The sequence below is a fragment of the Actinomycetota bacterium genome (genome assembly GCA_004297305.1).
Taxonomy (GTDB): Bacteria; Actinomycetota; Actinomycetes; order S36-B12; family FW305-bin1; genus FW305-bin1.
This window is the reverse complement of the sequence record SCTR01000002.1, coordinates 57672-115342: the sequence shown is the minus strand read 5'-3', so window position 1 is coordinate 115342 and position 57671 is coordinate 57672. Positions and strand designations below refer to the sequence as shown.

Annotated in this window: 57 protein-coding genes and 1 riboswitch (2 of these 58 cut by a window edge); of the genes, 34 read left to right on the top strand and 23 right to left on the bottom strand. The window is 71.5% G+C overall.

Annotation, left to right across the window (positions count from 1 at the left end):
* The 3 genes in view from EPO13_00960 to crtI (EPO13_00950) are tightly spaced (at most 27 nt apart) and all read left to right on the top strand, a layout consistent with a single transcriptional unit that may run on beyond the window.
* Positions 1–350: the 3' portion of a carotenoid biosynthesis protein gene (locus EPO13_00960; protein TAK71195.1), read on the top strand. 388 nt of this gene lie to the left of the window's left edge; only the last 350 of its 738 coding nucleotides appear in the window; its start codon lies off the left edge, out of view; its stop codon occupies positions 348–350.
* Positions 347–1489 (top strand): glycosyltransferase, encoded by a 1143-nt coding sequence (locus EPO13_00955; GenBank protein ID TAK71098.1) that lies wholly within the window; start codon positions 347–349, stop codon positions 1487–1489. The genes EPO13_00960 and EPO13_00955 overlap by 4 nt, the downstream gene beginning before the upstream one ends.
* 27 nt (positions 1490–1516) lie before the next feature.
* On the top strand, positions 1517–3016 hold the full coding sequence (gene crtI / locus EPO13_00950) for a phytoene desaturase (protein TAK71097.1): 1500 nt from the start codon (positions 1517–1519) through the stop codon (positions 3014–3016).
* 10 nt (positions 3017–3026) lie between these two features.
* Here the strand turns inward: crtI (EPO13_00950) and EPO13_00945 are convergent, their stop codons facing one another.
* Entirely contained in the window at positions 3027–4526 is a 1500-nt protein-coding gene (locus EPO13_00945; protein ID TAK71096.1) for a potassium/proton antiporter, read from the bottom strand.
* Positions 4527–4577: 51 nt separating this feature from the next.
* On the bottom strand, positions 4578–5588 hold the full coding sequence (gene metF / locus EPO13_00940) for a methylenetetrahydrofolate reductase [NAD(P)H] (GenBank protein ID TAK71095.1): 1011 nt from the start codon (positions 5586–5588) through the stop codon (positions 4578–4580).
* Here metF and EPO13_00935 point away from each other — a divergent pair.
* The 5 genes from EPO13_00935 to EPO13_00915 all read left to right on the top strand — a co-directional run bounded on the left by EPO13_00935 (position 5472) and on the right by EPO13_00915 (position 12253).
* Positions 5472–6602: a polyprenyl synthetase family protein gene (locus tag EPO13_00935; GenBank protein ID TAK71094.1), complete on the top strand. Its 1131-nt coding sequence runs from the start codon at positions 5472–5474 to the stop codon at positions 6600–6602. The two genes, metF and EPO13_00935, sit on opposite strands and share 117 nt — an antisense overlap.
* Before the next feature lie 6 nt (positions 6603–6608).
* Entirely contained in the window at positions 6609–8183 is a 1575-nt protein-coding gene (crtI, locus tag EPO13_00930) for a phytoene desaturase (protein TAK71093.1), read from the top strand.
* 78 nt (positions 8184–8261) lie between these two features.
* Positions 8262–9821, top strand: a complete 1560-nt coding sequence (locus tag EPO13_00925) for a hypothetical protein (protein ID TAK71092.1) — start codon at positions 8262–8264, stop codon at positions 9819–9821.
* Positions 9814–11253: a DUF2029 domain-containing protein gene (locus EPO13_00920; GenBank protein TAK71091.1), complete on the top strand. Its 1440-nt coding sequence runs from the start codon at positions 9814–9816 to the stop codon at positions 11251–11253. The genes EPO13_00925 and EPO13_00920 overlap by 8 nt, the downstream gene beginning before the upstream one ends.
* 46 nt (positions 11254–11299) lie before the next feature.
* Positions 11300–12253: a phytoene/squalene synthase family protein gene (locus EPO13_00915; protein TAK71090.1), complete on the top strand. Its 954-nt coding sequence runs from the start codon at positions 11300–11302 to the stop codon at positions 12251–12253.
* On the opposite strand, the gene EPO13_00910 is transcribed toward EPO13_00915, so the two are convergent.
* The 3 genes from EPO13_00910 to EPO13_00900 are packed head-to-tail and all read right to left on the bottom strand — an operon-like array spanning position 12234 to position 13681.
* Positions 12234–12662 (bottom strand): lycopene cyclase domain-containing protein, encoded by a 429-nt coding sequence (locus EPO13_00910; GenBank protein ID TAK71089.1) that lies wholly within the window; start codon positions 12660–12662, stop codon positions 12234–12236. The genes EPO13_00915 and EPO13_00910 overlap by 20 nt on opposite strands.
* Positions 12659–12994 (bottom strand): lycopene cyclase domain-containing protein, encoded by a 336-nt coding sequence (locus EPO13_00905; GenBank protein ID TAK71088.1) that lies wholly within the window; start codon positions 12992–12994, stop codon positions 12659–12661. Before EPO13_00905 ends, EPO13_00910 begins: the two co-directional genes overlap by 4 nt.
* 12 nt (positions 12995–13006) lie before the next feature.
* Positions 13007–13681, bottom strand: coding sequence for a thiamine phosphate synthase (locus EPO13_00900; GenBank protein ID TAK71087.1), 675 nt, complete (start codon positions 13679–13681; stop codon positions 13007–13009).
* Positions 13682–13705: 24 nt separating this feature from the next.
* Positions 13706–13815: riboswitch (TPP riboswitch) on the top strand.
* Here EPO13_00900 and thiO point away from each other — a divergent pair.
* From thiO to EPO13_00860, 8 genes are all read left to right on the top strand, one after another.
* Positions 13803–14960: a glycine oxidase ThiO gene (thiO, locus tag EPO13_00895; protein ID TAK71086.1), complete on the top strand. Its 1158-nt coding sequence runs from the start codon at positions 13803–13805 to the stop codon at positions 14958–14960. Its footprint overlaps the riboswitch before it by 13 nt.
* Positions 14957–15166 (top strand): sulfur carrier protein ThiS, encoded by a 210-nt coding sequence (gene thiS, locus EPO13_00890; protein ID TAK71085.1) that lies wholly within the window; start codon positions 14957–14959, stop codon positions 15164–15166. Before thiO ends, thiS begins: the two co-directional genes overlap by 4 nt.
* An 82-nt stretch (positions 15167–15248) precedes the next feature.
* The gene (locus EPO13_00885; protein ID TAK71194.1) at positions 15249–15968 is read left to right on the top strand and encodes a thiazole synthase; all 720 of its coding nucleotides are present in this window, start codon (positions 15249–15251) and stop codon (positions 15966–15968) included.
* A gap of 71 nt (positions 15969–16039) precedes the next feature.
* Entirely contained in the window at positions 16040–17977 is a 1938-nt protein-coding gene (pknB, locus tag EPO13_00880) for a Stk1 family PASTA domain-containing Ser/Thr kinase (GenBank protein ID TAK71084.1), read from the top strand.
* 273 nt (positions 17978–18250) lie between these two features.
* On the top strand, positions 18251–19288 hold the full coding sequence (gene aroF, locus EPO13_00875; protein ID TAK71083.1) for a 3-deoxy-7-phosphoheptulonate synthase: 1038 nt from the start codon (positions 18251–18253) through the stop codon (positions 19286–19288).
* Between the two features lie 161 nt (positions 19289–19449).
* Complete coding sequence (locus EPO13_00870; protein ID TAK71082.1) at positions 19450–19662, top strand: (2Fe-2S)-binding protein; 213 nt, start codon at positions 19450–19452, stop codon at positions 19660–19662.
* A gap of 95 nt (positions 19663–19757) precedes the next feature.
* A complete protein-coding gene (gene bfr / locus EPO13_00865; GenBank protein TAK71081.1) occupies positions 19758–20237 on the top strand; it encodes a bacterioferritin in 480 nt (159 codons plus the stop codon).
* Between the two features lie 15 nt (positions 20238–20252).
* A complete protein-coding gene (locus EPO13_00860) occupies positions 20253–22436 on the top strand; it encodes a hypothetical protein (protein TAK71080.1) in 2184 nt (727 codons plus the stop codon).
* Positions 22437–22521: 85 nt separating this feature from the next.
* Here EPO13_00860 and EPO13_00855 read toward each other — a convergent pair whose 3' ends face one another.
* The 7 genes from EPO13_00855 to EPO13_00825 all read right to left on the bottom strand — a co-directional run bounded on the left by EPO13_00855 (position 22522) and on the right by EPO13_00825 (position 30103).
* Positions 22522–23049 carry a methylated-DNA--[protein]-cysteine S-methyltransferase gene (locus EPO13_00855; GenBank protein TAK71079.1) on the bottom strand — a complete coding sequence of 176 codons (528 nt, stop codon included), beginning with the start codon at positions 23047–23049 and terminating at the stop codon, positions 22522–22524.
* The gene (locus tag EPO13_00850) at positions 23046–24551 is read right to left on the bottom strand and encodes a DNA-3-methyladenine glycosylase 2 family protein (protein ID TAK71078.1); all 1506 of its coding nucleotides are present in this window, start codon (positions 24549–24551) and stop codon (positions 23046–23048) included. Before EPO13_00850 ends, EPO13_00855 begins: the two co-directional genes overlap by 4 nt.
* 81 nt (positions 24552–24632) lie before the next feature.
* Positions 24633–26000 (bottom strand): 3-deoxy-7-phosphoheptulonate synthase class II, encoded by a 1368-nt coding sequence (locus tag EPO13_00845; GenBank protein TAK71077.1) that lies wholly within the window; start codon positions 25998–26000, stop codon positions 24633–24635.
* A gap of 191 nt (positions 26001–26191) precedes the next feature.
* On the bottom strand, positions 26192–26476 hold the full coding sequence (locus tag EPO13_00840; GenBank protein TAK71076.1) for a hypothetical protein: 285 nt from the start codon (positions 26474–26476) through the stop codon (positions 26192–26194).
* Positions 26477–26591: 115 nt separating this feature from the next.
* Complete coding sequence (locus EPO13_00835; GenBank protein TAK71075.1) at positions 26592–28214, bottom strand: MFS transporter; 1623 nt, start codon at positions 28212–28214, stop codon at positions 26592–26594.
* Positions 28211–29239: an ATP-dependent 6-phosphofructokinase gene (locus EPO13_00830; GenBank protein TAK71074.1), complete on the bottom strand. Its 1029-nt coding sequence runs from the start codon at positions 29237–29239 to the stop codon at positions 28211–28213. Before EPO13_00830 ends, EPO13_00835 begins: the two co-directional genes overlap by 4 nt.
* Positions 29240–29368: 129 nt before the next feature.
* Complete coding sequence (locus tag EPO13_00825) at positions 29369–30103, bottom strand: 1-acyl-sn-glycerol-3-phosphate acyltransferase (protein ID TAK71193.1); 735 nt, start codon at positions 30101–30103, stop codon at positions 29369–29371.
* A 154-nt stretch (positions 30104–30257) separates the two neighbouring features.
* Between EPO13_00825 and EPO13_00820 the strand changes: the two genes are divergently transcribed.
* The 4 genes from EPO13_00820 to EPO13_00805 all read left to right on the top strand — a co-directional run bounded on the left by EPO13_00820 (position 30258) and on the right by EPO13_00805 (position 33726).
* Complete coding sequence (locus EPO13_00820; protein ID TAK71073.1) at positions 30258–31019, top strand: alpha/beta fold hydrolase; 762 nt, start codon at positions 30258–30260, stop codon at positions 31017–31019.
* Between the two features lie 2 nt (positions 31020–31021).
* Positions 31022–31999, top strand: coding sequence for a hypothetical protein (locus EPO13_00815; GenBank protein TAK71072.1), 978 nt, complete (start codon positions 31022–31024; stop codon positions 31997–31999).
* A 174-nt stretch (positions 32000–32173) separates the two neighbouring features.
* On the top strand, positions 32174–32653 hold the full coding sequence (locus EPO13_00810) for a hypothetical protein (protein TAK71071.1): 480 nt from the start codon (positions 32174–32176) through the stop codon (positions 32651–32653).
* Positions 32650–33726 carry a hypothetical protein gene (locus EPO13_00805; protein ID TAK71070.1) on the top strand — a complete coding sequence of 359 codons (1077 nt, stop codon included), beginning with the start codon at positions 32650–32652 and terminating at the stop codon, positions 33724–33726. Before EPO13_00810 ends, EPO13_00805 begins: the two co-directional genes overlap by 4 nt.
* A gap of 184 nt (positions 33727–33910) precedes the next feature.
* Here EPO13_00805 and EPO13_00800 read toward each other — a convergent pair whose 3' ends face one another.
* The 5 genes from EPO13_00800 to EPO13_00780 form a co-directional block, all read right to left on the bottom strand.
* Positions 33911–34855 carry an ROK family glucokinase gene (locus tag EPO13_00800; GenBank protein ID TAK71069.1) on the bottom strand — a complete coding sequence of 315 codons (945 nt, stop codon included), beginning with the start codon at positions 34853–34855 and terminating at the stop codon, positions 33911–33913.
* The gene (locus EPO13_00795; protein ID TAK71068.1) at positions 34852–35295 is read right to left on the bottom strand and encodes a hypothetical protein; all 444 of its coding nucleotides are present in this window, start codon (positions 35293–35295) and stop codon (positions 34852–34854) included. Before EPO13_00795 ends, EPO13_00800 begins: the two co-directional genes overlap by 4 nt.
* The gene (locus EPO13_00790; GenBank protein TAK71067.1) at positions 35265–36461 is read right to left on the bottom strand and encodes an ArsA family ATPase; all 1197 of its coding nucleotides are present in this window, start codon (positions 36459–36461) and stop codon (positions 35265–35267) included. Before EPO13_00790 ends, EPO13_00795 begins: the two co-directional genes overlap by 31 nt.
* 80 nt (positions 36462–36541) lie before the next feature.
* Positions 36542–36985, bottom strand: a complete 444-nt coding sequence (locus EPO13_00785) for an SRPBCC family protein (protein TAK71066.1) — start codon at positions 36983–36985, stop codon at positions 36542–36544.
* Between the two features lie 26 nt (positions 36986–37011).
* Complete coding sequence (locus EPO13_00780; GenBank protein ID TAK71065.1) at positions 37012–37470, bottom strand: zinc ribbon domain-containing protein; 459 nt, start codon at positions 37468–37470, stop codon at positions 37012–37014.
* 197 nt (positions 37471–37667) lie between these two features.
* Between EPO13_00780 and cpaB the strand changes: the two genes are divergently transcribed.
* The 9 genes from cpaB (at position 37668) to EPO13_00735 (ending at position 46222) form a co-directional block, all read left to right on the top strand.
* Positions 37668–38375, top strand: coding sequence for a Flp pilus assembly protein CpaB (gene cpaB / locus EPO13_00775; GenBank protein ID TAK71064.1), 708 nt, complete (start codon positions 37668–37670; stop codon positions 38373–38375).
* A gap of 65 nt (positions 38376–38440) precedes the next feature.
* Positions 38441–39634, top strand: a complete 1194-nt coding sequence (locus EPO13_00770) for a MinD/ParA family protein (GenBank protein ID TAK71063.1) — start codon at positions 38441–38443, stop codon at positions 39632–39634.
* A gap of 3 nt (positions 39635–39637) precedes the next feature.
* Positions 39638–41029 carry a CpaF family protein gene (locus EPO13_00765; GenBank protein TAK71062.1) on the top strand — a complete coding sequence of 464 codons (1392 nt, stop codon included), beginning with the start codon at positions 39638–39640 and terminating at the stop codon, positions 41027–41029.
* A 10-nt stretch (positions 41030–41039) separates the two neighbouring features.
* On the top strand, positions 41040–42110 hold the full coding sequence (locus tag EPO13_00760) for a hypothetical protein (protein ID TAK71061.1): 1071 nt from the start codon (positions 41040–41042) through the stop codon (positions 42108–42110).
* Entirely contained in the window at positions 42110–43057 is a 948-nt protein-coding gene (locus EPO13_00755; GenBank protein TAK71060.1) for a type II secretion system F family protein, read from the top strand. The genes EPO13_00760 and EPO13_00755 overlap by 1 nt, the downstream gene beginning before the upstream one ends.
* Before the next feature lie 49 nt (positions 43058–43106).
* The gene (locus EPO13_00750; GenBank protein TAK71059.1) at positions 43107–44723 is read left to right on the top strand and encodes a hypothetical protein; all 1617 of its coding nucleotides are present in this window, start codon (positions 43107–43109) and stop codon (positions 44721–44723) included.
* Positions 44720–45367 (top strand): response regulator transcription factor, encoded by a 648-nt coding sequence (locus tag EPO13_00745; GenBank protein ID TAK71058.1) that lies wholly within the window; start codon positions 44720–44722, stop codon positions 45365–45367. The genes EPO13_00750 and EPO13_00745 overlap by 4 nt, the downstream gene beginning before the upstream one ends.
* 260 nt (positions 45368–45627) lie before the next feature.
* Complete coding sequence (locus tag EPO13_00740) at positions 45628–45840, top strand: Flp family type IVb pilin (GenBank protein TAK71057.1); 213 nt, start codon at positions 45628–45630, stop codon at positions 45838–45840.
* 70 nt (positions 45841–45910) lie between these two features.
* Positions 45911–46222 carry a Flp family type IVb pilin gene (locus EPO13_00735; protein ID TAK71056.1) on the top strand — a complete coding sequence of 104 codons (312 nt, stop codon included), beginning with the start codon at positions 45911–45913 and terminating at the stop codon, positions 46220–46222.
* A gap of 290 nt (positions 46223–46512) precedes the next feature.
* Here EPO13_00735 and EPO13_00730 read toward each other — a convergent pair whose 3' ends face one another.
* The 3 genes from EPO13_00730 to EPO13_00720 all read right to left on the bottom strand — a co-directional run bounded on the left by EPO13_00730 (position 46513) and on the right by EPO13_00720 (position 48875).
* Positions 46513–47670 (bottom strand): NlpC/P60 family protein, encoded by a 1158-nt coding sequence (locus tag EPO13_00730; GenBank protein TAK71055.1) that lies wholly within the window; start codon positions 47668–47670, stop codon positions 46513–46515.
* Between the two features lie 550 nt (positions 47671–48220).
* A complete protein-coding gene (locus EPO13_00725) occupies positions 48221–48409 on the bottom strand; it encodes a hypothetical protein (GenBank protein TAK71054.1) in 189 nt (62 codons plus the stop codon).
* Between the two features lie 193 nt (positions 48410–48602).
* Positions 48603–48875 (bottom strand): hypothetical protein, encoded by a 273-nt coding sequence (locus EPO13_00720; protein TAK71053.1) that lies wholly within the window; start codon positions 48873–48875, stop codon positions 48603–48605.
* A 110-nt stretch (positions 48876–48985) separates the two neighbouring features.
* On the opposite strand from EPO13_00720, the gene EPO13_00715 reads away from it, so the two are divergent.
* Complete coding sequence (locus EPO13_00715) at positions 48986–50794, top strand: DEDD exonuclease domain-containing protein (GenBank protein TAK71052.1); 1809 nt, start codon at positions 48986–48988, stop codon at positions 50792–50794.
* Between the two features lie 184 nt (positions 50795–50978).
* Here EPO13_00715 and trpD read toward each other — a convergent pair whose 3' ends face one another.
* Complete coding sequence (trpD, locus tag EPO13_00710) at positions 50979–52124, bottom strand: anthranilate phosphoribosyltransferase (protein TAK71051.1); 1146 nt, start codon at positions 52122–52124, stop codon at positions 50979–50981.
* 2 nt (positions 52125–52126) lie between these two features.
* The gene (locus EPO13_00705) at positions 52127–52555 is read right to left on the bottom strand and encodes a hypothetical protein (protein ID TAK71050.1); all 429 of its coding nucleotides are present in this window, start codon (positions 52553–52555) and stop codon (positions 52127–52129) included.
* Positions 52556–52838: 283 nt separating this feature from the next.
* Here EPO13_00705 and EPO13_00700 point away from each other — a divergent pair, with 283 nt between their 5' ends.
* Genes EPO13_00700 through EPO13_00685 form a run of 4 tightly spaced genes read left to right on the top strand, consistent with a single transcriptional unit; the run spans position 52839 to position 57034 of the window.
* Positions 52839–53450: a heme-copper oxidase subunit III gene (locus tag EPO13_00700; protein ID TAK71049.1), complete on the top strand. Its 612-nt coding sequence runs from the start codon at positions 52839–52841 to the stop codon at positions 53448–53450.
* A gap of 49 nt (positions 53451–53499) precedes the next feature.
* The gene (locus tag EPO13_00695) at positions 53500–54291 is read left to right on the top strand and encodes a c-type cytochrome (GenBank protein ID TAK71048.1); all 792 of its coding nucleotides are present in this window, start codon (positions 53500–53502) and stop codon (positions 54289–54291) included.
* Positions 54288–55361, top strand: a complete 1074-nt coding sequence (locus tag EPO13_00690; protein TAK71047.1) for a Rieske (2Fe-2S) protein — start codon at positions 54288–54290, stop codon at positions 55359–55361. Before EPO13_00695 ends, EPO13_00690 begins: the two co-directional genes overlap by 4 nt.
* Positions 55358–57034, top strand: coding sequence for a ubiquinol-cytochrome c reductase cytochrome b subunit (locus EPO13_00685; GenBank protein ID TAK71046.1), 1677 nt, complete (start codon positions 55358–55360; stop codon positions 57032–57034). The genes EPO13_00690 and EPO13_00685 overlap by 4 nt, the downstream gene beginning before the upstream one ends.
* Before the next feature lie 71 nt (positions 57035–57105).
* Here the strand turns inward: EPO13_00685 and EPO13_00680 are convergent, their stop codons facing one another.
* A protein-coding gene (locus tag EPO13_00680; protein TAK71045.1) for a L,D-transpeptidase crosses the window boundary here: on the bottom strand, positions 57106–57671 show its 3' end. The gene runs 649 nt beyond the window's last position; 566 of the gene's 1215 nt are visible here — the last part of the coding sequence; its start codon lies beyond the right edge, outside the window; its stop codon occupies positions 57106–57108.

Sequence of the window (57671 nt, the reverse complement as noted above, 5' to 3'; positions counted from 1 at the left end):
CCTGGTTGCTGGCCACCTGGGACATCTTCCTGGACAGCCAGATGGTCGCCGACGGGCACTGGCTCTGGTCGGTCACCGATCCGGCGTTGCCGGGGATTCCCGCTGTGCCGCTGCAGAACTACGTCGGCTGGCTGCTCACGGCCTTCGTCCTCATGCTGCTGCTGGATCGGCTGCCGGACCGACGCGCCAGTGACGGCGTCCCGGCCCTGCTGCTGACGTGGACCTTCGTCGGCAACGTCGTGGCCAACGCCGTCTTCTTCGACCGGCCGGCAGTGGCGCTGTGGGGCGGGCTGCTCATGGGCCTGGTCGTCCTGCCCTGGGCCTGGACCACCTGGACCGCGCGCCGGTGAGGCCGACCGGCGCGCTCGCCGTCCGGACCGTCGTGGCGGCGGCAGCAGCGGCCGCGATCGCCGGGGCGATCCACAGCGGGATCAACGCGCGGCTGCTACGCCGGCCACGCCAGAACCCGGAACCGGTGCAGGAGAAGGTGTCCGTGCTCATTCCCGCCCGCAACGAGGCGGCGACCATCGGGCCATGTGTCGCGGCGTTGCAGCAGCAGACCGGGCTGCCGTACGCCGAGTTCCTCGTCCTCGACGACGCCTCGCGCGACGACACAGCCGCCGTCGTGGCGGCGCTCGCGGCTGCCGACCCCCGGGTCCGGCTGCTGTCCGGCGTCGCGTCCGAGCCACCGGCGGGCTGGCTGGGGAAACCGTGGGCCTGCCAGCAACTCGGGGACGCTGCGACCGGTTCGGTCCTGGTCTTCCTCGACGCGGACGTGGTGGTCGCCCCGCACGGCGTCGCTGCCACGGTCGACCTGTTGCGGCGCAACCGGTATGCCCTGGTGTCGCCGTACCCGCGGCAGCTGGCGGACAGCTGGCTGGAACGGCTGGTCCAACCGCTGCTGTGCTGGTCGTGGCTCACCACCGTGCCACTGCGGTGGGCCGAGCGGTCTCCCCGGCCGTCGCTGGCCGTCGCCAACGGGCAACTTCTCGCCGTCGACGCCGCCGCCTACCGGCGCGCCGGCGGCCATGCGGCGATCCGCGGGGAGGTGCTCGACGACATCGCCCTGCTGCGCCGCGTCCTCGCCACCGGAGGTCGCGGCAGCGTCGCGGACGGGTCGACGATCGCGCGATGCCGGATGTACGTCGGCGCCCGCGCCCTGGTCGACGGGTACGCCAAGTCGCTGTGGGCGGCCGGCGGGTCGCCCGGTCGGTCGGCAGCGATCGTCGCGTTGCTGCTGGGTTGTTACGTCGTGCCGCCGGCGGCCGCAATCCTGTCGCCGGACACCGCGACCCGGTTGCTGGGTGCCACCGGCTACGCGGCCGGGGTCGCGAGCCGGGTGATCTGCGGGCGTCGCACCGGCTCACGGTGCTGGCCGGACGCGCTGGCCCATCCGGTGTCGATCAGCTGCCTGGCGGCGCTGTCGTGGCTGTCGTACCAACGGCATCGCCGAGGCTCACTGACCTGGAAGGACCGCCGGCTGCCGTGACGCGGTGGCCGTCTAGGGTCGGCCGCCGTGGCCCGGATCGTGGTGATCGGTGCCGGCGTCGCCGGCCTGGCGGTCGCTGCCCGGCTGCGAGTGAAACGGCACGACGTCACCATCGTCGAACAGGCCACGACGTACGGCGGCAAACTGGCCAGCACCCGGCACGGCGCGTTCGTCTTCGACACCGGGCCGAGTTTGCTGACGCTGCCGGCGGTCTACCGGGACCTGTTCAACAAGACCGGTCGCGCGCTGGAGGAGTCGGTCGACCTGCGTCCGGTCGATCCCGGGTTCGGCTACCACTTCGCCGACGGCACGCACCTGACGATGCCCGGCGTCGACCCCGGTCGCTGCGCGCAGGCCCTTGGCGACGCCTTCGGCGGCCGGGCCGCGGCAGACTGGCGCGCACTGATGCAGCGCGCGGCGGCGGTGTGGTCGCTGACCCGCGGCCCGGTGCTGTCCTCGCCCGTGGCCGGCGCCCGCGACCTGCTCCCGCTCGCCCGCCGGCCGCAGGACCTGCGCGCGGTTGCCCCCTGGCGGTCGCTGCACTCGTTGGGGCGCAGCCACTTCGCCGATCCACGGCTGGTCACGCTGCTGGACCGGTACGCGACGTACACCGGGGCGGATCCGCGCCGGGCACCGGCAGCCCTCGTGACGATCCCGTACGTGGAACAACTGTTCGGCGCCTGGCACCTCGGTGGTGGACTCGCCACGCTGGCCGACGCGCTGGCCGAGCGGTGCCGGGAACGAGGTGTGCAGCTGCGGCTGGGCACCGAGGTCGTCCAGGTGACCGCCGACGGCGGCAGGGTCACCGGAGTCGCGCTGGCCGGCGGGGAGCGGCTGGCCGCGGACGTCGTCGTCGCCGACACCGACGCGCGACAGTTGTACACCGAACTGGTCCCGAGCGACCGCCGGCTGCGGGGCGCCGTACGGCGGGTGAGCCGGGCGACCGCCTCGTCGTCGGGTTTCTCCCTCCTGCTGGCCCTCCGCGGCAGAGACCCGAAGCTGCTGCACCACAACGTGTTCTTCCCGGCCGACTACGACGCGGAGTTCGACGCACTGTTCGGCCGGGACCCGCGACCGGTCGACGATCCGGCGATCTACATCTGCAATCCGGACGACGACGCGATGCGGCCACCGGACGGGCAGGCCTGGTCGGTCCTGGTGAACGCACCGCGCCACGGCAGCGCGGCGGCTCAGGACGGCACCGTCGACTGGCGGGCGCCCGGTGTGGCCGAGGCGTACGCCGATCACCTGCTGGCCGTCCTGGCGCGGCGCGGGGTCGACATCCGCGACCGCGTGCTGTGGCGGGCAATCCGCACGCCGGCCGATATCGCCGCGGACACCCACTCGCCCGGCGGCGCCATCTACGGCTCGGCCAGCAACGGACCGCGAGCGGCGTTCCTGCGGCCGGCCAACCGGTCCCCGCTGCCCGGACTCTTCCTGGTCGGCGGGTCCGCCCACCCCGGCGGCGGATTGCCGTTGGTCGGCCTGTCCGCGGAGATCGTGGCCGACCTCGTCGGCCGGGCCTGATCGGTCGCGGTCAGTCCGGATCGCCGGAGTCCCCGAGCCAGGCCGCCAGCCGGCCCCGCCGGCTCACCGCCCGCAACCGGCGCTCGGCGGCTGACCGCACGTCGTCGGTAGCCACGACGAGCAGCCGGTCGCCGGCCCGCAGCCTCGTCTGCAGGTCCGGCACCATGCCTGCGCCGTCCCGGACGACCAGCGAGACGACGGCGCCGTCGGGCAGGCCGAGTTCCCGGACGTAGGTACCGACCAGGTTGGAACCGGCCGGGACGTCGAGGCCGAGCAAGCCGGCCCGCATACCGTCCAGCGGTGCGCTGTCGACCTCGAGTTCACCCACCGGTGTCGACTCCTCGACCCCGATCCGGCGGGCGAACCACGGCAGCGTCGGTGTCTGCACCAAGGTGAGGACGACGACCACCAGCAGCGTGGCGTCGAAGATGACTGCACTGTCCGGGACGTTCTCGCCCAACGGGATTGACGCGAAGACGATGGGGACCGCGCCCCGCAGACCGGCCCAGCTCAGATAGAGCCGCCATCGAGGGGGCAGCCGGAACGGCACCAGCGAGACCACGACGCTCAACGGCCGGGCCAGGAAGACCAGCGCGAGGCAGGTCACCACGGCGATGCCGACGGCATCGGTGAGCCGGGACGGATCGGACAGCAGCCCGAGCATGATGAACAGCCCGATCTGGGCGGTCCACGCGAGACCCTCGACGAACCCGATCACCGAGCGGCGATGCGGGATGGGCGATGCCGCGATGAGCACCGAGGCGACGTAGACGGCCATGAACCCGCTGGTGTGCAGGAACGACGCGAGGCCGTAGGCAGTCGCGATGAACGCCAGCGTGGCGATCGGATACAGCCCCGAGGCCGGCAACGCCAACCGGGGCAACAGCACCCGCGCGACGTAACCCACCGCGAGCCCGATCACGGCGCCGGCGACGAGTTCGATCAGCACGACGACCGGGATCAGCCAGGGCGAGGCGTCGCCGAAGGCGGTGCTGGACAACACCGCCACCAACACGACGGCTGGCGCGTCGTTGAATCCGGCCTCGGCCTCGAGCAGGACCCGCAGCCGCGGTGCGACCCGGCTGGAGCGCAGCACCGAGAACACCGCCGCGGCATCGGTCGGCGCCAGCACCGTGCCGAGGAGCAGTGCAGTCCGCCAGTCGGTACCCAGGCCGACGTGCAGCACCGTGGCGACGACGCCGATGGACACCGCCATACCCACTGACGCCAGGGCAAGTGCCGGCGCCGCAACCGGTCTCAGCTGCGTCACCCGGGTGGTCAGACCGCCCTCGGCCAGGATGATCGCCAGCGCGACGTAGCCGAGGACGGTGGCCAGGTCCGCGTCGTCGAAGACGATGCCGAGCCCGTCCTCGCCGAGCGCGATGCCGAGGAAGAGGTACAGCAGCAGACCGGGAACGCCCAGGCGAGCGGCCAGTCGCACGCCGACCACGGCGACGAGCACGATCGCCGACCCGAGCAGGATGACGACCGACAGCTGGTCGGTCGTCATGATCGAGGAACTGTCGTCAGGAGGCGACCGGCCGTCATCGTGTCGTCGGCGTCAGCGGTTGCCGACGGCAGCCCCCAGGGCCGCATAGATCTCGCGGGTGGCCGTGGATCTGTTGAGCGTGTAGAGGTGTAGCCCTGGGGCACCCGCGGCGAGCAGGTCGTCGGCCAAGGCAGTGGTGATCTCGACGCCGAGCCGGCGGACCGCGTCCGGATCGTCGCCGAGAGCCGCGAACCGCGCCGTGAGTTCGTCCGGCAGCGCCGCACCGGAGAAGGCAGCGAAGCGCGAGATCTGGGCCAGATTGGTGACGGGCATCAGCCCCGGGATGATGGGCAGGTCGCACCCGTGCCGTGCCGCGCGTTCGACCAGCTCGAAGTAGTCCCGGGCCCGGAAGAAGAACTGCGTGATCGCGAAGTCCGCACCGGCGTCCTGCTTGCGCGCCAGCGCGACCGCGTCGGCCTCCAGATCGACCGCCTCGGGATGCTTGTCCGGGAAGGCGGCCACGCCGACGCTGAAGTCGCCCAGTGAACGGATGAGCCGGACCAGCTCGTCGGCGTGCGCGAGCCCGCCGGGATGCTGCACCCACGGCTGCCCGGGTCCGCCGGGCGGATCGCCGCGCAGCGCCAGGATGGTCCGCACCCCGGCGTCGGCGTACTGGGCGACCACCGCCCGCAGCTCGTCGGGGCTGGCCCCGACACAGGTCAGGTGGGCGACCGGGGTCATCGTCGTCTGCTGCGCGATCCGCGCGGTGACCCGGACCGTCCGGTCCCGGGTACTGCCACCGGCGCCGTACGTGACCGACACGAACGTCGGACGCAGCGGCTCCAACTCCCGCAGCGCCTGCCACAACGCGCGTTCGCCCTCATCGGTCTTCGGCGGGAAGAACTCGAACGAGAAAGAACGTCCGCCCGCCGCGATCACGTCACGAACCCTCGGCTGCGGCGGCTGATGGGAGGGCACGCGAGCAGGATAGGTGCTCCGGTGGCGGCTGACCGGTACAGCCGTACCCTCGCCCCTGTGAGTTCCCTTGATGCCGCTGACCTGCGGGTCCGGGTGCAACAGCATCTCGACGGCGTCTTGGCGGCCCACCTGCCTGCTCTCGGCGAGATCTCCCCTGATCTGCTTCCCCTGCTCGCCGCCCTGCGCGACCTGCTGGCCGGCGGCAAACGGCTGCGACCGGCCTTCTGCTACTGGGGCTGGCGCGGCGCCGGGCAGCCGGACTGTGACCAGGTCGTGGCCGCAGCGGCGTCCCTGGAACTGCTGCACGCGTGCGCCCTGCTGCACGACGACGTGATGGACGGCTCCGACACCCGCCGGGGACAGCCGGCCGCCCACCGCCGATTCGCCGCATTGCACGACCGGCAGGCCTGGCAGGGATCCGCCGACCGGTTCGGCGTGGGCGCGGCGATCCTGTTGGGTGACCTGTGTTTGTCGTGGGCCGACGAGGTCCTGCTCGGCTGCGGCCTGCCTGGCGCCCGACTCGCTGCGGCCAAGCGGGTCTACGACACGATGCGGACCGAGCTCATGGCCGGCCAGTACCTCGACCTGCTCGAACAGGCTCGCTGTACCGCGACGGTCGAAGGCGCGTCGCGGGTGATGCGATTCAAGACCGCGAAGTACACGGTGGAACGGCCGCTGCACCTCGGCGCGGCGCTGGCCGGCGGTTCGGCTGCCCTGCTGACCGCGTACAGCGAGTACGGCTTGCCGCTGGGCGAGGCGTTCCAACTGCGCGACGACGTCCTCGGCGTGTTCGGAGATCCGCAACGGACCGGCAAGCCGGCCGGTGACGACCTGCGCGAGGGCAAGCAGACGATGCTGGTGGCCTTCGCGCTGGCCGCCGCCGACGCCCGGCAGGCCAGCCGGCTGCAGCAGTTGCTCGGGGATCCCGGCCTGTCCGACGCCGGCGTCGACAGCGCGCGCGAGCTGATCGTCGCGACCGGGGCGCTCGACCTGGTCGAGCGGCGGATCGCCCAGCTCGCCGACCGCGCCGTTGCCGCGCTCGAGACCGGTCCTGTCGCAGCCGAATCCGCGGCTGCGCTGCGGGAACTGGCGGCCGTCGCCACGGTCCGCGTGGGCTGACTGCCGATGCGCACGGTCACCGGCCCGACCGACCGGGTCGTCATCGTCGGCGCGGGACTCGGCGGCCTGTCGGCGGCACTGCGGCTGGCCGGGGCCGGCCGGCAGGTGACGGTACTGGAACGCAGCAGCGTCCCGGGGGGACGCGCCGGGCTGTGGGCGCCGGGCGGCTATCGCATCGACACCGGGCCCACCGTGCTGACCATGCCCGACCTCATCGCCGACGCTTTCGCCTGTGTCGGTGAGGAACTGACCGACTGGCTGGACCTTCGGCCGGTGGATCCGCTCTACCGGGCATTCTTCGCCGACGGCACGCAGCTGGACGTCTATACCGACCTCGACGCGATGGCCGAGCAGGTGGCGACCGTCATCAGCCCGGACGAGGCAGCCGGCTACCGCCGCTACGTGGCCTTCCTGCACCGGCTGTACCGCCTGGAGATGGACGCGTTCATCGACCGCAACGTCGACTCGCCCTGGGACCTGCTGCGTCCGCAGCTGGCACCGCTGGTCGCCGCGGGCGGCTTCCGCCGGCTGGCCGGCAAGGTCGCGCAGTACCTGAAAGATCCACGCACCCAACGGATCATGTCGTTCCAGTCGATGTACGCCGGGCTGTCGCCGTACGACGCGGCCGCGCTGTACGCGGTCATCGCCTACATGGACTCGGTGGCCGGCGTGTACTTCCCGGTCGGCGGCATGCACGCGGTGGGCGAGGCGATGGCCGCCGCGGCCACTCGCCACGGCGTCGACATCCGGTACGACACCGAGGTCGTCCGCGTCGAGAGCCGCTCCGGCCGCGCGGTCGCCGTCCACACCGCGGCCGGTGAGCGCGTGCCGCTGGACGTGATCGTCCTCAACGCCGACCTGCCGGTGGCCTACCGCGATCTGCTCGGCCACACCCCTGCCCGGGTCCGCCGGCTGCGCTACTCCCCGTCGTGTGTCCTGCTGCTGGCCGGATCGACCGCGACGTACTCCCGGACCGCGCACCACAATCTTCATTTCGGCCGCCAGTGGCGCGGCGTCTTCGACGACGTCATCAAGCGCGGCCGGCTGATGGCGGACCCGAGTTTCCTGGTGAGCAATCCGACCCGGTCGGATCCGGCCCTGGCCCCCGCCGGGCACCAGATCTACTACGTGCTGGCACCGGCCCCCAACCTCGATGCCGACATCGACTGGGCGGCAACCGGACCCCGCTACCGCGAGGAGTTGCTCGCCGTGCTGGAGGCCCGCGGCTATGTCGGGTTCGGCGACGCCATCGACGTCGAGCGGACCGTGACGCCGTGGGACTGGGAACGGCAGGGTTTCGAGCGGGGTACGCCGTTCGCCGCGGCCCACACGTTCTGGCAGACCGGCCCGTTCCGGCCACCGAACCTGTGGGGCGACAACGTCGTGCTGGCCGGATCCGGCACCGTCCCCGGGGTGGGGGTGCCGATGGTGGTCATCAGCGGCCGGCTGGCCGCCGAACGCATCATCGGCCCGAGCGGGGTGGTCGGTTCCCGCCCCCGGCCCCGCCGAGCTAGCGCGCGGTCACCGCTGCGCGCCCGGCCACGTGCGGTCGAGGAGCCGGCACCACCCGTCACGCGCTGACGTGACACTGCGACGCCTCGTGACATGAGACACAACCGAGACAGAGCCGGGACGCGGTCGCGAAGGTAGGATCCGCTCGTGCAGCCGGCCGCGCGTCCTGACGAACCGGCCCTCGACGAGCCGTGGCTGTCCTTCCTGCTGCGGTACGCCCTGCCCGGGATGCTCGCCACGTGCCTGATCGCCGTCGGCGCATTCGGGGTGGGCTGGCTGCCGCTGACGACCGACCTGGTCGACAACCCCGCCGTCGACGTCCTGCGCACCTCCGGACCCGGGACGCTGCTGTCGCGGGTGATGGTCGTGGTCGGCGTCGCGATGCTGCTGCAGTCCTGGCTGGTCGTCGGCTACGACCTGCTGACCGGCCCCCGGCAGGATGTACGCCGGCTCACCGCGGTGCTCGCCGCCTGGTGCGCCCCGCTGGTCCTGGTACCGCCGCTGTTCAGCCGTGACGTCTACTCGTACTACGTGCAGGGCAAGCTCATGGTCGGCGGCCTGGACCCGTACAGCGCCGGCGTCGCGCAGGTCCCGGGGTGGTTCAGCGACGGCGTCGACCCGATGTGGGGCGAGGCCCCGACGCCGTACGGGCCGGCCTTCCTGCTCGTCGAACGGGGCGTAGCCCGGTTCGTCGGCGACGACGCCTACCTCGGCGGGCTGGTGTTCCGGCTGGTGGCCGTCGCCGGCGTCGCGCTGCTGGCCTACTACCTGCCGCGGCTGGCCTTCGCCGGCGGTATCGATCCGGGCAAGGCACTGTGGCTGGGCGTGCTCAACCCGTTGGTGATCATGCATTTCGTGGCCGGGGCGCACAACGACGCACTCATGGTCGCGCTGCTCGTCGCGGGTCTCGCGCTGGCCGCGGAGGGCCGCGCTCCGGCCGGCGTCGTCCTGGTGACCTGTGCCGCTGCGGTCAAGCCGATCGCGCTGATCGCGCTGCCCTTCGTCGGCCTGCTGTGGGCCGGCACGCGAGCGTCGTGGCGGCACCGGATACTCGCCTGGGCCAAGACGGTGGCCGTGTCCACCGGGGTCTTCGCCGGCCTGATGCTCGTGGCCGGCGTCGGCCTGGGCTGGATCGGCGCGCTCACCACGCCCGGCAGCGTGCGCACCTGGCTGTCGCCGTCGACCAGCCTCGGCATGCTCGGCGGCGACCTGCTGTCCACGATCGGCCTGACCGAGACCAACGACGGCGCGGTGACCGTCGTCCGGCTGCTGGGGATCGCCGCCGCGGTGGTGATCCTGGTCCGCCTCGCGGTACGCCCCGCCGGTCGTACGGCGGTACGGGGCGCGGCGCTGGCCCTGCTGACGGTCGCCCTGCTGGGTCCCGCGCTGCAGCCGTGGTATCTGCTGTGGGCGCTGCCGCTGTTCGCCGCATCGGGCCTACGGCCCCGCGAGCTGCGCGCCACGATCGCGCTGACCGCCTGTTTCGTGATCTTCGGTATCGCCGAGACCAGCGCCACCGCCGACTCCCTGCTCGACCTCTCCGACGGTGTCTCGATCGTGGCCGCCGTCGTCGTGGTCATCCTCGTCGTGCTCGCCAGCCCACGGGAACGCGCCTTGATCCTCGGCGAGTCGTTCGCCGCGGGCCTGCTCCCGGAAGACCGTCCCGCCCAGGCCCGACAGCAGCGATTGGTGATCCGCAGTGCTTGACGCCGAAGCGCCCCGTAGGACTGCCGGCGGTCGCGTCACGCTGGTCGCCCTGGACCGCACCTGGGACGGCGCCCAGCGGGTGCTCACGTCGCGACTGCTCCCCCGCCACGAGGGTCGGCGAGTGGCCCTGGAGTGGGTGCTGACCCGGCTGCTGGTCCTCGGCCTGCTCATCGGCACACAGCAGACGATCATCAACGACGTCCTCTACTACGCCCGCAATGTCGCGGGCATGGTCGAGGGCGGCTCGCTGGAACTGACGCTGCGCGAGTATCCGCTGCCGGTGCTCGGTGTGCTGACACCGCCGTGGCTGGTGTCGTTCGGCAGCGAGAACGTCTACCTGGTCCTGTTCATCGCGTTCATGTTCGCCGTCGACGCCGCCTTCACGATCCTGTTGTTCCGCAGTGCGGGACGACGGCAGTCCACCGCGGTCACGTTGTGGCTGCTGGCAGGTCCGGCGCTCGGGCCACTGGCGATCACTCGCTTCGACCTGCTGACCGGCGTCCTGGTCGGCGCCGCCCTGCTGGTCCTGCTGCGCCGGCCGGCGTGGTCCGGGGCCCTGGTGGTGGTCGGAGCCGGTCTGAAGCTCTGGCCGATCATCCTGGTGCCGATGCTGGCTGCCCGGGTGGCCGGCCGGGTCCGCGTCCTCGTCGGCGCCGGGGTCACCCTCGCCGTCATCGCCGTCGGCTGCCTCGCCGGTGCCGGGCTGACGCGGTCGCTGTCGCCGTTGACCTGGCAGAGCGAACGCGGCCTGCAGATCGAGTCGGTGCCGGCCCTGCCGCTGATGATCGGCTGGGTCACCGACTCCTCTCGCTGGCACACCTACTTCAGCAACTACGTGTCGATGGAGATCTCCGGACCCGGCGACCGGCTGATGCTGGCGCTGGCCAATCTCGCCATGCTCGGGGCGATCGGGCTGCTGGCGGTGCTGTCGTACCGGGCCTGGCGGATCGGCCGCGCGTTGACGCCGGTCACCGTGGGGTGGTTCCTGCTGGCCGGCATCGGACTGCTCATCGTGACCAACAAGGTGTTCAGCCCGCAGTACCTGTTGTGGCTCAGCCCGGTTGCCGTCGCGCTGGTCGCGGTGAGCAGCCGCCACGACGTGGCGGCGCGGCGGTGGACCCTGGCGCTGTTCGGCCTCGGGATCCTCACCCAGGTCATCTATCCGGTCACCTACCTGTGGCTCACCACGCCGTACTGGGCCAACCCGCTCGGCGTCTCGATGCTCGCTGTCCGCAACCTCGTCCTGGTGGGACTCGTCGGGTACGCCGTCGGCCGCGCCTGGGTCGGCACGCGACGGCCGGGCCGCAGCCGTGCCACTGCGGACAGCACCAGTCAGGCCGGCGCCACTCAGGCCAGCGTCGTGCTCACCGACCGCAGTGGCCAGGCTGCGCCGGCGGGTGCCGACGAGCCGGACGCGATCGGTTCCCGCTGACGTCGCACTGCTGCAGGAACGCCGGCCGGGCGGCAGGATCGGCCCGGTGAGTACCCGAGCGTTGGACGCGGCCGGCATCGTCGAGCCCCGCCTGCGGGCCTCCTACGAGCAGTGCCGGCGACTCCACCTGGCGCACGGCAAGACGTACTACCTGGCGACGCTGCTGCTGCCACCGGCCAAGCGCCCGTACGTCCACGCGCTCTACGGTTTCGCCCGGTACGCCGACGAGATCGTCGACGAGCTGCACCCCGCCACCGGTGTCGCCGAGCGCGCCGCCCGACTGGCCCGGTTGCGCGACGCGTTCTTCGCCGACCTCGACCGCGGCTGGTCCGACCACGTCGTGCGTCGCGCGGTCGTGGACACCGTCGTGCGGTGGGAGCTGCCGCGGTCCCATTTCGAGGCGTTCCTGGAATCCATGGCGATGGATCTCACGGTGACGTCGTACGACACGTACGCGGACCTGCTCCGCTACACCTACGGCTCGGCCGCGGTCATCGGCCTGCAGCTGGTCCCGATCCTGGGACCGACCCGACCCGAGGCCTACGAGTACGCGATGGACCTCGGGTTGGCGTTCCAGTTGGCGAACTTCATCCGCGACGTCGGCGAGGACCTCGACCGGGGTCGGGTGTACCTGCCGCTGGACGAGCTCGCCGCGCACGGCGTGGACCGCGCGATGCTGCAGCGGCGGCAGGTGACCCCGCAACTGCGGGCCGCGCTGCGCGACCAGGTCGCCCGGGTACGGGCACTGGCCGAACGGGCCCGCCCCGGCGCGGCGATGCTGCACCCGTCGTCGCGGCCGTGCGTCGATGCGGCCCGGATCCTCTACTGCGGCATCGTCGATGCGGTCGAAGCGGCCGACTACCAGGTCTTCGACCGCCGGGCAGCCGTACCGATGTCGCGGCGGCTCGGCGTCGCGCTGCCCGCCTGGCTTCACGCGGTCCTGGCCCGGCGGCGGTTCGGCACCGGCCCGCAGCCCGCGGTCAGCGCCGCCGGTCGCTGACCGGGCGGGCGCGTCGCCCGCCCAGCGCCCGGATGACCCAGGACCGCGGCGGTCCGGCGTACGGCGTGCGCTGCACACCGCGACGGCCCCAGAGAACCCAGAGCACCAGCGTGAGCAGGATCAAGGCGAAGCCGAACAGCAGATCCTCGACGGGCGCGAACATCACCCGGCCGTCGCCCAGCAACGGCGGCCGCTGACCGGCCGGGCTGGTCGAACCGACGATGGCGGCGCCGTCGTAACGCACTGTCCCGGTCGCGGTGAGCACACCGTTCACGATCAGCTGGAAACAGCAGATGATCGCGTACGACACCCAGAACACCCGCCGCCGCAGCAGCCGCGTCCGGGCCACCACGAGGTCGAACGCGGCCACCGCGACGACCGCGATAACCGCTGCGGCAGTGTAAGTCACGGGGACTCGTCCTCGTCGCCGACCGACCAGCCGCGCACCGACCGGACAGCCTCGAACGTGAGGATCGCGGCAGTCGGGACGACGAGGAAGAACAGCCCTTCCTCGATCGGCAGCCCGCCGGGCAGCACGATCCCGACGATGCGGGCGGCGTCGAAACTCCAGTGCCCGGCTGCCACGGCAGCAAGATCCCAGGCCCCGAACACCACTACCACGGGCACGACGGCCAGCAGCAGGCGCCGCCACCGCTGCAGCACCCGGGTCCGCAACGCGATCTCCAGCCACACCGACGCGGCGAGCACCCCGGCCAGCACGAGCAGGTACGTCGCGCGCATCCGGCTGCTCGGTCAGTCCTGGCCGGCCGCGGCGCGCAACCGGCTGGACAACTCGCGGGCCGCCGCGTACGGATCGGCCGCCTCGGTCAAGGCGCGGACGACGACGGCCCGCCGCGCCCCGGCGTCCAGGACCGCCCCCAACGTCGACTCGTCGACGCCGCCGATGGCGAACCAGGGCCGCGCCGGATCCGCCGCCGCGACCTGCCGTACCAGCGGCAGCCCCGGGGCGGGCCGGCCGGGCTTGGTCGGGGTCGGCCAGCACGGGCCCACCGCGACGTAGTCCACGGCAGGCTCGCGCAGCGCTTCGGCGGACTCGTGCCACGCGTGGCTCGACCGCCCGACGAGCATCGCCTCCCCCACGATCCGGCGTGCCACCGGCACCGGCAGGTCGTCCTGACCGAGGTGCAGCACGTCGGCAGCGGCCGCGACGGCCAGGTCGGCGCGGTCGTTGACCGCGACCAGCGCCTGGTGCCGGGAACACGCCGCCGTGACCGTGGCCAGGGCGGCGAGCTCGTCGCGGGCCTCCATGCCCTTCTGCCGCAGTTGCACGATGTCGACGCCCCCGGCCAGCACGGCGTCGAGGAATTCGGGCAGGTCGCCGGTGGCCTGCCGGGCGTCGGTGCACAGGTACAGCACGCTGTCGGCCAGTCGGGCGGCCCGTTCGTCGCGATCGCGGGGGCCGGGCACCCGGTCATCCTGCCCGGCGTACCCTGATGCGACCACGGGAGCCCACCCGAGTGGGCTGAGAGAGGGGCTGGCGCCCCTGACCGTCGAACCTGATCCGGGTCATGCCGGCGAAGGGAGCGTCGTGTTCCGCGACGACGCCGGATCCGCCGACGTCCTGGTCGTCGGCGGCGGTGTGATCGGCCTGTCGTGCGCCTGGCTGCTGGCCCGCGGCGGCGCGGAAGTCACCGTGGTGGATCCCGCGCCGGGCCAGGGCACCTCGTACGTCGGTGCCGGGATGCTGGCCGCGGTCACCGAGCACCACATCGGTGACGAGCGAGGCCTGGACCTGGCCGTTCGGTCCGCGGCCCGCTGGGCCAGCTGGGCGCCCGCGGTCGAAGCGGCCAGCGGCCTGCCGGTCGGCTACCGCACCGACGGCACGCTCGTCGTCGCCGTCGACGACGACGACCGCGCCGAACTCGGACGGGTACGGCAACTGCACGACCGCTACCGCCTCCCCAGCCAGTCGCTGACCACCCGCGAAGCCCGGACGCTGGAGCCGTTGGTGGCCCCGGGCATCAGCGCGGCCCTGCTCGTGCAGCACGACACCTCCGTGCACAACCGGCTGCTGCTGGCCGCCTTGCAGCGGGCGGCCCGCGACGCGGGGGTGCGATGGCAGCCGGCGGCGGTCGAGACCGTGCTGTCCTCGCCGCGGGGCGTGACCGGAGTACGGCTGGTGACTGGAGCGGAGCTGTACGCCGACACCACGGTGGTGGCCACCGGCGTCGCGGCAGCCGGGCTGCCGGGACTCCGCGACGTCGTCGTGCCCGTCCGCGCCGTCCGCGGCGAGATCCTGCGACTGGCGACCACCGGCAGCAGCGGGCCGGTACTGACGCACACCCTGCGGGCCCTGGTCCACGGCTACCCGGTGTACCTGGTCCCCCGAGCCGACGGCGAGGTCGTCGTCGGCGCGACGACCGACGAGCGGGGCCAGGACGTGACGGTGTCCGCCGGCGGGGTCTTTCAGCTGCTGCGGGACGCCCGGGCGGTGCTGCCGGTCGTCGGCGAACTGCAGCTGGTCGAGGCGCGCGCGGGACTGCGTCCGGTCACCCCCGACCACGTGCCGCTCGTCGGCCCGGCCGGTCCGGGTCTGGTCCTGGCGACCGGGCACGGCCGCAACGGGATCCTGCAGTCCCCCACCACCGCCGACGCCGTGGCCGGCTGGATCCTCGACGGGACCTTGCCGGACGACGCGGCGGCCACCGATCCGTTGCGCTTCACCCCCGCAGGAGTACGGGCATGACCGACATCACGGTGCGGCTCAACGGTTCCGACCGGGCGCTGGCTGCCGGCTCGACGGTCGCCGCCGCGGTGGCGACGCTGACGACCACCCGCGCCGGGGTGGCCGTCGCCGTCGACGGAGTCATCGTGCCGCGGACGCAATGGCCGAGCACGGTGCTCACCGACGGCGCCGAGGTGGAGGTCCTCACGGCGGTGCAGGGTGGTTGAGTCCGCCGCAGCATCGACCGACGTGACCACCGACTCCGAGCCGCTGGTCATCGCCGGGCAGCCCCTCGCGTCACGGCTGATCATGGGTACCGGCGGGGCGCCGAACCTCGCGCTGCTGCGCGACGCCCTGCAGGCCTCCGGTACGGCGCTGACCACCGTGGCGATGCGGCGGGTCGACCCCGCGTCCCGCGGTTCGGTGCTGGCTGTCCTGCGCGAGTTGGGAATCGCCGTGCTGCCCAACACGGCCGGCTGCTTCACCGCCGGGGAGGCCGTGCTGACCGCCCGGCTGGCGCGAGAAGCGCTGGGCACGAACTGGGTGAAACTCGAAGTCGTCGCCGACGAGCACACCCTGCTACCGGATCCGGTCGAACTGCTCGACGCCGCCGAGACGCTGGTCGGTGACGGTTTCGTGGTCCTGCCCTACACCAACGACGACCCGGTCCTGGCGCGGCGGCTGGAACAGCTCGGCTGCGCCGCGGTGATGCCGCTGGGAGCGCCGATCGGATCGGGCATGGGGATCCGCAACCCCCACAACATCGAACTGATCACCGCGGCGGCCACCGTCCCGGTCGTGCTCGACGCGGGCATCGGGACGGCATCGCAGGCCGCCCAGGCGATGGAACTCGGCTGCGACGCCGTGCTGCTGGCCTCCGCGGTCACCCGGTGCGACGACCCGGTGCGGATGGCCCGCGCGATGCGCGCGGCGGTGCAGGCCGGCTACGACGCCCGTCGGGCGGGCCGGATCGAGGTACGCCGGTACGCCCGGGCATCCAGCCCGGCGGCGGGCCGCGCCGCCTGGTGAGCAACGGCCGCGGATCCGGCACGTCGCGGCTCCCCGGTCCGCGGCGCCGACGAACGTAGACTCGCGCCATCATGGAGACGACCGCGCGCGACGCGCTCGTCGACCGCGTGGTCGACGGTCGCTACCGGGTGCGGCATCGGCTGGCGCGCGGCGGGATGGCGACCGTCTACGAAGCGACCGATCTGCGGCTGGACCGCACGGTGGCGTTGAAGGTCATGCACCCCGGCCTGGCCGAGGATCCCGGTTTCGTCGCCCGGTTCCAGCGCGAGGCCAAAGCGGCCGCCCAGCTGTCCCACCCGCACGTGGTCGCGGTGTTCGACCAGGGCCGCGACGGCGACCTGGTGTACCTGGTCATGGAGTTGGTCGCCGGCCGGACGGTCCGCGACGTCCTGCGGGCCCATGGGCCGCTCACCGCAGAACAGGCGCTGACCGTGCTCGACCCGGTGCTGGAGGCGCTGGTCGCCGCCCACGCCGCCGGTTTCGTCCACCGGGACATCAAGCCGGAGAACGTGCTCATCTCCGACCGGGGCCAGGTCAAGGTCGCGGACTTCGGCCTGGCCCGGGCGGTCTCGTCGGTCACCAGCAGTTCGACGCAGGGCGTCCTGATGGGGACCGTCGCCTACCTGTCGCCGGAACAGGTCGAGCGCGGCATCGCCGATCCCCGATCCGATGTGTACGGCGCCGGGATCCTGCTGTACGAGATGGTCACCGGGGCCGTCCCCCACGGCGGTGCCACGCCTCTCGCGGTGGCGTACCAGCACGTACACGCCGACGTACCGCCACCGTCGGTGGTTCGTGCGGACCTGCCGCGGCAGGTCGACGAGTTGGTGACCCGCGCGACGCGGCGCGACCCAGACGAGCGCTTCCCCGACGCGGCGGCGTTCCTGCGGCAGGTCCGGACCGTCGCCGCCTCGCTGCCGGCGGCGACCCCGCTGGACGTCGACGACGGCCAGACCACGCTCGTGGTCGACCTGAGCGGCCCTGCCGCGGTCGGGCTCGGGCACGCCACCACCCGGACGGCGACCCAGACGTCCCCTCAGCCTCGCCGCCCGCAGCCGCAGCCCGGTGGCCCGGTCCCGCCGGTCCGGCAACCGGCAGCCCCGTTCCGCCGCCGGCGATGGGGCGGCATGGTCATCGGCCTGGTCGTGATCGCGTTGCTCGTCGCTACCGCGTCGTACGGCGGCTGGTGGCTCGCGGCCGGCCCCGGGCGCTCGATCGACGTCCCAGGCCTGCTGGACAAGCCGCGCGACGCCGCCGAAGCCGCCCTCACCGACCTGGGCCTGGTCATGGCCGTTGCCGGCCAGGAGTACAGCGAGACGATCGCCAAGGACCATGTGGTGCGCACCGATCCGGCGGGCGGCAGCGTGGTGCATCCCGGCGACACCGTGTCGGTGACCCTGTCGGCCGGCCAGGAGCGTTACGGCGTCCCCGACGTCACCGCCAAGTCCGTCGCCGACGCGACCGCCGCACTGACGGCGGCCAACCTGCAGGCCGGGCAGGTCACCGAGAAGTACGACGAATCGGTGCCGGCCGGATTGGTGATCGCCAGCGACCCGGGCAAGGGCACGGCTCTCAAACCCGGGACGCCGGTGAACCTGACGGTGTCCAAGGGGCCGAAGCCGGTCCCGGTCCCCAACGTCGCCGGCAAGGACCAGGCCAGCGCCACGGCGCTGCTGCAGAAGGCCGGCCTGGTCGTCAGCGAGGTCCGCGAGGACTACTCGGCCACCGTCGCCGCGGGTTCGGTCATCGGGACCGACCCGGCCATCGGGACGACGCTGAACAAGAACAGCGGCGTCGCCCTCATCGTGTCCAAGGGCCCACCGCCGGTGCCCGTGCCGAACGTCGTGGACATGCCCCGCGAGCGTGCGGTCAGCCTCTTGGAGGGCAAGGGCTTCAAGGTGGTCGAGCACGAGGGACTGGTCACTCCGCTGGACCGGGTGTGGTCCCAGGACCCCGCGGGCGGCACGCTGGTCCCGCCCGGCTCGACGATCACCCTCACCATCGTCTGACCGCCGTCGGCTCCCCGCCCGGGCGCGGTGACCGCGCCTGACGACACCGGGCGCCGGCCGGGTCGACGCCTCGCGGGTCGGCGTCGTACGCTGCGCGCGTGCACGCGTCGTGGTGGTTTACCTATGGTGACGCGCCCGGGACCGTCCGGGCGGGCCGCCGGGTAGTCCACGCCTGACCCGGCACCCCGCCCCCACCACGAGCCCCGAGCCGATCGGCCGGGGCTCGCGCCATGCCCGGACCGGTCGACCCGGACCGACCGTCCAGGAGTAGTCATGGTCGTCGTCATGTCGCCGCACGCCACCGCGGACGATGTCGAGGCGGTCGTCGCGCACGTGCGCGCGGCCGGCGTCGACGCCTTCGTCAGTCGCGGCGAGACCCGCACGATCGTCGGACTGGTCGGGGATCCCGACCGGCTGTCCGGCGTGGATCTGCGGGCACTCGCCGGTGTGGCCGAGGTCGTCCGGGTGTCCACGCCGTACAAGCTGGTCTCGCGCGACCACCACCCGGACATGTCGACGGTATACGTCGGACCGGCCGGCAACCGGGTCCCCATCGGACCGGACACCTTCACCCTGATCGCCGGACCCTGCGCGGTGGAGACCCCCGAGCAGACGTGGCAGGCCGCGCAGATGGCACAGTCGGCCGGCGCGACGTTGCTGCGGGGCGGCGCGTTCAAGCCGCGCACGTCGCCGTACGCCTTCCAGGGTCTGGGCCGTGAGGGCCTGACGATCCTGGCCGAGGCCGGCCGCCGCAGCGGGCTTCCCGTGGTCACCGAGGTCGTCGACGCCGCCGACGTCGAGGTCGTGGCCGCCCACGCCGACATGCTGCAGGTCGGGACCCGCAACATGGCGAACTTCGCTCTGCTGCAGGCGGTCGGCGATGCCGGCAAGCCGGTCATGCTGAAGCGCGGGATGAGCGCGACGATCGAGGAATGGCTGATGGCCGCCGAGTACATCGCGCAGCGCGGCAATCTCGACATCGTGTTGTGCGAGCGCGGCATCCGGACCTTCGAGACCGCGACCCGCAACACCCTGGACATCGCCGCGGTCGCCGTCGCGCACGGGCTGTCGCACCTGCCGGTGGTCGTCGACCCGTCACATTCGGGCGGCCGGCGCGATCTGGTGGTGCCGCTGTCGCGAGCGGCGATCGCGGTCGGCGCCGACGGGATCATCGTCGACGTCCATCCCCATCCGGAGAGCGCTCGGTGCGACGGCCCGCAGGCGTTGATCGACAGCGACCTGCGCGCGCTCGCCCAGGCCGTACGCCAGTTCGCCCCGCTGCTGGGCCGCAAGCCGGCCACGGGGCAGTAGCGACAGCGCAGACGCCGCACGAGCGACGGCACAGCCCCGCAACTGCGGCGGCGCCGACCCGCCGGCCGCAGGCGCCCCGTCTTGTGCCCGACCAAGGATTGCCTTACCTTGGAGACGAGCCTGCCGGGAGCGGGCGCGTCGAGGGCAGCGGGAGGTCGCGCATGTACGTGTGCCTCTGCAACGCCGTCACCGACAAGGACGTGCATACCGCCGTCTGCGAGGGCCATCGAACCGTCGAGGCCGTAGCGGAGCGGACGTACGCGACCAGTGGGTGCGGCGCCTGTACCGAACGGGTGTGCGAGTTGGTGGCGGCGCTGACCGAGCTGCACGACGGCGGGCGACTCGTCGGGCCGCACCGGACCTCGGCTGCCTGAGCGGACATTCGATCGAAAAGCCAGCCGCGCGAGGCCGGACAGCGGCTCCTCGCGTCCACTCGTTCGGGCTGGGCCGGCGCGCTAGAGTCCCGTCCATGCAGGGTGATCCGCGCGTCCTCGAGCTTCTCAACGACCAGCTGTCCGGCGAGTTGACCGCCATCAATCAGTACTTCCTGCACGCGAAGATGCAGGAGAACTGGGGTTTGGTGAAGCTCGCCAAGCACACCCGGCACGAGTCCATCGACGAGATGAAGCACGCGGAGACGATCACCGATCGCATCCTGTACCTGGACGGCCTGCCGAACTACCAGCGGCTGTATCCGCTACGGATCGGCCAGACCGTGCCCGAGCAGTTGCGAGCCGACCTGGCGGTCGAAGTCGATGCGGTGGAACGACTCCGCACCGGCATCGAGTACATGCGTTCGGTCGGCGACGTGACCAGCGCACGCATCTTCGAGGAGATCCTCGCCTCCGAGGAAGGCCACATCGACTACCTGGAGACCCAACTCGAGCTGATCGAGCGCCTGGGGCTCGGGCTCTACCTGGCTCAGCTCGTCGAACAGCCCGCCAGCTGAGCGGCCATCCCGGCGATGGGCGGCCAGCGATGGATGTTCTCCGAACTCGGCGACACGCTCGCTGAACGCACCGGTCTCTACGCCTCGATCGCGCTGTCGGGTCATACGTTCACCCGCAGCCTGATGCCGCGCACCGTCTTGGGCCAGGCACTGGCGACGGGGATGACCGGTGCCCTGAACTACGGCACCGTCACCGCGATGCAGTCCGCGTACTGGTCGGCGGCCCGCCTCGCGGTATCCGGCGTCCTGCCGGCGGTATGGCCGGCCGGCGAGGACCCGCCACCGCGGCTCGAGCGTCTCATCGTCCACGGCACCAACGTCGCCGCGGTCGCCGCCGGAGCCAGCCTGGAACTCGCCTTCGCCCAGAAGCCGGGCGAGCCGTTGCGGCGGGCAGCCATCCGGACATTCGGCACCCGTATCAGGCGCGCGGCGCTGGCCGGAGCGGTGACCGCCGCCGTACTCGACGCCACCGACGAGGTGGCCGACCGGTTGCATGTCTCCCGGAAGGTCGTCAACTCCGCGGCGATCACCGTCCTGCTGGGATCGGCCATCGCCGGCTGGACGGTCTACTCGCAACGACGGAGGGGCGCCAGATTCGATGCCGAACGCGCGGCGACCGCCACTCCGGCACCGGAAGGCAGCGGGATGGCCGCCGACGACCTGTCGACCGAGGACACCCGGACCTCCGCGCTCATGTCGGGTGCCGCCGGCGTGGCCGCCAGCGTGGGCCTCGTGGCGCTGGGCCGCAGCGAGGAACTGTTCGCCCGGCTGGTCGCCCGCGGACTGCGGCCCGTACTGCCGCACCACTCGGACATCCGGCTGGCCGTCGGCCACTGCCTGGGGCTGGGAATCCTGGTGGGCGGCATCGGATTCGGCATCGAACGCGTCTACCGGTCGACCGAGCAGGCCGGGGATGTCGTGGAAGGCGCCTACAGCGCGCCGCCGGAGGCCGCCACGGTGTCCGGCGGTCCGGGCAGCGCCGTGGACTGGACGACGCTCAGCCGCGAAGGTCGGCGCTTCGTCAACATGGTGTTGTCGCCGCAGGCGATCGCGTCGGTCATGGGCGCCGACAGCGCGCGGCAGCCGGTCCGGGCGTTCGTCGGCCTGGAGTCCGCGCCGACCCCGCAGGATCGGGCCCGGCTGCTGGTCGAGGAACTCGACAGGCTCGGCGGTTTCGAGCGGCAGGTGTTGTGTTTCGCCTCGCCGACGGGGACCGGCTACATCAACTACGTGCTCACCGAGGCGCTGGAGTACCTCACCCTCGGCGACTGCGCGACCGCCGGGATCCAGTACTCGTTGCGCCCGTCGTTCCTGTCCTTGGACCGGGTTCGGGTCGGCCGTGAGAACAACATCGCGTTCTTCCATGAACTGCAACGGAAGTTGCAGACCATGCCGGCTGCTGACCGGCCACGGCTGCTGCTGTTCGGCGAGAGTCTGGGCGCACACACCGCCCAGGACGCCTTCCTGCACCAGGGCACCGACGGCCTGCACCGCGCCGGAGTCGACCGGGCGCTGTTCATCGGGACGCCGGACGGCAGCAAGTGGGCCAAGGGCTGGCGTGCCGACCCGGCCCTGTGCGACCCGGCGGGAGAGGTCGTCGAGGTCGCCTCGTACGACGAGTTCAGCGCGCTGCCGGCCGAGGTCCGCGCTCGCGCCCGTTTCGTGCTGCTCACCCACCACGAGGACCCGATCGGCAAGTTCGGCCCGGAGATCGCCATCCAGCAGCCGTCGTGGCTCGGGCCGGCCCGGACGCGGCCACAAGGCGTTCCGCCGGAGATGAAGTGGCTGCCGTTCATGTCCTTCTTCGTCACCCTGGCCGATGTCCTCAACGCCATGCACGTCGTGCCCGGGGTGTTCGGCAATAGCGGACACGACTACCGGGCCGACCTGCCGGTGTTCACCGGGGCGGTGTTCGGCTTCCAGCCCACGCCGCAGCAGGCCGCGTCGATGGAGAAGGCACTGCGGGACCGCGAGTTGCGCTGGGCCCAGCGGCAGATCGTCGCCGAGCAGCTGGACAAGGCGAAGGCTGCCGTGCAGAAGACCCTCAGCCAGTGGAACGTCCCGGGCAGCGAGGGACTGGACCGGCTGGTCACGCTGGCCGCCAACGATCCGGTCACCGGCGTGGTGGCCCAGACCCCGGGCGCCACCGCGCTGCCGGCCGGTGGCCAATCGCTGGAGCAGACGGCGGCAGCGCCGTAGGTCCGCGCCCGTCACCCGGCCCCCGCTGGTCAGTGCAGTCGGCGATGACCGCATCGAGCGTCATCGGAGAGCCGCGCGCGGCGAGTCAGCCCGACTGCCGGGCCCACGTCGCCTCGTGGCGCAGCAACGCCTGCTTCACGGTGAACCCGTAGGCATAACCTCCCAGGCTGCCGTCGGAGCGGACCACCCGGTGGCAGGGGACGAACGGCGCGACCCGGTTGCGGGCGCACGCACTGCCGGCAGCCCGTACGGCCGTCGGGCTACCGGCCGATGCCGCGAGTTCGGCGTAACTGATGGTGCGGCCGGCCGGGATCGCCCGCATCGCCTCCCACGCCTTGGCCCGGAACGGCCCGCCCGGCTGCAGCACCCGGACCCGGTCCAGCGCGCCGACGTCGCCGGCCGCGTAGTCCGCGACCGCGATCCCGGCGGGCCCGATGTGACGCGACCGCTCGATCGGGCGCCCGGCGAACGCGCCGGCGGCGAAACCGAGCAGGACGACGAGGTCGGCGTACCCGGACAGGACGACGGCACCGTCCTCGGCCGGATCCACGACGATCGCCAGCGGACCAGCGGGCGTGTCCAGGACGTCGGTGAGCAGCGGCTCGCTGGTCATGCTGGTTCCTCCTGCGGGTCGAACGTCCAGAGTTGTTGGGCGGCATAGGAACGCCAGGGCGCCCAGGCTGTCGAGCGGGCCACCAGATCGTGCGGGCCGAGCCCGAGGGACCGAGCCGCGCGCTGCAACCCGGCGTCGCCGACCGGGAAGCTGTCGGGGTCCGCCAGACCACGCAGCGCGACGTACTGCGCGGTCCACGGGCCTACGCCGCCGATCTCGAGCAGCTGCTGGCGGAGCTGCGCCGGCGACGCCGACGCCGTCAGGTCCAGGTCGCCGCGGACCGTTCGCTCGGCGGCCACGACCAGCGCACGAGCCTGCCCCGCGGTGATCCCGGCCGCGGTGAGCCCCGTCGTGCCCAGGGCCAGCACCGTCGCCGCCGTCGGAAACTCCTGGCACACCAGCGGTCCCGGCGGTCCGGCAACGGCCGCCGCACCGCACGCCGAGGCGATCCGGCCGAGGGCCGCCCTGGCCGCCGCGACGCTGATCCGTTGCCCCACAATGGCACGCACCAGTGCCTCCCACGGTGTCGGGGTCACCGGGACACGCAAACCTGGCCGCCGTTGCACGAGCGGGGCGAGCACGGCATCGCGTCGCAACGCGTCGGCGACCGCGAGCGGTGCGGCGTCCAGGTCGAACCAGCGCCGCACGAGCGGCACCAGCGCACCGACGTCGGCGATATCGACGTCGGTCGCGGACACGACCAGCGACTCGGCCGGCTCGTCGAACCGCACGGTGACGCCGGCTGGCCCGTGGGGCAACGGGAGCAGCCGGCTGACCGTGCCGGCCGCGACGTCCACGAGCTCGACACCGGCCACCGCCCGCGCGGCCACGTGGGCCAGCATCGCGGCCACGTCGTACGGCGGTCGCCAGCGCAACCGCAGGGTCAACGGCGATCCACGCTCGACCGGACGCCGTTCGTCGCGCCGCCGCGAGCGGTGCCGCAGTGCCGACGGCGGCAGGCCGAACTCACGCTGCATCACGTCGTTGAACTGCCGGATGCTGGCGAAGCCCGCCGCAAAGGCGATGTCGGACAAGGGCAAGGCGCTCTGCTCGACCAACAGGGCCGCGGTGCGCGCCCGCCGGCTCGACGCCAGCTGCAACGGCCCGACACCGACCTCGGACACCAGGATGCGGTGCAGGTGTCGCGGTGAGACGTGCAGTCGCGACGCCAGCCCTGCCACGCCGCCGTCGTCGGCATCCCCGGCGGCGATGGCCCGCAACGCCCGGGCCGCGAGGTCACCGCGAGCGTCGTACTGCCGCGAACCGGGGGCGGTGTCCGGCCGGCAACGCCGGCAGGCACGGAATCCCGCGGCCACCGCGGCTGCCGGCGAACGAAACGGCCGGACGTTGCGCGACAGCGGGGTTCTGGCCGGGCACACCGGCCGGCAGTACACCCCGGTGGAGGTGACGCCGAACCACAGCCGGCCGTCGAACCGCGGGTCCCGCGCGACCAGCGCCCGGTACGCCGGGTGGTCGTCGGTGAGGGTCGCCGGTTGCGTCACCGCGCCATCCTCACCCGATCGCAGGCCACCGGACTAGCGGATTTCGGACAGGCACCTCGCCTTGGTTGCCGGCCGATCGCGTCAGCGGCGTACCAGCATCTCGGCGATACCGAACGCCAGTTCCAGGGCCTGCACCCGGTTCAGTCGCGGATCGCAGGCGGTCTCGTAGCGGTCGCCGAGATCCTCCGCGGCGACGCCTTCGGTACCGCCGATGCACTCGGTGACGTCGTCTCCGGTCAACTCGACGTGGACACCACCGGGAATCGTGCCCAGCGACCGGTGGACGTCGAAGAACCCTCGCACCTCGTCGGCGACGTCGTCGAAGGAGCGGGTCTTGTGCCCGCTGGGCGCCTCGTACGTGTTGCCGTGCATGGGATCGCAGACCCATACGACCGGATTCCCGGTCGCCTCGATCTTCGACACGATGCCCGGCAGGACGTCACGGACCACCCCGGCGCCCATCCGGGTGATCAGCGTCAGCCGACCGGGGACCCGGTCGGGGTTGAGCCGTTCCACCAAGCCGATCAGATCGTCCGGATCGGCGGTGGGGCCGACCTTGACCCCCACCGGATTGCGGATCGTGGCGGCGAAGTCGACGTGCGCACCGGTCAGTTGCCGGGTCCGCTCCCCCACCCACAAGAAGTGGCCGGACACGTCGTACGGCGTGGCAGTCCGGGAGTCGATGCGGGTCAGGGCCCGCTCGTAGTCCATCGACAACGCCTCGTGGCCGGCGTAGAACTCGACCCGCTTGAATTCCTCGGGGTCCGCGCCGCAGGCCTGCATGAACGACAGCGCCCGGTCGATCTCCCCCGCCATCCGCTCGTAGCGCAGGCCGGCCACGGTCTCGCGGACGAAGTCCTGGTTCCAGGCGTGGACCTGGCGCAGATCGGCGTATCCGCCCTGGGTGAAGGCCCGCACCAGATTCAGCGCGGCCGACGACGCGTGGTACGTCGCGACCAGCCGGCCCGGATCGGGGGTCCGGGCCGTTGCGGTGAACGGCAGTGCGTTGACCGCGTCACCGAGGTACGACGGCAGGACGACCCCGTCACGGGACTCCGTCGGACTGCTGCGCGGCTTGAAGTACTGGCCGGCCATCCTGCCGACCTTGACCACCGGCAGCGAAGCGCCGTAGGTGAGTACCACGGCCATCTGCAGCACGGTCTTCAAGCGGGCGCGGATCGAATCGGCGGTGTTGGCCGCGAACGTCTCCGCGCAGTCCCCGCCCATGAGCACGAAGGCCTCACCTCGCGCGGCCTGCCCGAGTCGGTCGGTGAGTTGGTCGCATTCGCCGGCGAACACCAGCGGGGGCAGCGATCGAAGTTGTCCGAGCGCGGCGCGCAGCGCGTCCTGGTCGGGCCAAGCCGGCTGCTGGGCGGCCGGCAGCTCAGGCCAGTTCACGACGTCGGACACGCCACGAGGGTACGCGCCCGACCTCCTCGGATGCGCCATCCGGCCGTGGGCAGCGGCGACCGCTAGAGTCCGGCGCCATGTGGTTCCCCGGTGCCATCGTCTTGGCCTTCATCGTCGTGATCGCCGTCGTCGCCTTCTTCGTGAAGGGCCGCAACCGCCTCTGACCGACCGGAGGCCGTCGTCAGCATCGCGACACGGCCATAGGTGGCCGCCGCCGGCACCGCGATCGGTCAGCGCCGCGCCGTACGACGGCCCCGCAGCCCGCCGGTCCACGACAGGAAGTCGGCGAGGAAGGCGAGGCCGACGAAGACCCAGCCGATGCCGGTGACGCCGCCCACCACGCTCCAGGCGAACGTGTAGACCAGGGTCGTCCACGGCAGGAACAGCAGTCCCAGCAGCGGCACCACCCAGCCACCGTTGAATGCTGCGTTCACCCGGTCGTTGGCGAAGATCCACGTCAGCAGGAACGCGACCCGGGGACCGATGAGCCCGGCGATGAGGGCAAGGCAGCACATGAGCCGCACCCTAGGGGATGCCCGCAGTCCGAACCGGGCAGCCGGCCGACAAGATCAGCGCGCCGACGGAACACCGTGCGGGACCAGTGGCCGGGCAGGTCGATGGCCGCGTCGGTCAGCGGGCCGAAGCTGGGCGAGACGCCGGCGGCGCGGCCGCGTCGGCAGCGGCCACCGAGGCGAAGAACGCCTCCTCCTGCTGCTGGCGCGGATAGCGCCACAGCACCAGCCCGAGCGCGACGAGCGTCAGCAGCAGCGCGAGCCCGATCGCCGCGCTCTTGCCTTCGGTGAACGCGGTGTTGGCGGCAGCGACGATCTGCGCGGCCTGCGCCTGCGGGAACCCGGTCGCGACCTCCGCGGCACCGGCGTACGACGAACCGATCGTCTGGGCTGCCTGCGATCCGAGCTGCTGAGCCTGCTGCGGTGGCAAGGCCGCGAACGCCTGGGTGAAGTAGCCGGTGTACGCGACGGCGAGCAGCGCGCCCATGGCGGCTTGCACGATCGATCCGCCCAGGTCGCGAGTGAGGTCGAGGAACGCCGAGCCCATGCCGGCCCGGCGTACCGGCAACGAACTCATCAGCGACCGTGACGCCGGAGTCGCGGAGAAGCCGACACCGAGACCGACGAACAGGTAGCCCACGCAGACCCAGGTCACCGACGCGCCCGGCCGCCAGGTCACCAGCATCACCAGGAAACCCAGCGCGACGTTGAGCAGGCCGAGCGCGAAAGTGGCTCGTCCGCCCCGGCGCAGCAGCAACTGACCGGCCACCGGCGCACCCAGCACCATGGCCGCCGCGGCCGGGAGCGCACACAGCGAGGCGTTCAGCGGCTCCATCGCCAGGACGTTCTGGGTGAACTGCTGCCCGATGAACATCGCGCCGATGAGCGAACCGAAGGTGATCATGCCGGCGACGACCGCGACCCAGAACGTGGTGGCCTTCGCCAGCGTCAGGTCGACCAGCGGATGCGGCGCCCGCGTCTGCCGCCAGAAGAAGGCCGCCAGGATGACCAGCGCCACGCCGAAAGCGGTGAGCCACAACGGAGTGAGCCCGCCGCTGACCCGTTCGATGACCAAGACCAGGGCCGCTACGCCGATCACCGACAGCACACCACCGAGGTGGTCGACCCGAGCCGGATCGGTCCGGGTCCGGCCAGGGACCAGGAAGATCCCGAGCACCAGGGCGAGGGCGGCGAACGGCGCTGTCAGCAGGAAGACCGAGCCCCACCAGAAGTGCTCGAGCAGCCAGCCGCCCACGATGGGGCCCAGCGGCGCCATGCCGCCGCCGATCCCCGACCACAGCGCGATGGCTTTGGTGCGCGCCGGTCCCGACCACAAGGCGGTGATCAACGACAGCGTGGTCGGGAACAACAGGCCGGCCGACAACCCGCCGAGGAAGCGATAGGCGGCCAGCAGCTGCGGATCGCTGGCCCACGCCGCCAGCATGGCGGTCGGTATCGACGCCGCCGCACCGATGAGGAACAACAGTTTGCGGCCGTAGCGGTCTCCGATGGCGCCGAAGTACAGCACCGAGCAGGCCAGACCGAGCGAGAACGCATTGGCGACCGCCGTGAGCTGGGTCTGACTCGCCTGCAGTTCCCGGCCGATGGTGGGCAACGCGACGTTCGCGATTCCGAGGTTGATGTTGGCCACGACCGCGCCGAGGATCAACGTGGCCAGGACCAGACCGGCGTGGGCCGGCCTGCGGGCGATATCGGGGACGGTCGGGGCCGGAGCGCTCATGTCCCGAAGAACACCCGCGCCTCCTCGTAGCGGTCCATGGGCACGGTCTTGAGCGTGCCCACCGCGGCTGTGAGCGGCACCGTGCCGACCTCCGTGCCGTGCAGCGCTGCCATCACACCGAACTCGGCGGCGGCCACCGAATCGATGGCGCACAGGCCGAGTCGGGTCGCCAGCACCCGGTCGAAGGCGGTCGGTGGCCCACCGCGCTGCAGGTGGCCGAGCACCACGCTGCGCGACTCGATCCCGGTACGCCGTTCGAGCTGCCCGGCGAGCCGGTCGGCGATTCCGGACAGCTTGACGTGCCCGAACGCGTCGATGCTGTCGTCGCGGGTCACCAGTCCCGTCTCCTGCGGCACCGCTCCCTCCGCGACGCAGACCAGTGGCGCCCGACCCGTTGCGGCACAGGCCGATACCCACGCGGCGACCTCGTCGAGGTCGAAGGGGGCCTCCGGGATCAGCGTCACCGTCGCGCCACCGGCGAGGCCGGCGTGCAACGCGATCCAGCCGGCGTGACGACCCATGACCTCGACCACCAGGGTGCGGTGGTGCGACTCGGCCGTGGTCCGCAGCCGGTCGAACGCCTCGACGGCGATGTTCACGGCGGTATCGAAACCGAAGGTGTAGTCGGTGCCGGACAGATCGTTGTCGATGGTCTTGGGGACGCCGACGACGTCGACGCCCACTCGGGCGAGTTCTGCGGCCACCCCGAGAGTGTCTTCGCCGCCGATGGCGACCAGCGCGTCGATCCCCGCGGCGGCGAGGTTTGCCCGGACCCGCTCGATGCCGTCGGGTAGGGCAGCAGGGTTGGTCCGCGACGAACCCAGGATCGTGCCGCCAACCGATTCGATGCCCTGCACCCGTCGTTCGTCCAGCGGCACCGTGAGGCCCTCCAACGGGCCCCGCCAGCCGTCGGCGAAGCCGACGATCTGCATGCCGTGCACGGCGATGCCGCGCCGTACCACGCTACGGATGACTGCGTTCAGACCGGGGCAGTCGCCGCCGCCGGTCAGGACTCCGACACGCATGCGCGCCACAGTAGCCAGGCCGCCGGCCCCGACACGTCGTCCGCGGCGTTGCCACGCTCAACCGGCGGCTCGCAACTCATTGACATTCAGCCCGACGAGGTTCAGCGGGCCGGCCTTCCGCGGTGACGCTCAGCCGGCCAGTCGCGGCGTGTCAGCCGGGTCGACACCGCGCGCGGGCTCGGCCGACGGGCGCGCACGGTTCTTGGCCGTCTGCGCGTAGATGTCGACGTACTCCTGGCCGGACAGGTGCATCAGCGCGTACACGATCTCGTCGGTGACCGAGCGGACCACGAAACGGTCGGACTGCATTCCCTCGTACCGGGAGAAGTCCATCGGCGCGCCGATCCGGATGCCCACCCGGCGCACGTGCGGCAGGCGTTGGCCTGGCGGCTGGACCTCGTACGTCCCGATCATGGCCACCGGGATGACGGGCACGCCGGACTCCAGCGCGAGGTACGCCACGCCGGTCTTGCCGCGGTACAGCCGGCCGTCCGGGGAGCGGGTGCCCTCCGGATAGATCCCGAGCAGCTCACCTTCGCCGAGGATCCGCAGGGCCGTCGCCAGTGCCGCCTCGGAGGCGCGGCCGCCCGAGCGGTCCAACGGGACCTGCCCGACGCCGGAGAAGAACAGTTTGGTGAACCAGCCCTTGATCCCCGGCGAAGTGAAGTAGTCGGACTTGGCCAGGAAGGTGATCCGGCGGCGGGACACCAGGGGCAGGAAGAAGTGGTCGGAGAACGACAGGTGGTTGCTGGCGATGATGGCCGGCCCCTCGGCAGGGAGGTTCTCCAGGCCCTCGACCCAGGGGCGATACAGCACCCGAAGCCACGGCCCGACGAGGACCCGCTTGAGCAGCCAGTACAGCACCCGCCAGACCTCCTCCGACGGCGCACCCCGCCGATCCGGCTCAGGATAGGCGGTCGGGCCGTACCCGGGCGACAACGCCGCAGCGCCGTCCGACCGGTGTGCCACGATCGGCTCGTCGACTGTCGCGGCTGACCACCGGAGCGGGAGGACCAGCATGCCCCTGCTTCCTGGTGCGGAACCCTTCCGCGGTGGCGACGGCCCGGTCGGCGTCCTGCTCGTGCACGGCTTCACCGGCTCGCCGGCCTCGATGCTGCCGTGGGCGACGTACCTGGTCGAGCAGGGCTTCACCGTGAGCGCGCCCCGGCTGCCGGGCCATGGGACACGGTGGCAGGACATGAACGCGACCCGGTGGCAGGACTGGTACGCCGAGGTCGAACGGGCCTACCTCGCGCTGCGCGAGGTCACTCGGGCGGTCGCCGTCGGCGGCCTGTCCATGGGTGGCACGCTCGCATTGCGGCTGGCGCAACGACATCCGCGCGAGGTCGCCGGGCTGGTCCTGGTCAACCCGTCGGTGTTCACCGAACGCAAGGACCGTTTCGCCCTGCCGGCCGCCCGGTTCCTCCTGCCGTCCGTGCCCGGCGTCGCCAACGACATCAAGCGCGCCGGCGTCGACGAGATCGCCTACGACCGTACGCCGCTGCGCGCGGCGTACTCGCTGTCCCAGTTGTGGTCGGTGGTGCGCGCCGACCTCGGGACGGTCGTCGCCCCGGTCCTCGTCTTTCGCAGCGAGGTCGATCACGTCGTCGAGGCGTCCAATACCGCGTACATACTCGACCACGTGAGCAGTACGGACACGGCCGAGCGCGTGCTGCACGACTCGTTCCACGTCGCCACCCTCGACAACGACGCTGCCGAGATCTTCTCGGGCAGTAGCGATTTCATCGACCGGGTCACCGCAGGCGTACGGGACGGTTGACAGTGGCCCGCGACAACGGACTCGGCCCGGCCTCGTCGTGGGTGGCGCTGGCCGACGTGGACCCGCCGCTGTCCGACCAGGTCCTCGCGGCATTGCGGGACGCCGGGGTCGCGGCGTACGTCGAGCCGGTGCCCGGCGTCACCGGGCCGTACCGGGACCTGCGCCCGCCGAGCCGGCCGACGTCACGGCTGTACGTCGATCGGGCCGCTGCCGACCGAGCCCGGCAGGTCATCGAGGCGACGCTGCCGGGAATGCGCGCGGACTTCCTCGCCGACGCCGCGGCGCGCACCGACCGCGCAGCGATGGAAGCAGCGGAGGTCGACGCGGCCTGGGCGGCGATCGTCGCCGGGTACGCCGACACCGCCGCTCCCCGGACGCCACGGCTGCCGCCGGACACCGCCGTACCGACTGACGGCGAGGATCCTGCCGCCGGAGCCGGGCCGTCGGTCCTCGACAGCCCCGGGTCGGCGGGTGGACCGGCAGGCGCCGCCGAGACGCGAGGGGGCGCACCGACCGACGGTGCCAGCCGACCGGACGGTGCCGCCGACACCGGGCGGGCACGCCCCGGCGACGGACCGCCGGCCAGCGGACTGAGCGGGCGACTGATCCGGCGGGCCCGCCCCGACGGCTCCTCGGATCTGCCCAGCGATCAGCCCGGCTTCGCGTCCCAGCCCGCGGCCGACGCCGGCCGGACCGAGGCCGGACCGCAGGCGGGCAGCCCGGACGACGATCCCGGCGACCACTTCGTCCCGCCCACGCCGCCGCCGCTGCCCCGCGGGGACACCCTGACCCGGTTGGCCTGGGTCGGGGTACTCGGCGGTCCGCTGCTGCTTCTGGTGACGTACCTGCTGGGCTGGCGGCTGGACCGGTACCTGTCGGCGCTGGCGGTCCTTGGCTTCGTCGCCGGTTTCGTGACCCTGGTCGCACGGATGCGGGACGACCGAGGCGACGACGGCCCCGAGGACGGCGCCGTCGTCTGAACGGTCGGCGCCCGTCCGTCGCCGCGCGCCGAGGCGCCCGGTCGTGCCGAACGGCCGGTAGCGGCAGAACGCCGGGGCGGGTCGCTGCGCTGCCGGGCCGAAGGGTGGGCTGACGGTCACCGCCACGCCGTGCGACCATCCACCGGGGCAGGCGGCGAGCGGGGAAGGTGCCAGATGAGTTGTGGGCGGCGATGCCGCGCCGCGCTGCGCCGCGTCCACCGCCGCGTCTCCCGCGCCCAGCTCGACCGCGGCGCAGCGGCAGTCGAGTTCGCGCTCGTCCTTCCTGTCCTCGTCATCTTGGTCTTCGGCGTCGTCGGACTCGGGATCCTGCTGTCGCAGAAGCTTGCACTGTCCAACGCCGCGCAGGCCGCCGCCCGCTTCGGGGTCGTCCGTCCCATCGGCGGCCCGGCGCCCACCTGCGCACAGATAGAAGCGGTCGCCCGGGACGCATTGACCGGGCAACTCGCCATCGCCGCACCAGCGGCCACCGCTGGCTGCAGCACCAACCCGCCCTGCGACGCACCTTCGCCGGGTGCATTCAGCGACCTCACCGTGACCGTGTCGTACGACGTCACGCTGTCGATCCCGTTGGTGCTGAACAACAGCTTCACCCTCACCAGCGCAGCGACCTATCGGTGCGAGTACAAGCCATGACGACCCGGCTCGGCCGCTGGCCGGCCGTGCAGCGCGACGACGGTGCCGTCGCGATCCTTGTCGCCGTCCTCGTCACGTTCGTCCTCGTTCCGCTGGTGGCTTTCAGCGTCGACTTCGGTCTCGCCTACACCGCCCGATCGACGCTGCAGAGCGCTGTCGACGCCGCCGCCCTGGCCGGGGCTAGCAGGATCGCCGCTCTCAGCGACCCGTCTCAACCCTGCTCGACCACACCACCAGCCATTCAGGCCGCCGGCGTCGCCGCAGCAGAAGGCTTCTTCGATACCCATGCGGACAACGGCGGCACTGGTCCCTGGGACCGAACAGTGACGACGGCGTGCGTCGGGGAGACGATGACCGTCCAGGTCGTCGGAACCGGTACGACGGCGGCCGTATTCGGGGGGATCTTCGGCGTTGATGACTACACGGTTGGCCGACAGGCGACCGCTGCAGTCGGGACACCACAAGTGGTGGAAGGCATGCTGCCCTTCTCGTTGTGCCGGCGAGTGCCCGGAGGTGGGCCCGAGGGATTCGATCTCAAGGCACCCGGATGCCCTGGCCTGGTCGTCGGACCAGTCGACGCCGGCGCCATCACCGATTCCGAGGTCGCTTCCTGGCTCGCGAACGGTTTCAGCGCAATCATGGAACTCGACGGACAGACACTCCGGCTGCAATCTCGTGGTCTGCCGGCCGCCGGCACGGGTCCTGACAGCGTCGGCGACGCGCTCGACGAGCTCGTACGGACACAGCGCATTGTCGTGCTCCCCATCTACGGCGCCCCCGCGAATCCCTTGAACGTCACCGGACTGCAGGCAGTGCGGCTCTGCGGCTGGCAGCTGGAGGACAGTCCCACTACCGGGCGCAACAGCAATGAGGTTCCGGGTCATTGCGGCGGCCCATTCCCGACCGGCCCGATGGACACCGATTTCAGCCCTGCCTTACGCCTGACCGCAGCGACGTTGCCCGGCGATTCCGACGGCTACCTGGCAATCGCCGACGTGACGGCATACTGCGCCGCCCACGAAGACGCCATCGTCTGCGGCACACCGGCTTCCGCCGTCCGCCTCGTCCAGTAGCCACCCGCTCGTCCGCCGTGCCACCGCAAGGGCGGCGAATGCGAGCGGCTAGGGCGCCCTTGCGGTGGTACGGCGAAACCTGGGCCAGTCGGGTCGAGGGTCGGTTGCGGGCCGAGTTGGGCGTGTGCCGGCGCGGTGAGCGGGTACCAGGGTCAGGGATGCCGGTCAGCGGGTCCTGGCGAGTTCAGCGAGTCCTGGCGAGGTCGGCGGCACCGATGAGCCCGGCGAGGTTGCCCAACTCGGCGATGCGGAGTTCCGGCACCGGCCGGTGTACGCCGCCGATCACGTCGCGCGCGAGCACCGTGCGCGCCGGAACCAGCAGGAGGTCGCCGGCCTCCGCCACCCCGCCGCCGAGCACGAACGACGCCGGGTCGAGCAAGGCCACGAGGTCGGTCAGTCCCTCACCGAGCGCAGTACCCGCGCGCTGGAACGCCTCGAGCGCGACCGGGTCGCCCTTGCGAGCCGCGTCGGTCACGTGGCGCCCTTGGACACCCTCCGGCGTACCGTCCCCGAGGCTCAGCATCAGCTTGGCGTCGGGTCGGCGTTCCGCGGCAAGCAACCGAGCCTCACGCACCAGGGCGTTTCCGCTCGCGTACTGCTCCCAGCAGCCGCGCCGGCCACACGCGCAGGGCCGACCGTCCGGCACCAATTGCAGATGGCCGATCTCCGCGGCTGCACCGTGCGCGCCGCGGATCAGGTTGCCGCCCAGCACGATCCCGCCGCCGATACCGGTACCGACGGTGATCACGGTCACGTCGTCGTGGCCCCGTCCCGCACCGTGCCGGTACTCGCCCCAGGCAGCGACGTTGGCGTCGTTCTCGACCACGGTGGGCAGGTTCGTACCGTGTTCGATCTCCGCGCGCAGCGGCTGCTCCACCCATCCGAGGTTGGGCGCGAACATCACCCGCGCGCGATCGGAGTCCACCAGCCCGGCCACACCGACGCCGATCGCCTCGATCTGCCTGTCCTGGCGCAACTCGGCCACCAGGTCGATGATCGTCGCCACCACGGCGTCGGCGTCGCGAACCGGTGTGGGGCGGCGGGTGTCGGCCACGATGGTGCCGTCCTCGGTCACCACGCCAGCCGCGATCTTGGTCCCACCGATGTCGATGCCGATCGTCAGCGTCATGCCGAACCTTCCTCGGGCTCGTCCAGCGGGACCCGCTGGCGGGGACGGGGTGGCGGCTCGGCGACCGAGTCGCTGTCGCCGCTGGGGTCTGATCGGACCGGGGACGACGAGGCCAACGACTGCAGCGCCGCGCCCAACTCTGTCGCTGCTCGGGTCAGGTGTTCCACCGTCTCGGGTCGCAACCGGCGAGCCACCCGTAACAGTTGGCACACCGGACAGATCGCGCACACCGAGTCGTCGGCCCCGTGGTCGTGGCCGAGGTCGTGGTGATCGCTTGCGGCACCGGCGGAGTCGTGCTGACGGCCGGAGTCACCACCGGGGTCGCGCCGATCACCGGAGTCATCGCGTTGTGCTGCCTCCTGCGGTCCACCTTCTCCGGTGAACCACCACGGATCCGGCCGTACGGCGTTCACCCCTGCCGCCGGTTCACGTTCGGCCACAGCGCTGGATCCGGAACGAAGCGGACCGTGAGCTCGCCACCGGCGAGGCTGGCACCGACCACCCGGCAGCGCCGCAACGCCGAGACCAACCCGACGATCCGCCGTTGCCCGCCCACACCGACGACGAGGTCGTCGCCGATTCGTTCGAGTTCGACCGTGGCGCGCTCGGCAAGCGGCACGGGCAGGATCAGCGCGTAGCCGTCGTCGGTCTGCTCGACCCGGGACACCGGGACGACGCTCAACTCGGCAATCGGGTCGAGGTCGCCGTAGAGGCTCTGCCCCAACGTCTTCAGCGAGTCCATCCCGACCGGTTCGACAGTTTCGTAGGGTACCGATAGCACGGGCAGCGGGGCGAAGTCTGCGGCCACCTGGGCCAACTGTTGAGCCTGGGCTGCGGCCAGCGCCGACCGCCACGGATCGGCGCCCGGGGGTACCAGCCGGTTGGCGATGGCGGCGTCCACGCGATATCCGAACAACGCCAACGTCGTCAGCGTCCGGCGGGCCTCGGCGACCACGACAGCTTCGGGGGTCAGCACCAGCCGGATGGTGGTCCCCTCGTCCCGCAACAACGATCGGACGTCGGCCAGTTCCGTCTGCAGCCGGTCGAGGTCGGCCAGGAGCTGGCCGGGATCGGCGCCGAGCATCGCGCGGCCCAGTGCCGGACGCAGCGTCCGCAGCACCCGGCCCTCCAGCGGCCACAGCCGTCGCAGATACCGCTCGAGCGCTTCCGGCAGGGCCAGCAGGCGAACCGTCTCGGCCGTCGGCGCGCAATCCACGACGAGAAGGCCGAACCTGCCGGAACGGGCCTGATCCCGCACCTCGAGGAGCGCGAGAACTTCCTCTGCGCCAGGCAAGACCGTGATCTCCTCGGCCTCGACCGCGTCGACCGCGACGGAGTCCAGCAGGCGCAGGACGGTGTCCCGCAGCGAGCCCCAGGCCATGTCGAGGCGACCGCGCACGTCGACGTGCAAGGCGAAGAGCCCGTCGTCGACTTCGACGACCTCGCCGGCGGGCAGGGCGCGCCCGACGACATCACCGAGCGAGTGCGCCGGGTCGGTCGACAGCACGAGGGTCTTGATCCCGGCCGCGGCGGCGGCTGCCGCGGTGGCGGCAGCGAGGGTCGTCTTGCCGACCCCACCCTTGCCGGTGAACAACAGCACGCGCACCCGGCGAGGTTACGGGTAGCCAGCGCTGCTCGACAGCCCTTCGGGCGCCGTACCCGCCTGCCGCAGCCCTTCGGGCGCAGTCACCCGCCCGCGGCAGCCTCCACCCGCTTCTTCAGCCCCTTCAGCGCCGTATCGATGATGACCTTCTCCGCCTTGCGCTTGAGCAGTCCGATCATCGGCATACGGACATCGACGGTGAGGCGGTAGCGGACGTTGGTACCGGTCTCCCCCGGCGTCAGCGTGTACGACCCGTCGAGCCGGGTGAGCAGCTGGGCCTTCCGCAGGCTCCAGCTGACCGACTCGTCGCCGTCCCAGGAGTAGTGCAACTCGTACGTGTCCTTGATCGGCCCGGAGTCGATGGACAACGTCGCCTCGATCGGGCGGCCGTCGGCCTGTTCTGCGGTCACCTCGACCGCGCGGACCCCCTCGCTCCACTCCGGATAGCGACGGAGGTCGGCGATCACCGCCATGATAGCCGGCGCCGGGGCGTCGATGACGATCTGGGACTCGGTCTGCTCGGCCATGCGCCGAGGCTACCCAGCCGGCGAGCTCACAGCAGGAGGCCGACGAGGGCGAATACGACGACCAGGACGAGCGCCACAGCGACGCCGCCGCCGACCGCGATCGCCGTCACTGCGGCCCGCGAGCGGGTGCCGCCGCTCAACAGGCGGCTGCTGCCGGCACTGGCCGCGCCGAGCCGCGACAGCATCGCCTCGGCCTCGGCCGGCAGCGGCCGACCGCCCAGCGCGGCGAGATCCGACGATGCGGAGGACGGTGCCGCCGGCCGGTCACCGCCCAGCCCCCGCTCAAGGGCGGCAACCCCATCACCCGCGTCCCCATCACCCGGGTCGAGTTCAGGTTCGGCGTCGATGACGGGTCGCAGATCGGCCAGGCACAGCGAGCACCACTGCGCCCGGTCGGGCAGGGCAGCGCCGCAGTGCGGACAACGCGCCAGGACCTCCACGGTGACCTGATCGGCAGCAGTCGCGCGGTCCTTGACCGCTGGCATGCTCCGGCTGCCCCGTCTGCACCCGCCCAGGCCGGGCCGTAAGGAGGTCGGCGCGGCCCGTTCCCCCGGACGGCGGTAACCTCGGGCCCGGCCCGGGCGCTACCGGGTCTCCCGGATGACCCACTGGTCGACATCGCCGGTGTGCCGTCCGTCCGACCCGCACCAGCCCGCGACGTGGGCCTCGACCCGAGGTGGACATGGGACGCCGAACCCTGCTGCTGGTCGCGGCGCTGCTGATTGCCGGCATCGGGACCGCCCTGGTCTTCCTCTACGTCAACAACCGCGAGGACCAGGCCAAGGCGCAGACCACCCCGGTGCCGGTCCTGGTCGCGGTGAAGCGGGTGGAGGTCGGGACGACGGCGGCAGCGGCGCAGGCCGCGGGCGCCTTCGAGCAGCGGATGTATCCGCAGGCCGCCGTACCGCAGGGTGCACTGGCCGACCTCAGCTCGGTCGACGGGCGCGTCGCGCAGGTGACGATCCTGCCCGGGCAGGTGGTCCAGTCCGCGATGTGGGGGACCAGCGCGGTGGGTGGACTGCCGATCCCCCAGGGCAAGCAGGCGATCACGCTGACCCTGCCGGAGGCGCAACGCGTCGGCGGGTTCGTCGTGCCCGGCTCCGAAGTCACCGTCTACTACACGGTTCCCGGCGCGGGATCGGCCAGCCCGACCACGATGGTTCTCATCCCGCAGGCGACCGTACTGGCCGTCGGATCGAGCACGGTCACCTCCGGCGGTACCGGCGGCGGCTCGGCCCAGGTGACCCTGGCCGTTGACCAGGACCAGGCACAGAAGCTGATCTTCACCGGCACCGGTCAAGGCGGGACGAGCTTGTACCTGACCCTGCGCGGCCCGTCGGCCCAAGCGCTGCCCGGCCTGCGGACCACGACGAACAACCTCGCGTCCTAACCCCAGCGCGACGACAGGACAGCGAGGACAATGCACGAGCACACGGACGGGAGGGCACGCCGGGCATGACGGCCATCGTGGAGTTCGACCCCAACGGCGCTGATGCGCTGCTGGGCGCCCTCGGCGGCGACGGTCTCGTGTTGCCCGGCCTCAACGCCCTGCGGGAGCACCTCGACGGTGCGATCTGGGAGGACACCGTCGTGCTGGGCCCCAGCGTTGACCAGGGCGCCGCGCTGGACCTGGCCCTGGAAATGCGGGTCAACCGACCGAGTCTCGGGGTGATCCTGGTACGCCGCCGGATCGATACCGCCGTGCTGTCGGACGCGTTGCGGTCCGGCGTCCGCGAGGTCGTGCAGGAGCGGGACCTCACCGGCCTGACCGAGGCCGTCACCCGCGTCAAGCACCTGGCGCGAGCCATGCGCGAGACCACCGACAGCGGCGAGAACGGCGAGTACGGCGAACGCCGGGCCCGGGTACTCACCGTCTTCTCGGCCAAGGGCGGCTGCGGCAAGACCACGCTGGCGACCAACCTCGCCGTCGGCCTGGCGACCAGCAAGCGCGGCACGGTCGTGCTGGTCGATCTGGACCTCTCGTTCGGCGACGTTTCCATCGCCCTGCAGATGTTCCCCACCCACACCATCGGTGATGCGATCGCGCTGGGCACCTCGATGGACAAGCAGGCGGTCCTGCAGTTGCTGACGCCGCACTCCTCCGGCGTGATGGTGCTCGCGGCTCCGCCGGACCCGAGCACGGCAGAGAAGATCGAGACGTCGCTCGTGGTGCACATCCTCGACCTGCTCGCGCAGGAGTTCGACTACGTCGTCATCGATACCCCGCCGACGCTGGAATCCCATGTCCTGGCGGCATTCGACGAAAGCGACGTCGTCGCGCTGCTGGCCACGCTCGACATCCCCGCGTTGAAGAACCTCAAGCTGACCATCGAGACGCTCGACCTCATCGGCTACCCGCGTGAGCGGACCCGGGTGGTGCTCAACCGGGCCGATTCCAAGGTCGGCCTCAACCTCGGCGAGGTCGAGAAGACCCTCAAGGCACCGATCGTCGCCCAGATCCCCTCGTCTCGCGATGTCCCGGCGGCCACCAACCGTGGCGTGCCGATCATGGTCGAGGACCCGAAGCACCCGGTCAGCGTCGCGATCCGCACCTTCACCGAGCGGCACGTCTACCAGCCGCTGGGCGACGACGCCATCCCCGCCCAGATGCGCGCGGACCGCCGGGGCCTGCGGCGGCGCAGGAGGTAGCCGGTGTCGCTGTCCGACCGACTCGCCCAGGCCCGGCGCGACCGGCAGGGCGTGGCCATCGATCCCGTCGCCCCCGGTGGCGGCCGGGCGCGTCGCGCCCACGCCGGTGCCGATCCGTTCGCGGATTTGAAGCGCACCGTGCACGCCGCCCTGCTGGAGAGCCTGGGGCCGCAGCTGTACGACAGCCAGCTGACCGAAGACGAACTCGGCCAACGGGTCCGGATGACCCTCACCGAGGTGCTGGCGCAGGACGACACGCCCTTGACGATGACCGACCGGGCCCGGGTCGCTCAGGAGATCGCCGACGACATCCTTGGGTACGGCCCGCTCGAACCGTTCTTGCGAGACCCGGACGTCACCGAGGTCATGGTGAACGGGCCCGACACGCTGTACGTCGAGCGCGCCGGCCGGATCCAGCGCGCCGACGCCCGGTTCACCGACGAGGCGCACCTGCGACGCACGATCGACAAGATCGTCGCGCGGGTGGGTCGCCGCGTGGACGAGTCCTCGCCCATGGTCGACGCCCGCTTGCAGGACGGCAGCCGGGTCAACGCCGTCATCCCGCCGCTGGCGGTCGACGGAGCGGTGCTCACGATCCGCAAGTTCGCTGCCGATCCGTACGGCGTCGACGACCTGGTGACCTTCGGAACCTTGACGGTCAACGTCGCCGAGGTGCTGTCCGCTTGTGTCCGAGGACGTCTCAACGTCCTGGTGTCCGGCGGTACCGGAGCGGGCAAGACCACGACACTCAACGTGCTGTCCGGCTTCATCCCCGAGGACGAGCGCATCATCACCATCGAGGACGCGGCCGAACTGCAACTCGACCAGGAGCACGTCGTCCGGTTGGAGGCGCGCCCGCCGAACATCGAAGGTCGCGGCGAGGTCCGCATTCGCGATCTGGTGCGCAACGCGCTGCGGATGCGCCCGGACCGGATCGTGGTGGGTGAGGTCCGCGACGCGGCGGCGCTGGACATGCTGCAAGCCATGAACACCGGCCACGACGGTTCCATCTGCACGGTGCACGCGAACTCCCCGCGCGACGCCCTCAGCCGGGTCGAGACCATGGTGCTGACGGCGGGAGTCGACCTGCCGGTCCGGGCGATCCGCGACCAGATGGCCAGCGCCTTCGACGTGATCGTGCATCAGAGCCGGTTCAAGGACGGGTCCCGCCGCATCACGCACGTGACCGAGGTCATCGGCATGGAAGGCGACATCATCACCCTGCAGGATGCCTTCGTCTTCGACTTCTCCGCCGGTGTGGACTCCCTCGGGCGAGCACGAGGGACGTTGCGCCCCACCGGACTTCGGCCCCGGTTCGTCGACAAGCTCGCCGACGTCGGCCTGGAACTGGCCCCCGAGGTGTTCCTCACGGGCCAGTACGGGGTCATGGCGTGACGGGCGCCGCATGAGCTACCCCGTCGTCGACCGCACCGCAGCCGGCCTGAGCGCGGTCGACCAGGTTGCCGTCGACCTCACCGAGGTTGCCGGCCGCCCCTGGGTGCTGCCGGTGGCGCTCGGCGCGATCTTTCTCGGCGTCGTGGTCATCGTCCTGGTCGTGTTGTCCCTGGTGGATCCGCAACGCACCCGCGGCCGGGTCCGCCGCCGACTGGGCCGCTGGTCGCTGACCCCGCGCGAGCGGGCAGTCGCCGACGCGTCCGGGGCGCTGGGGCAGAGCACGGTGGCGCGCTCCGCGGTCGAACTGGCTGGCCGGGTCGCGCGCGGTCGGCATCTGGAAGCCGGTCTGGCCCAACGCCTGGAAGCCGCCGGTGTCCCGCTCAAGCCCGGCGAGTGGATCGTCGTCCACCTCGGCCTGGCGGTCCTGCTGGGCGTGGGACTGTTGCTGCTGAGCGGATTCCGTCCCCTGCCTACCCTCATCGGGTTGATCGTCGGCGTGGCCGCGCCGTACATCTATCTGTCGGTGAAGGAGACCAACCGGCGCAAGGCTTTCGACGCCGCGCTCGCCGACACCCTGCAACTGGTGGCCGGCAGCCTGTCGGCCGGCTACTCGGTGCCGCAGGCATTCGACACCGTCGCCCGCGAATCGACCGGCCCGATGGCCGTCGAACTGAACAAGGCCCTCGTCGAAGCACGACTCGGGGTCCCGCTCGAAGACGCCCTGGACGGCGTCGCGGATCGTATGCGCAGCACCGACTTCGGCTGGGTCGTCATGGCGCTGCGGATCCAGCGTGACATCGGCGGCAACTTGTCGGAGATCCTGCTCAACGTCGCCGGCACGATCCGGGACCGCGAGCGGCAGCGGCGGCAGGTCCAGGTGCTGTCGGCCGAAGGGCGGCTGTCGGCGTACATCCTCGGCGGCCTGCCGCTGGCGTTCGCGCTCTACCTGATCCTGGTCCGCCCGGAGTACCTGACCCCGCTCGTCACGACGCCGCTGGGCATCAGCCTGCTCGTCGTGGGAGTGGTGCTGCTGGCCATCGGCGCGATCTGGCTGCGCAAAGTCGTCCGGGTCGAGGTCTGATGCGCGGCGCCCTGGGCAGCCCGTGGCTGCTGGCCGGCGGTCTGGCCGCGATCTTCCTCGGTGTGGTGGTCGCGGTGCTGGTGGTCGCGGGAATCACGGTGCGGCGCCGCCAGATCGCGCGGTCGATGGCCGCCGTCGAGGTACGCCGTAGCGCGCCGGACGCTCGGCTGCGCGGCACCGACAGTCCCTTCGCCGACCGCGTCGTCGGCCCGGCATTCGACCGGCTGGTCCTGATCGGGCAGCGCTTCACCGCCGAGGACCAGGCGGCCCGGCTGCGGCGACGACTGGACCTCGCGGGCAACCCGGCGGGCTGGGACGTCGATCGCATCGTGGCCTACAAAGTGCTGGGCCTGTTGGTCCTGGGACTGCTCGGCGTCGTGATCCCGCTGCTGCTGGGCCGCGCGACGTGGGCGGTGGTCCTGGGTATCGGACTGGCCGTGCTGGGCTACTACCTGCCGAACATGGCGCTGTACCAGGCCGCCTACAACCGCTCCGAGCAGATCCAGCGCGACCTGCCCGACTCGCTTGACCTGCTGACGATCTCCGTCGAGGCCGGTCTCGGCTTCGACGCCGCTCTCGCGCAGGTGGCCCGCAACACCGAAGGACCGCTGGCCGAGGAACTGTTCCGGGTCTTGCAGGAGATGCAGATCGGCACCGGGCGTATGGCGGCCCTGCGTGCCATGGGCGACCGCACCGACGTCGCGGACCTGCGAACCTTCGTCACGGCGATCGTGCAGGCGGACGTATTCGGTATCCCGATCGCCAACGTGCTGCGGGTACAGGCGCGCGAGATGCGGGTCAAGCGGCAGCAGCGCGCCGAAGAAGCCGCCCAGAAGGTTCCGGTGAAGATCCTGTTCCCGCTGATCTTCTGCATCCTGCCGGCGTTGTTCGTGGTGATCCTGGGCCCGGCGGCGATCACGATCGCGGAATCCTTCGGCGGGCTGTGACCGGCGTTCAGGTGGAGTGGACTCCCCTGCATATGCGACCGTCTGGCCTGTGAGCGACAAGGCGATCCGGCGGCGGATCACCCGTGACCCCGCGCTCGCGGTCGCGGTGTCGGTCCGGCTCGGTGTCCTCGCTCTGTGCGCGCTGCTGGTGCTCACCGACACCAGCGGCAGCCTCACCCCGGAACTTGCTGCCCTGGCGGCGGTCGCGGCCGCGGTGAGCCTGCCGTTGCCTGCGTCGCGGGTGACCGCACTGCTGCCGCTGTTCGAGGCCGCCGCGGCTGCCCTGATCATGACCGCCTCGGCGATGCTGCCCGAGCCGCTGCTGCCGTATCTGCTGGTGCCGCCGCTGGCCGCCGGCCTGCAGTCCGGGGTCGTGTTCGTGATCGCTACGAGCACAGTCGAACTCGTCGGGCTCGTCCTCGGTCGTGCGATCGGCGGGGAGGTCGGCGGGCGCGCCCAGGTCATCTCGGTCGCCCAGTGGGTGGGCCTGGGGCTGGCCACCGGTCTGGTGGGCGCGTGGGCGCGCTCGGCGCAGCGGCGCGCCAGGCTGGAGTCCGATACGTACGCCGCCGCTCACGGCCTGCTGACCCGGCTGCGCGACATCGCTCGGCAACTGCCGGCCGGCCTGGACGAGGTGAACCTCGCCGAACAGGTGCTCGGTTCGCTGAACAACGCCATCGGGTTCGACCGCGGGGCGCTGTTCGTCCGGGGCGAGTCGGGCCCGTTCACCACCGTGGCGTTCAAGGGCACCGAGCGCGTCGATCTGACCCCGAGCACGAACGAGGGACTCTGGGGACTGGTCTGGCAGTCCGGTCGCGCCCTGCAACGGCCGGGGATGTTCTCCGACCTGTCCCACGGCCAGCGTGCGGTGCTGCCGATGCGTCTCGGCGACCGGCGGATCGGGCTGATCGCCATCGAAGGCGACTCCGACCGGCCCTGGCCCGCCCGTGACCTCCTGCGCGCCGCGGCCATGGCCGACGACGCCGCGCTGCGCATCGACACCGCACAGCTGTTCAGCGACGTCCGGGCGCTGGCCACCGTCGAGGAGCGGCGGCGGCTGGCTCGGGAGATCCACGACGGCATCGCCCAGGACATCGCCTCGCTCGGCTACGTCGTCGACGACCTCGCCGCGACCAGCAACGACCCGCACGCCCGGCAGGCACTGGACCACGTGCGCGGAGAACTGACCCGGCTGGTGACCGAGCTGCGGCTGTCGATCTTCGACCTGCGCAGCGACGTCCAGACCTCGACCGGGCTCGGCTCGGCGCTGTCGAGCTACGTCCGTCAGGTCGGATCGGACTCCGGCCTCACGGTGCACCTGGTCCTGGAGGAAGCCGCCGAACGCCTGCCGATCGAGATCGAGAGCGAGCTGCTGCGGATCGCCCAGGAGGCGGTGACGAACGCTCGCAAGCATGCCCAGGCGAGCAACCTGTGGGTGACCTGCCGGGTCGAGCCACCCAAGGGCTTCCTGCGGGTGGCCGACGACGGCACCGGCCTGGGCGAGCCGCGGCCGGACAGCTTCGGCATGGAGATCATGCGCGAACGGGCCGCCCGGCTCGGCGCGTCGTTGTCGGTCCGCAACCGGGTCGGGGGTGGCACCGTGGTCGAGGTTGGGCTCGGCGGGGCTACCGTCGCCTCAGACGGTGCCGGCTCGGGAAGGGGATGACGATGGCCATCAACGTGCTACTTGTCGACGACCACGACCTGATCCGACAGGGTTTGCGGCGGGCCTTCGAGCGCGACGGCGACTTCGAGGTGGTGGCCGAGGCCGCCTCGCTGGCGGACGCCACCCGACTGCTGGGACTGCTGGAGCCCAACGTGATGATCCTCGACGTCCGGTTGCCCGACGGCAACGGCCTTGAGGCTGCCCGCAAGTTCCGGGCCGACCGCCCCGAACTGGGCATCGTCATCCTCACCATGTACGCCGGTGACGAGCAGCTCTTCGACGCGCTGGAGTCCGGCGCGTCGGCGTTCGTCCCGAAGAACGCGCCGAGCGAGGACGTCGTCGCCGCGGCCCGGCACGCTGCGTCGGCGCCCGGTTCGTTCACCGCCAACGACCTGGCCGAGGCGATGCGGCGACGGATGTCGCCCAGTGGACCGCAGCTCTCGCCGCGGGAGCGCGAAGTGCTGCAGCTGCTCGCCGACGGCCTCGGAGTCGCCCAGATCTCCCGACAGCTGTTCATCAGCGAGTCGACCACCAAGACACACATCTCGAAGCTGTACGAGAAGCTCGGGGCGGGCAACCGCGCCCAGGCGCTGATGACGGCGTTGCGACTCGGTCTCCTGAAGCAGGAGCCACCGTCGCTTTAGCGACCGCAGTCAAGAGCGGATCTCTCGCCATGGCGACCTGTGGGCGTAGCGGTCATAGGACATTCATGGGTACCCCTGTGGCAGACGTGGCGCACGGGACGATCCGCGCCGAATCCTGCCTGAACGGACGACCTTCGGGGGACAAGGGACCGACGTTTGAGGGCGACAAGCGGTGGCACGATGTCGGGTGACGGTCCGCACCGTCACCCGCGGCTGCCCGCGGCAGGGGCAGCAACGACACGCTGGGGGTTCCACCGAACATGCTCACCCGGATTCGCACCATGCTCCGCCGGGATGACGGGGCCTCCGCCGTCGAGTACGGCCTCCTCGTCGCCGCGATCGCGGCCGTGATCGTCGGAGTGGTGTTCCTGCTCGGCAACACCATCCGGGGGAAGTTCCAGCAGACGAACGACTGCATCGTCAGCGGAAGCACGTCCACGTGCGCGCCCGCGGCGCCAGGCACCGGGTCATAGCGGGATCTACCTTGGCCTTCGGGGTTCTCGACTCCGGCCCGGCCCCTTGCCAGCGGGCTATCCGACACTCATGAGCCGACCACTTGCCCCAACGCTCGCGAGCCGACGACATGCCCGACCGCAGGAAGTGCGTGACGATCGTGGCGCGTCGTCGGTCGAGTACGGTCTGATCGTTGTCGCGATCGCCGCGGTCGTGGTCATGGTGGTGGTCTCGGTCGGCAACCTCACCCGACAGCAGTACGAAAAGGCCTGCGACGCCTGGAACGCAGCCGCCCACAGTGGCGATGCAGCGGCCGACCCTGTCCCGGACCCACCGGAGGCCCCGGCGTTCGCCCGGCGCGGCGCCGCGCCCGTGGCGCAGGACCCCGCCCCTACCTGCTGACGTCCACTACCTGCTGACGTCCTCACGCCCCAGCTGATCCAACTCAGCCACTCAGCTCACTCGCCACTCCGGCTGACCGATCGACTCCTCCGGCTCCGCGCACCAGCTCTCGCACGCACCCGTCTTCCGAGCGCCACCGACGCCCGGAGTTGCGCGTCGTACGGCTGCTCAGAAGGTCGACTTGAGTGCCGATAGCGACCACGAGGCGCGCAACGCCGGCAAGGCCTGCGCCAGTAGGACCGCGCCGGGCAACGGGCCGGTTGGCGGCGCGGGTACGACGGGGGACGGGGTCAGCCGGCGACGCGGCCGAAGCCGGAGAAGTGGTCGGCGTACCAGGGGCTGAAGACGCCGATGATCTCCACGCCGGAACGGGGATTCGAGGCGCTGACCATCCGGCCGCCTCCGATGTACAGCGAGACGTGGTGGGCGCCACCTTCGAAGAAGAACACGAGGTCGCCCGGCTGGGCCTGCGACGTCGGGATCGATCGGGTCACGCCCTGCTGCGCCTTGCTGTAGTGCGGCAACGAAACCCCCGCCGCCCGCCACGCCGCCATCGTGAGGCCGGAGCAGTCGAAGGAATCCGGTCCCGAGCCGGCCGCCACGTAGCGGTCCCCGACCTGCTGCAACGCATAGCGAACGGCGATCGCAGCCCGGCCGGCGGCAGGCGCGCTCGGTGCCGGCGCCTTGGGTGGCGTCTTCGCGGTGGTCTCTCGACCAGCCGCGTCACGACTTGCGCGCTCGGCGGCGTTGCGCGCCGCCTCTTCGGCGTCAACCCGGGCCTGCTCTGCCGCGGCGGCTTCGCGGTCGGCTGCCGCCTTGGCGGCCGCCGCGGACTCGATGGCGGCTCGTTCCTGCGCCGACAGCGTGTCGTACAGGTCCTGCGCCGAGGCCAGCCGCGCATCGGCGGTGGCCTTCGCCGCTGCCATGGCGTCGCGCTTGGCGGAGGCGACCTGTTCCTGGGCGGCGACGGCCGCCTCGGCCTGCAGCAGCCGGAGCCGGGCGGTCTGCGTCCGCCGTAACGCCGTGGTCTGCGACCGAGCGACCTGGTCGGCCGCGGCAGCGGAGTCGAGGAAGTCTTGTGGGTTGTCAGCAAGGAGTACCTGCAGCGAAGCGTCCAGCCCGCCGCTGGCGTACGTCGTCCGTACCAACTGGCCGACACTGGCCTGCGCCACATCCAAGTCGGCCTGCAACGTCGCCAACTGCTGCCGCAGCGTGCCTACCTTCGCCTCAACCTCGGCCAGATCGTCCGCAGCAGAGTTGAAGTCCTCCGTCGCCGATTCTGCTTCGGCCTGCAACTGCTGAATCTGCTGCTCGACTTGATCGAGCGAAAGCTGGGGATCGGCACCAGCGGGCGCAGCGGTAGCCATTGCCACTGCGATCACGACCAGCGTCAGCGCACCGGCCACAACCGACCGAAGCGAGCGCAGACCGGCAGACCTCAGCGCCACGAAGGCGACTCCTTACCCACAGGCCGCCTACCGGGTGAGCTGACGGGCTCGGGTACGGGGAAGGTCGCACCCTACGAACGGCCGGCCCGCAGGCTCACCGTCCGACTAGCCCCGGGGAGGTGGGTCCCCGGCTCCGACCCGTTCGCAAGCCTGTCTGCACGCGGTGGACACGCCCCGCGGCGGACGGACGTACAAGGTCAGATTCGGCGGATCGCTCGCGCCCCACCGGCCGGCGGGGCTCACGGGCGACGGCGGTCACGGTAACAGAACGATGACGGCCGACCGGGGAAGTCCAAAAGAACCTGCGCAGCAAGACTTTGCTCGCTGACAACTTGAGCCACAATCGTCACAACACCTGAGTAGTTGCTCAGCATCGCCACCCGGCCTGCCGAGGGCCACCCGGCCTGCCGAGCGGCCGGCCAGCCTGCCGAATCGCCGCCCGGCCTGCGCCGAGGACCGCTAGCCCTGCCGCGAGGCCGGAAACTACCCAAACGGCCGCCCGGCCGGTTCGGGCGCGCGGCGCTAGCCCGTACGGCCGGCCGGACGGGCGCTAGCCCGCGCGAGCCCGGCGGGCCGTCGGGACCAACCGCAGCGGTGGAACCAGACCGGACTCGGCCAGGGCTGCCAGGGCTGCCTGGTCTGTGGAGTCCCAGTCGGCCATCGGGCCGAGCACCGCCGTGACCACACAGTCGTCACAGGCAAGATCGCGCACCGCACAGGTCGTGCAGTCGATGATCACGGCAACCTCCGGCCTCGCGCTACTCGCCGGGCAACCACCCGACGCGAGCACGCTAAGAGGCCGGACCGACAACGACGTCCGCTGCGGCCAAGCGCCGCCGCGACGTAGGGGACCGCCGTGCACGGACAGCAGCGGCGCACGGACCGCAGGGCGTACGGGCCGTCGGGCGTACGGGCCGTAGGGCGTACGGGTTCTAGGGCGTTCCGCCCAGACCAGGTTCGGCCTCCGGGGCACCCGGCTCCGGACGTGCCACGATCTCGATCGCGTCGCTGGCACCGCACCACCGGCAGGTCACCGTCTGCACTCCCCCGCCCAGCAGCTCGGACTCCTCGACCACCGGCTCACCGGCGAGGTCGACGTGCCAGAACTCGCGCACCTGCGTCGTGCGGACCACGTCGAACCTCGTGAGATTGCCGCAATGCGCGCAGCGCCAACGACTCCGCGCGTCCGGTACAGCCGAGGTCACGTCCGGCTCTCCTTCCGATCATTGCCCCCGGCGGCGCAACCTATCGGCAGTCCCGTCGGTCCCGCGCGTCGCACCCGTCACCGTCAGACCCCCGCCCTACCGTCCGTCTCGTGTACCGGACCGCCACCTTCGACGAACTCGGGACGCCGCTGCGCGACGTCACCTTCGTCGTGGTCGACCTCGAGACGACCGGCGGCAGCCCCAGCGACGCCGGCATCACCGAAATCGGCGCGGTCAAAGTTCGCGCGGGAGAAGTGGTCGGGGAGTTCCAGACCCTGGTCAACCCGGATCAGTCGGTGCCCCCGTTCGTCGCTGCCCTCACCGGCATCACCGACCTGATGCTCGTCGGCGCACCCGGCCTGGCGACCGCCGTTCCGGCGTTCCTCGACTTCGCGGCCGGCGCCGTCCTGGTCGCGCACAACGCCGGCTACGACGTCGGTTTCCTCAAGGGCGCCTGCGCCCGGCTCGGGCTGCCCTGGACACCGCCGACCGTCCTCGACACCGTCCGGCTGGCGCGGCAGGTGCTCGTGCGCGACGAGGTGCGCGACTGCCGGCTGGCCACGCTCGCCGCCCATTTCCGCACCACGACGCAGCCGTCGCACCGGGCCCTGGCTGACGCGCGCGCCACCGTGGAGGTCTTGCACGCACTCCTGGAGCGAGTCGGCGACGTCGGGGTGCATTCGCTGGAGGAACTGCTCACCTTCTCCTCCCGTGTGACGACCGCGCAGCGTCGCAAACGCGTTCTCGCCGAGGGGCTTCCGGAGGGTCCCGGGGTGTACGTGTTCGAAGACGACCGGGGGCGGGCGCTGTACGTCGGGACCTCCCGCAGCATCCGTCGCCGGGTGCGCAGCTACTTCACCGCCTCCGAGCAGCGCAGCCGGATGGCCGAGATGGTCGCCCTTGCCCACCGCGTCGTGCCCATCGAATGCGCCACCGCACTGGAAGCGCGGGTTCGCGAGCTTCGGCTCATCGCCGAACGCCAGCCGCGCTACAACCGCCGCTCGCGTCGGCCCGACCGACAGACCTGGGTCAAGCTGACGTCCGAGCCTTTCCCCCGGCTCTCCCTGGTGCGCAATCCGCCCACCAGCGACGCTTCGGCACCGGCGGCCATCGGCCCGTTTCGCAGCCGCCAACAGGCCCAGGCGGCCGTGGACGCTCTGCTGCACGCCATCCCGCTGCGGACCTGTACCCCGCGGCTGTCCGCTCGGCCACGTGGCAGCGCGTGCATCCTCGCCGAGCTCGGCCGCTGCCCGGCGCCGTGCACCGGGGCAATCGGTGTGAGTGACTACGCCGAACTGGTCGCCGCCGCCGAAGCGGCGATGACGGCCGACGCGCGGCCGGTCACCCGCGCGGCCGAGCAGATCATGGCCACGCTGGCCGGTCAGCACCGTTTCGAGGATGCCGGCACCTGGCGCGACCGGCTTGCCGCCTTCGTCCGCGGCGCTGACCGCGCGCAGCGGATCGCCTCGGTCGCGGGCATGGCCGAACTCGTCGCTGCCCGGCCGACTCCCGCCAACGGATGGGAGATCCACGTGGTCCGGCATGGTCGGCTGGCGGGCGCCGCCACCGTCGCGCCCGGGCTCGACCCCCGTCCTGCGGTCGTGGCGCTGCGGGCGACCGCCGAGCAAGCCGCGTCCGGCCTGCAGGGAGCAGCCGCAGCCGCGGAGGAGACCGAGGCGGTGCTGGCCTGGCTTGCCGAGCCGGGCGTGCGATTGGTGCGTCTTGAGGGCGGCAGGTACGACGGGGCCCTGGCCTGGCCGCGCTACGCGGCCGGGCGGGAGCTGGACCGGGTCCGGGCGCCACAGGCCGTGCCGTACGCCGGGGGGTCCGGCGCCCCGTCCCGAGGCGGCCGGCTTCGCGAACGGCCCGCCGGACTCGGCGGCGGCCCGCTGTCCGCGAGCCGGATCGCCGCCTCCTGACGACCCGACGGTGGTGGCCAGGTCGTCGGTAGGAGTGACAGGGCCGTCAGCCGGAAACGGTGTCGCGTCCATGGCGCGAGCAGGGCCCACCCGGCGCGAACGTTGTGGCGGCCACCGCCCACCCCGGCGGAAAGCTGCGTCGCGACCGGTGCTCAGGCCGTGCGAGCGGCCCCGCGACCGGTGCTCAGGCGGAGGTGGTAGCGAGACCCTGCGCGACGTCGATCCAGCGATCCAAGGTGACCAGGGCGTCGCCGGACGCCAGGACGTCGCGGGCGCGCTGCAACGCCGGCGCCAGCCGGTCGCCCACGGGCGCGGCCGCCGCTGCAGAGTCGGCAACCGCCGCGGCGGCGACGAGTCCCGCGGCCGCGTTGAGCGCCACGGCGTCGGACACGGCCGCGTCGCGGCCGGTCCGGGAGCCGCCGAGCACGGACCGCAGCACAGCCGCGTTGACGTCCGCGTCACCGCCGACGAGTGCGCCGGCGGCCGGCGCCTCGATGCCGTACGCCGCCGCGTCGACGACGCACTCCCGCACCGAGCCGTCCCCCGCGGTGGCGTCCCAGACTCGGGTAGCGCCGTACACCGTGATCTCGTCCAGACCGTCCTCGCCACGGACGACCAGCGCCGATACGCCCCGACCCGCCAGGACCGCGGCGAGGACCGGCGCCAGCCGCCGGTCGGCGCAACCGACCAGCGCCGCAGCCGGCCGGGCCGGGTTGGCCAACGGTCCCAGGACGTTGAACACCGTCGGTACGCCGATCTCCCGGCGTACCGGACCCGCGTGCCGCAGCGCCGGATGGAACGCCGCAGCGAAGCAGAACGCGATCCCCGCGGCGTCGACACAGGCGGCGACCTCCCGCGGGCCGAGGGCCAGCGGGAGCCCGAGCCGCTCCAGGACGTCCGCGGTACCGGTCAGCGACGACGCCGCCCGGTTCCCGTGCTTGACGACCCGGACCCCGGCCGCGGCACACACCAGGGCCGCCATGGTCGAGATATTGACCGTGTGGGCCCGGTCGCCGCCGGTACCGACGACGTCCAGCGCGGTGCCGGGGACGTCGACGGCCACGGCGTGATTCAGCATGACTTCGACCAGCGCGCCGATCTCGGCGGCGCTCTCCCCCTTGGCCCGCAACGCCACGACGAAGGCCGCCACCTGGGCCGGCGTGGCCGCGCCCGTCATGACCTGCTCCATCGCCCAACGGGAGACCGGCGCCGGCAGGTCCTCACCGCGCAGCAGGCCGGCCAGGACGTCGGGCCAGGCGGCCGCCGTCTCCCTCGCACCGACAGCCGCTGCCGTACCAGCGAACCCGGGCGTATCGCCGACGCCGTTCACGATCACCCAGCGGGCAGTTCGACGACCCGTCGCCGCAGCAGCGACGCCGTCGCCTCAGCCAACGACAGCGGGTCGATCGGATGCGGTACGACCGCGTCGGCCCGGGACCAGGTCGCCAGCCAGGCGTCCTGCGGGCGGCCGGTCAGGACCAGGATCGGCGGGCAGCGGAAGATCTCGTCCTTCAGCTGCCGGCAGATCCCCATCCCGCCGGCGGGGACCGCCTCGCCGTCCAGGATCGCCACGTCGATCCCGCCGGCGTCCATCCGCCGGATCAGGGCGGGCTCGGTGGCGCACTCGACGTACGACACCGCCGGCAACTCGGCAGCGGGACGACGGCCCAGCGAGAGCCGGACGTGTTCGCGCACGGTGACGTCGTCGCTGTAGACGAGGACGGTCAGCGTGCGCGACGGCCGCGGTGCCTCGGTGCTCATGGTCCCCTCGCGTGTCGAGCCGGTCCGTCCGACGACGCCGGCGGAGCGCCGCGATCGTATCGGTCGGCCTCGCCGCCTGGGGCCGCCGGTCACGGCGCTCGCCCGCCTCGTGAGATCGGCTCGCCCACACCGGCTCACCCGCTCACCGTCGCAATCACTGTGGCTGCCCGGCCGGCCGACGTACCGGCCCGCCGCCGCTCAGAAACGACCGCTCGACACGGTCCGGACACGCCGCCGACGAAGGTGGGGGGTCGTGCGGTGCGGTGGGCCCAGACCTGCCAGAATGCGCCGCGTGGCGACCGCATCGGCTGTAGAACCTCGCGTCCACACTGCCGCAGCACGTCCCAACATGACGGCGGTTGGCACCATCGTCTGGCTGTCCAGCGAGTTGATGTTCTTCGCGGCCCTGTTCGCGATGTACTTCACCGTCCGCTCGGTGAACCCGGACCTGTGGGCCGAGGAGACCAAGCTCCTCAACGTCCCGTTCGCCACGGTCAACACCACGATCCTGGTGCTGTCCAGCGTGACCTGCCAGCTGGGCGTCTTCGCCGCCGAGCGCGGCGACGTCAAGGGACTGCGCCGTTGGTTCGTCATCACCTTCGTCATGGGCGCGGTGTTCGTCGCCGGTCAGATCACGGAGTACGCCGAGCTCGTCAAAGAGGGACTGACCCTCTCCGCCAACGGATACGGCTCGGTCTTCTACCTCACGACCGGGTTCCACGGCCTGCACGTGACCGGCGGTCTGGTCGCCTTCCTGTTCGTGCTGGCCACCACCTACGTGACACGCCGGTTCACCCACGACCAGGCGACGCGTGCCATCGTCGTGTCGTACTACTGGCACTTCGTCGACGTCGTCTGGATCGCGCTGTTCTTCATGATCTACGTGCTCAAATGACGGCGCCTCGTCCTCGCCGTCCCCGTCCCCTCGCGATCGAGGTCTCCAGGTGAAGTCCCGAACCCCGCGGCGGCGCCACCCCGTGGTGGCAGCCGCGCTGCTGCTGGGCGCATTGCTGGCGACCGGCGGTCTGTACGCCGCCGTGAGCTCGGCCGGCACCGCCGACGCCGCTGCCACCGTCGGCAGCGCGACCGCGGTCGAGTCGGGCAAGCAGCTGTTCCTCGAAGGATGTTCCAGCTGCCACGGGTTGGCAGCGCAGGGCACCTCCAGCGGCCCCAGCCTGATCGGCGTGGGCGCGGCCGCCGTTCACTTCCAGATGTCGACCGGGCGGATGCCGCTGGCCACGTCCGGTGTCCAGGCACCGGTCAAGCCACGGCAGTACACCGAGGAAGAGATCAGCCAGATCGCGGCGTACATCGCGTCGCTGGCGCCCGGCCCCGCCCGGCCGACCTTCGACGACCTCGACTTCGCCAAGGCCGACCTCGCACTGGGCGGCGAGCTGTTCCGGCTGAACTGCTCGCAGTGCCACCAGGCGATGGGCCAGGGCGGTCCGCTGCCCAACGGTGCCTACGCACCGTCGCTGATGAACGCCACGCCCGAACAGATCTACGAGGCGATGCTCACCGGCCCGGAGAACATGCCCGTGTTCGGCGACGGCACGCTCACGCCCGACGACAAGCGCGACATCATCGCCTACATCGAGGCGCTCAAGACCGCGCCGGACGTCGGCGGGATGGGGCTCGGCCGGCTCGGGCCGGTCAACGAGGGTCTGTTCATCTGGGTCGCCGGACTCGCCGCGCTCATCGCCGCGGCCGTGTGGATCGGGGTCAAGTCACGATGACCGAGCGCACTCCCAGCGGAGACGTCGTCCCGGCCGAGCAGGGCACGCCCGAGCAGCGCCACGGGTCGCAGCAGATCGCCCACCACCAGCACCGGCCGCGCCGGACCGACGTCGACCCGGCGGCCGCCCGGCGCGCCGAGCGCCAGGTCGCCACGCTGTTCGGGCTGTCGATCGTCATGGTCGTGCTCTTCGTCGCCGGCTACGTCGGCATCGACAAGCACGCCACGATCGACCTCTGGCTGTTCGGGACGACGAGCACGATGAACCTCGTCCTGGGGTTGACCTTCGGGCTGGGCACGCTGTTCATCGGCGCCGCGGCCATTCAGTGGGCGAAGAAGCTCATGCCCGATATCGAGGTCGTGGCCGACCGGCATCTGCTGAAGTCCGAGCCGGAGGTCACCGAGGAAACGATCGCGATCTACGAGCAGGGTCGCGACGACTCCGGCTTCGTCGCCCGGCCGATCATCCGCCGCTCCCTGCTGGCGGCGATGGCGATCTTCCCGATCCCGCTGATCGTGCTGCTGCGCGGCCTGTGGTCGCCGGCCGACGGCAACGAGAACCCCGGCGCCATTCTCAAGAAGACGATGTGGGCGGACGGCGAGCGGATCGTCGTCGACGGGACGAACGACCCGATCCGCCCCGAGGACATCCCGCAGGGCGGCCTGGTGAACGCCGTACCGGCCAGCCTGCAGGAGGTCCAGGAGGAAGAGGGCACCCAGAACGCCCGGGCGAAGGCCGCGATCATCCTCGTGCGGATGACGCCGGACGAGATCCGCAGCCAGCAGGGCGGTACGCCGGAGGACCCGTGGGACTACCAGGGCATCCTCGCCTTCTCGAAGATCTGCACTCACGTCGGCTGCCCGATCTCGTTGTACGAGCAGCGGACCCATCACCTGCTCTGCCCGTGCCACCAGTCGACGTTCGACCTGGCTGACTCCGGCGTCGTGGTCTTCGGACCGGCCGCCCGGCGCATGCCGCAGTTGCACATCGGTGTGGACGCGCAGGGATACCTGGTGGCGCGCGGGGACTTTGCCGAGCCTGTGGGCCCGAGCTTCTGGGAGATCGGATGAGCGCCAACACGGCCCCGGAGAAGATCGGTGGCGGCCTGGCCACCTACGTCGACGAGCGTGCCTCGACCAACCGCTGGCTGCGCCGCAACCTGAACAAAGTCTTCCCCGACCACTGGTCGTTCATGCTCGGTGAGATCGCGCTCTACAGCTTCATCGTCCTGCTGCTCACCGGCACCTACCTGACGCTGTTCTTCAAGCCGTCGATGGCGGAGGTCATCTACGACGGTTCGTACGCTCCGCTGCGCGGCATCCACGTCTCCGAGGCGTACGCCTCGACACTGGACATCTCGTTCGACGTCCGCGGCGGGCTGCTGATCCGGCAGATCCACCACTGGGCCGCCTTGATCTTCATCATGGCGATGATGGTCCACCTGTTCCGGGTCTTCTTCACCGGCGCATTCCGCAAGCCGCGCGAACTGAACTGGGCCATCGGCACCGGGCTGCTCACGCTGGGGATCCTCGAGGGTTTCACCGGCTACTCGCTGCCGGACGACCTGCTGTCCGGCTCCGGCCTGCGGATCGCCTCCGGCATCGTGCAGGGCATTCCCATCGTCGGCACCTGGCTCGGGTTCCTGCTCTTCGGTGGAGAGTTCCCAGGGTCGGACATCATTCCCCGGCTTTACACCGTGCACATCCTGCTCATGCCCGGGCTGATCCTCGCCCTGGTGACGGTGCACCTCATGCTCGTCTGGTACCAGAAGCACACCCAGTTCCCGGGAGCCGGGCGGACGCAGGACAACGTCGTCGGCTACCCGCTGATGCCGATCTACATGGCCAAGGCCGGCGGCTTCTTCTTCGTCGTCTTCGGGATCATCATCCTGATCTCGGCGCTGATACAGATCAACCCGATCTGGTTCTTCGGGCCGTATACCCCGGATCAGGTGTCGGCCGGCACACAGCCTGACTGGTACATCGGCTTCCTCGACGGCGCGCTGCGGCTGATGCCGAACTGGGAGTTCTCGCTGTTCGGCGGGCTATGGAGCATGAACGTCTTCATTCCGACGATCATCGTCCCCGGGATCCTCTTTACGATCCTCGGCGCCTACCCGTTCATCGAGAAATGGGTCACCGGCGACAACAACGAGCATCACCTGCTGGACCGGCCGCGCAACGCACCGACCCGTACGGCGTTCGGCGCCATGGCGATTTCGTTCTACCTGCTGCTGTGGATCGGCGGCGGCAACGACACGATTGCCTACGCGTTCGGGCTGTCGTTCAACACGGTGATCTGGTTCCTGCGGATCTCGCTGTTCGTGATCCCGCCGATCGTGTTCGTCATCACCAAGCGGGTGTGCCTCGGCCTGCAGCGCCGCGACCGCGACAAGCTGCTGCACGGTCGCGAGACCGGCCGGATCCTGCGGCTGCCGCACGGTGAGTTCATCGAGATCCACGAGCCGATCGGCGAGCAGGAGCAAGCGGTCCTGCTGTCCAAGCCCGACATCGTGCCGCTGCCGGAACCGCCGGCAACCGACGAGAACGGCGTGGCCAACCCGGGCGCCCGTACCGGCAAGATCCGGGCCGGTCTGTCGCGCTTCTGGTACTCCGACAACGTTCAGAAGCCGTCGGCCGCAGAACTGGCCGCGGCTGCTGACCACGCCGCACACGAGGCCGCCCTCGAAGACGAGTCCGAGCGTCAGGCGATCACGTCCGGGGACGGCAGCTCACACAACTGACCCCAGCTCGGCCGGGCCCAGCGCGGGCAGTCGTGCCCCGCGCTTCTCGTTGCCGCGGCGGTCCGGCGTCCTCAGTGACTGGACGCCAGGGCGGAACCCTTGAGCCAGTCGGCCCAGGACTCGTTCCACACCGTGATGCCGTTGCCGAGGTCCTGCTGCCGGCTGGTGCCGGTGACCACCACGACGTCGCCCAGATGCGTGTTGTCGTACAACCACTTCGCGTTGGTCACGCTCATCCCCACGCAGCCGTGGCTGACGTTCGCCGATCCCTGCGAGCCGGTCGACCAGGGTGCACCGTGCAGGAACTCGCCGGAGTTCGTGATGCGCATGGCGTACGGGGCGGTCACCCGGTAGTACTCGGGGTCGCTGTGATCCGTACCGCCGGACGCCGCGTCCATCACCCGGCTGACTTCCCGGGTCATGATCACCTTGATGCCGCTACGGGTCTCGAAACCCGACTTGCCGGTCGTGATGCCCGCGGTGCGGACCGTCTTGCCGTTGACCTGCACCGTCATCCGGTGCTTGGCCGCGTCGACGTTGATGATCATGGCGTCGGCGGTCCGGAAGGTGTACGTCTCGTCCTTGGCCCCGTAGTTGTCGCTGTTACCCAGCCGCACGCCACGCAGGTTCGCGGCAA

Coding starts and splice junctions, on each gene's coding strand:
- EPO13_00945 (TAK71096.1), bottom strand. CDS start 4,526: ATGACGACCGACCAGCTGTCGGTCGTCATCCTGCTCGGGTCGGCGATC.
- EPO13_00935 (TAK71094.1), top strand. CDS start 5,472: ATGGGAGGGCACGCGAGCAGGATAGGTGCTCCGGTGGCGGCTGACCGG.
- metF (TAK71095.1), bottom strand. CDS start 5,588: ATGCTGTTGCACCCGGACCCGCAGGTCAGCGGCATCAAGGGAACTCAC.
- crtI (TAK71093.1), top strand. CDS start 6,609: ATGCGCACGGTCACCGGCCCGACCGACCGGGTCGTCATCGTCGGCGCG.
- EPO13_00905 (TAK71088.1), bottom strand. CDS start 12,994: ATGCGCGCGACGTACCTGCTCGTGCTGGCCGGGGTGCTCGCCGCGTCG.
- thiS (TAK71085.1), top strand. CDS start 14,957: ATGACCGACATCACGGTGCGGCTCAACGGTTCCGACCGGGCGCTGGCT.
- EPO13_00885 (TAK71194.1), top strand. CDS start 15,249: ATGGGTACCGGCGGGGCGCCGAACCTCGCGCTGCTGCGCGACGCCCTG.
- pknB (TAK71084.1), top strand. CDS start 16,040: ATGGAGACGACCGCGCGCGACGCGCTCGTCGACCGCGTGGTCGACGGT.
- aroF (TAK71083.1), top strand. CDS start 18,251: ATGGTCGTCGTCATGTCGCCGCACGCCACCGCGGACGATGTCGAGGCG.
- EPO13_00870 (TAK71082.1), top strand. CDS start 19,450: ATGTACGTGTGCCTCTGCAACGCCGTCACCGACAAGGACGTGCATACC.
- bfr (TAK71081.1), top strand. CDS start 19,758: ATGCAGGGTGATCCGCGCGTCCTCGAGCTTCTCAACGACCAGCTGTCC.
- EPO13_00860 (TAK71080.1), top strand. CDS start 20,253: ATGGGCGGCCAGCGATGGATGTTCTCCGAACTCGGCGACACGCTCGCT.
- EPO13_00855 (TAK71079.1), bottom strand. CDS start 23,049: ATGACCAGCGAGCCGCTGCTCACCGACGTCCTGGACACGCCCGCTGGT.
- EPO13_00845 (TAK71077.1), bottom strand. CDS start 26,000: ATGGCGCATCCGAGGAGGTCGGGCGCGTACCCTCGTGGCGTGTCCGAC.
- EPO13_00840 (TAK71076.1), bottom strand. CDS start 26,476: ATGTGCTGCCTTGCCCTCATCGCCGGGCTCATCGGTCCCCGGGTCGCG.
- EPO13_00835 (TAK71075.1), bottom strand. CDS start 28,214: ATGAGCGCTCCGGCCCCGACCGTCCCCGATATCGCCCGCAGGCCGGCC.
- EPO13_00830 (TAK71074.1), bottom strand. CDS start 29,239: ATGCGTGTCGGAGTCCTGACCGGCGGCGGCGACTGCCCCGGTCTGAAC.
- EPO13_00820 (TAK71073.1), top strand. CDS start 30,258: ATGCCCCTGCTTCCTGGTGCGGAACCCTTCCGCGGTGGCGACGGCCCG.
- EPO13_00810 (TAK71071.1), top strand. CDS start 32,174: ATGAGTTGTGGGCGGCGATGCCGCGCCGCGCTGCGCCGCGTCCACCGC.
- EPO13_00805 (TAK71070.1), top strand. CDS start 32,650: ATGACGACCCGGCTCGGCCGCTGGCCGGCCGTGCAGCGCGACGACGGT.
- EPO13_00800 (TAK71069.1), bottom strand. CDS start 34,855: ATGACGCTGACGATCGGCATCGACATCGGTGGGACCAAGATCGCGGCT.
- EPO13_00785 (TAK71066.1), bottom strand. CDS start 36,985: ATGGCCGAGCAGACCGAGTCCCAGATCGTCATCGACGCCCCGGCGCCG.
- EPO13_00780 (TAK71065.1), bottom strand. CDS start 37,470: ATGCCAGCGGTCAAGGACCGCGCGACTGCTGCCGATCAGGTCACCGTG.
- cpaB (TAK71064.1), top strand. CDS start 37,668: ATGGGACGCCGAACCCTGCTGCTGGTCGCGGCGCTGCTGATTGCCGGC.
- EPO13_00770 (TAK71063.1), top strand. CDS start 38,441: ATGACGGCCATCGTGGAGTTCGACCCCAACGGCGCTGATGCGCTGCTG.
- EPO13_00760 (TAK71061.1), top strand. CDS start 41,040: ATGAGCTACCCCGTCGTCGACCGCACCGCAGCCGGCCTGAGCGCGGTC.
- EPO13_00755 (TAK71060.1), top strand. CDS start 42,110: ATGCGCGGCGCCCTGGGCAGCCCGTGGCTGCTGGCCGGCGGTCTGGCC.
- EPO13_00745 (TAK71058.1), top strand. CDS start 44,720: ATGACGATGGCCATCAACGTGCTACTTGTCGACGACCACGACCTGATC.
- EPO13_00740 (TAK71057.1), top strand. CDS start 45,628: ATGCTCACCCGGATTCGCACCATGCTCCGCCGGGATGACGGGGCCTCC.
- EPO13_00735 (TAK71056.1), top strand. CDS start 45,911: ATGAGCCGACCACTTGCCCCAACGCTCGCGAGCCGACGACATGCCCGA.
- EPO13_00705 (TAK71050.1), bottom strand. CDS start 52,555: ATGAGCACCGAGGCACCGCGGCCGTCGCGCACGCTGACCGTCCTCGTC.
- EPO13_00700 (TAK71049.1), top strand. CDS start 52,839: ATGCGCCGCGTGGCGACCGCATCGGCTGTAGAACCTCGCGTCCACACT.
- EPO13_00690 (TAK71047.1), top strand. CDS start 54,288: ATGACCGAGCGCACTCCCAGCGGAGACGTCGTCCCGGCCGAGCAGGGC.
- EPO13_00685 (TAK71046.1), top strand. CDS start 55,358: ATGAGCGCCAACACGGCCCCGGAGAAGATCGGTGGCGGCCTGGCCACC.